Source organism: Micromonospora avicenniae (assembly GCF_900156065.1).
Taxonomy (GTDB): Bacteria; Actinomycetota; Actinomycetes; order Mycobacteriales; family Micromonosporaceae; genus Micromonospora; species Micromonospora avicenniae.
Genome location: NZ_FTNF01000015.1, coordinates 56,524 through 113,594, shown reverse-complemented (window position 1 = coordinate 113,594; position 57,071 = coordinate 56,524). Strand labels below are relative to the sequence as shown.

At 73.8% G+C, this 57,071-nt stretch carries 51 protein-coding genes and 1 riboswitch (1 of these 52 running past the window's edge); of the genes, 35 read left to right on the top strand and 16 right to left on the bottom strand.

Annotated features, from left to right (window positions below):
* The 10 genes from cobO to cobA all read left to right on the top strand — a co-directional run.
* Window positions 1-390: the 3' portion of a cob(I)yrinic acid a,c-diamide adenosyltransferase gene (cobO, locus tag BXA10_RS21990; protein WP_076472697.1), read on the top strand. 222 nt of this gene lie to the left of the window's left edge; 390 of the gene's 612 nt are visible here — the last part of the coding sequence; the start codon falls outside the window, past its left edge; it ends in the stop codon at window positions 388-390.
* Window positions 387-1,787, top strand: a complete 1,401-nt coding sequence (locus tag BXA10_RS21985; protein ID WP_076472728.1) for a cobyrinic acid a,c-diamide synthase CobB — start codon at window positions 387-389, stop codon at window positions 1,785-1,787. Before cobO ends, BXA10_RS21985 begins: the two co-directional genes overlap by 4 nt.
* 5 nt (window positions 1,788-1,792) lie before the next feature.
* The gene (gene cobI / locus BXA10_RS21980) at window positions 1,793-2,557 is read left to right on the top strand and encodes a precorrin-2 C(20)-methyltransferase (protein ID WP_245828357.1); all 765 of its coding nucleotides are present in this window, start codon (window positions 1,793-1,795) and stop codon (window positions 2,555-2,557) included.
* Window positions 2,554-3,375, top strand: coding sequence for a precorrin-4 C(11)-methyltransferase (cobM, locus tag BXA10_RS21975; RefSeq protein ID WP_076472696.1), 822 nt, complete (start codon window positions 2,554-2,556; stop codon window positions 3,373-3,375). The genes cobI and cobM overlap by 4 nt, the downstream gene beginning before the upstream one ends.
* Window positions 3,372-4,523 (top strand): cobalt-precorrin-5B (C(1))-methyltransferase, encoded by a 1,152-nt coding sequence (locus BXA10_RS21970; protein ID WP_076472695.1) that lies wholly within the window; start codon window positions 3,372-3,374, stop codon window positions 4,521-4,523. Before cobM ends, BXA10_RS21970 begins: the two co-directional genes overlap by 4 nt.
* 343 nt (window positions 4,524-4,866) lie before the next feature.
* Entirely contained in the window at window positions 4,867-6,243 is a 1,377-nt protein-coding gene (gene cbiE / locus BXA10_RS21965) for a precorrin-6y C5,15-methyltransferase (decarboxylating) subunit CbiE (protein ID WP_084753125.1), read from the top strand.
* A complete protein-coding gene (cobJ, locus tag BXA10_RS21960; RefSeq protein WP_076472694.1) occupies window positions 6,240-8,054 on the top strand; it encodes a precorrin-3B C(17)-methyltransferase in 1,815 nt (604 codons plus the stop codon). Before cbiE ends, cobJ begins: the two co-directional genes overlap by 4 nt.
* Entirely contained in the window at window positions 8,042-8,239 is a 198-nt protein-coding gene (locus BXA10_RS21955; protein WP_076472693.1) for a ferredoxin family protein, read from the top strand. The genes cobJ and BXA10_RS21955 overlap by 13 nt, the downstream gene beginning before the upstream one ends.
* Before the next feature lie 58 nt (window positions 8,240-8,297).
* The gene (locus tag BXA10_RS21950; protein WP_076472692.1) at window positions 8,298-8,888 is read left to right on the top strand and encodes a precorrin-8X methylmutase; all 591 of its coding nucleotides are present in this window, start codon (window positions 8,298-8,300) and stop codon (window positions 8,886-8,888) included.
* Window positions 8,885-10,543: a uroporphyrinogen-III C-methyltransferase gene (gene cobA, locus BXA10_RS21945; RefSeq protein WP_076472691.1), complete on the top strand. Its 1,659-nt coding sequence runs from the start codon at window positions 8,885-8,887 to the stop codon at window positions 10,541-10,543. Before BXA10_RS21950 ends, cobA begins: the two co-directional genes overlap by 4 nt.
* Before the next feature lie 71 nt (window positions 10,544-10,614).
* Here cobA and crcB read toward each other — a convergent pair whose 3' ends face one another.
* From crcB to BXA10_RS21930, 3 genes are all read right to left on the bottom strand, one after another.
* Window positions 10,615-10,977 carry a fluoride efflux transporter CrcB gene (gene crcB / locus BXA10_RS21940; RefSeq protein WP_076472690.1) on the bottom strand — a complete coding sequence of 121 codons (363 nt, stop codon included), beginning with the start codon at window positions 10,975-10,977 and terminating at the stop codon, window positions 10,615-10,617.
* Window positions 10,974-11,447 carry a fluoride efflux transporter FluC gene (locus BXA10_RS21935; protein WP_076472689.1) on the bottom strand — a complete coding sequence of 158 codons (474 nt, stop codon included), beginning with the start codon at window positions 11,445-11,447 and terminating at the stop codon, window positions 10,974-10,976. Before BXA10_RS21935 ends, crcB begins: the two co-directional genes overlap by 4 nt.
* Window positions 11,448-11,636: 189 nt before the next feature.
* Window positions 11,637-12,395, bottom strand: a complete 759-nt coding sequence (locus BXA10_RS21930; RefSeq protein WP_076472688.1) for a class I SAM-dependent methyltransferase — start codon at window positions 12,393-12,395, stop codon at window positions 11,637-11,639.
* A gap of 203 nt (window positions 12,396-12,598) precedes the next feature.
* Between BXA10_RS21930 and BXA10_RS21925 the strand changes: the two genes are divergently transcribed.
* The 4 genes from BXA10_RS21925 (at window position 12,599) to BXA10_RS21910 (ending at window position 16,224) form a co-directional block, all read left to right on the top strand.
* Window positions 12,599-13,564: a zinc-binding dehydrogenase gene (locus tag BXA10_RS21925; protein ID WP_076472687.1), complete on the top strand. Its 966-nt coding sequence runs from the start codon at window positions 12,599-12,601 to the stop codon at window positions 13,562-13,564.
* Window positions 13,565-13,765: 201 nt separating this feature from the next.
* On the top strand, window positions 13,766-15,073 hold the full coding sequence (gene paaK / locus BXA10_RS21920) for a phenylacetate--CoA ligase PaaK (RefSeq protein ID WP_076472725.1): 1,308 nt from the start codon (window positions 13,766-13,768) through the stop codon (window positions 15,071-15,073).
* Between the two features lie 31 nt (window positions 15,074-15,104).
* Complete coding sequence (gene paaI, locus BXA10_RS21915) at window positions 15,105-15,512, top strand: hydroxyphenylacetyl-CoA thioesterase PaaI (RefSeq protein ID WP_076472724.1); 408 nt, start codon at window positions 15,105-15,107, stop codon at window positions 15,510-15,512.
* Window positions 15,513-15,552: 40 nt separating this feature from the next.
* The gene (locus tag BXA10_RS21910; RefSeq protein ID WP_342742897.1) at window positions 15,553-16,224 is read left to right on the top strand and encodes a dienelactone hydrolase family protein; all 672 of its coding nucleotides are present in this window, start codon (window positions 15,553-15,555) and stop codon (window positions 16,222-16,224) included.
* Window positions 16,225-16,286: 62 nt separating this feature from the next.
* Here the strand turns inward: BXA10_RS21910 and BXA10_RS21905 are convergent, their stop codons facing one another.
* Window positions 16,287-18,437, bottom strand: coding sequence for an adenylate/guanylate cyclase domain-containing protein (locus tag BXA10_RS21905; protein ID WP_076472685.1), 2,151 nt, complete (start codon window positions 18,435-18,437; stop codon window positions 16,287-16,289).
* 191 nt (window positions 18,438-18,628) lie between these two features.
* On the opposite strand from BXA10_RS21905, the gene BXA10_RS21900 reads away from it, so the two are divergent.
* From BXA10_RS21900 to BXA10_RS21880, 5 genes are all read left to right on the top strand, one after another.
* Window positions 18,629-21,529 carry a helix-turn-helix transcriptional regulator gene (locus BXA10_RS21900; protein ID WP_076472684.1) on the top strand — a complete coding sequence of 967 codons (2,901 nt, stop codon included), beginning with the start codon at window positions 18,629-18,631 and terminating at the stop codon, window positions 21,527-21,529.
* A gap of 120 nt (window positions 21,530-21,649) precedes the next feature.
* Window positions 21,650-22,420 (top strand): DUF5995 family protein, encoded by a 771-nt coding sequence (locus BXA10_RS21895; protein ID WP_076472683.1) that lies wholly within the window; start codon window positions 21,650-21,652, stop codon window positions 22,418-22,420.
* Window positions 22,421-22,542: 122 nt separating this feature from the next.
* Window positions 22,543-23,259, top strand: coding sequence for a hypothetical protein (locus BXA10_RS32235; protein ID WP_245828344.1), 717 nt, complete (start codon window positions 22,543-22,545; stop codon window positions 23,257-23,259).
* Window positions 23,260-23,342: 83 nt separating this feature from the next.
* Window positions 23,343-25,433, top strand: coding sequence for an amino acid transporter (locus BXA10_RS21885; protein WP_084753119.1), 2,091 nt, complete (start codon window positions 23,343-23,345; stop codon window positions 25,431-25,433).
* 399 nt (window positions 25,434-25,832) lie between these two features.
* Window positions 25,833-27,308: a hypothetical protein gene (locus BXA10_RS21880; RefSeq protein ID WP_425436103.1), complete on the top strand. Its 1,476-nt coding sequence runs from the start codon at window positions 25,833-25,835 to the stop codon at window positions 27,306-27,308.
* A 194-nt stretch (window positions 27,309-27,502) separates the two neighbouring features.
* Here BXA10_RS21880 and BXA10_RS21875 read toward each other — a convergent pair whose 3' ends face one another.
* The gene (locus BXA10_RS21875; RefSeq protein ID WP_076472681.1) at window positions 27,503-27,709 is read right to left on the bottom strand and encodes a hypothetical protein; all 207 of its coding nucleotides are present in this window, start codon (window positions 27,707-27,709) and stop codon (window positions 27,503-27,505) included.
* A gap of 255 nt (window positions 27,710-27,964) precedes the next feature.
* Between BXA10_RS21875 and BXA10_RS21870 the strand changes: the two genes are divergently transcribed.
* A complete protein-coding gene (locus BXA10_RS21870) occupies window positions 27,965-28,792 on the top strand; it encodes an L-threonylcarbamoyladenylate synthase (protein ID WP_076472680.1) in 828 nt (275 codons plus the stop codon).
* A gap of 149 nt (window positions 28,793-28,941) precedes the next feature.
* On the opposite strand, the gene BXA10_RS32740 is transcribed toward BXA10_RS21870, so the two are convergent.
* The 4 genes from BXA10_RS32740 to BXA10_RS21850 form a co-directional block, all read right to left on the bottom strand.
* Complete coding sequence (locus BXA10_RS32740) at window positions 28,942-30,105, bottom strand: NADH-quinone oxidoreductase subunit E (protein ID WP_084753115.1); 1,164 nt, start codon at window positions 30,103-30,105, stop codon at window positions 28,942-28,944.
* Window positions 30,106-30,315: 210 nt separating this feature from the next.
* Complete coding sequence (locus tag BXA10_RS21860; RefSeq protein ID WP_076472679.1) at window positions 30,316-31,665, bottom strand: FAD-dependent oxidoreductase; 1,350 nt, start codon at window positions 31,663-31,665, stop codon at window positions 30,316-30,318.
* Between the two features lie 8 nt (window positions 31,666-31,673).
* Window positions 31,674-32,027 carry a TcmI family type II polyketide cyclase gene (locus BXA10_RS21855; RefSeq protein WP_076472678.1) on the bottom strand — a complete coding sequence of 118 codons (354 nt, stop codon included), beginning with the start codon at window positions 32,025-32,027 and terminating at the stop codon, window positions 31,674-31,676.
* Window positions 32,028-32,111: 84 nt separating this feature from the next.
* Entirely contained in the window at window positions 32,112-32,960 is an 849-nt protein-coding gene (locus BXA10_RS21850) for an AfsR/SARP family transcriptional regulator (protein WP_076472677.1), read from the bottom strand.
* Window positions 32,961-33,381: 421 nt separating this feature from the next.
* Between BXA10_RS21850 and BXA10_RS21845 the strand changes: the two genes are divergently transcribed.
* The 9 genes from BXA10_RS21845 to BXA10_RS21805 all read left to right on the top strand — a co-directional run bounded on the left by BXA10_RS21845 (window position 33,382) and on the right by BXA10_RS21805 (window position 41,421).
* Window positions 33,382-33,723 carry a TcmI family type II polyketide cyclase gene (locus tag BXA10_RS21845; protein WP_076472720.1) on the top strand — a complete coding sequence of 114 codons (342 nt, stop codon included), beginning with the start codon at window positions 33,382-33,384 and terminating at the stop codon, window positions 33,721-33,723.
* On the top strand, window positions 33,720-35,432 hold the full coding sequence (locus BXA10_RS21840) for an acetyl-CoA carboxylase carboxyltransferase subunit alpha (protein WP_076472676.1): 1,713 nt from the start codon (window positions 33,720-33,722) through the stop codon (window positions 35,430-35,432). Before BXA10_RS21845 ends, BXA10_RS21840 begins: the two co-directional genes overlap by 4 nt.
* Window positions 35,433-35,515: 83 nt before the next feature.
* Window positions 35,516-35,959, top strand: coding sequence for an acetyl-CoA carboxylase biotin carboxyl carrier protein (gene accB / locus BXA10_RS21835; protein WP_245828353.1), 444 nt, complete (start codon window positions 35,516-35,518; stop codon window positions 35,957-35,959).
* Window positions 35,960-35,970: 11 nt separating this feature from the next.
* Window positions 35,971-37,407: an acetyl-CoA carboxylase biotin carboxylase subunit gene (locus tag BXA10_RS21830; protein ID WP_084753111.1), complete on the top strand. Its 1,437-nt coding sequence runs from the start codon at window positions 35,971-35,973 to the stop codon at window positions 37,405-37,407.
* Window positions 37,408-37,416: 9 nt separating this feature from the next.
* Window positions 37,417-38,196 (top strand): SRPBCC family protein, encoded by a 780-nt coding sequence (locus tag BXA10_RS21825; RefSeq protein ID WP_076472674.1) that lies wholly within the window; start codon window positions 37,417-37,419, stop codon window positions 38,194-38,196.
* Window positions 38,189-38,593, top strand: a complete 405-nt coding sequence (locus tag BXA10_RS21820) for a cupin domain-containing protein (protein WP_076472673.1) — start codon at window positions 38,189-38,191, stop codon at window positions 38,591-38,593. The genes BXA10_RS21825 and BXA10_RS21820 overlap by 8 nt, the downstream gene beginning before the upstream one ends.
* Entirely contained in the window at window positions 38,590-39,864 is a 1,275-nt protein-coding gene (locus BXA10_RS21815) for a beta-ketoacyl-[acyl-carrier-protein] synthase family protein (RefSeq protein WP_076472672.1), read from the top strand. Before BXA10_RS21820 ends, BXA10_RS21815 begins: the two co-directional genes overlap by 4 nt.
* Entirely contained in the window at window positions 39,861-41,111 is a 1,251-nt protein-coding gene (locus BXA10_RS21810; RefSeq protein WP_076472671.1) for a beta-ketoacyl synthase N-terminal-like domain-containing protein, read from the top strand. Before BXA10_RS21815 ends, BXA10_RS21810 begins: the two co-directional genes overlap by 4 nt.
* Window positions 41,104-41,421 carry an antibiotic biosynthesis monooxygenase family protein gene (locus tag BXA10_RS21805; protein ID WP_076472670.1) on the top strand — a complete coding sequence of 106 codons (318 nt, stop codon included), beginning with the start codon at window positions 41,104-41,106 and terminating at the stop codon, window positions 41,419-41,421. Before BXA10_RS21810 ends, BXA10_RS21805 begins: the two co-directional genes overlap by 8 nt.
* A gap of 99 nt (window positions 41,422-41,520) precedes the next feature.
* Here the strand turns inward: BXA10_RS21805 and BXA10_RS21800 are convergent, their stop codons facing one another.
* On the bottom strand, window positions 41,521-42,462 hold the full coding sequence (locus BXA10_RS21800; RefSeq protein ID WP_084753110.1) for a hypothetical protein: 942 nt from the start codon (window positions 42,460-42,462) through the stop codon (window positions 41,521-41,523).
* Between the two features lie 236 nt (window positions 42,463-42,698).
* Here BXA10_RS21800 and BXA10_RS21795 point away from each other — a divergent pair, with 236 nt between their 5' ends.
* Window positions 42,699-42,959: a hypothetical protein gene (locus BXA10_RS21795; protein ID WP_076472669.1), complete on the top strand. Its 261-nt coding sequence runs from the start codon at window positions 42,699-42,701 to the stop codon at window positions 42,957-42,959.
* 160 nt (window positions 42,960-43,119) lie between these two features.
* Here the strand turns inward: BXA10_RS21795 and BXA10_RS21790 are convergent, their stop codons facing one another.
* The 3 genes from BXA10_RS21790 to BXA10_RS21780 all read right to left on the bottom strand — a co-directional run bounded on the left by BXA10_RS21790 (window position 43,120) and on the right by BXA10_RS21780 (window position 46,253).
* The gene (locus BXA10_RS21790; protein WP_076472668.1) at window positions 43,120-44,559 is read right to left on the bottom strand and encodes a glycine hydroxymethyltransferase; all 1,440 of its coding nucleotides are present in this window, start codon (window positions 44,557-44,559) and stop codon (window positions 43,120-43,122) included.
* 18 nt (window positions 44,560-44,577) lie between these two features.
* Window positions 44,578-44,667: riboswitch (ZMP/ZTP riboswitch) on the bottom strand.
* A gap of 293 nt (window positions 44,668-44,960) precedes the next feature.
* Window positions 44,961-45,461, bottom strand: a complete 501-nt coding sequence (locus BXA10_RS21785) for a hemerythrin domain-containing protein (RefSeq protein WP_076472667.1) — start codon at window positions 45,459-45,461, stop codon at window positions 44,961-44,963.
* Between the two features lie 63 nt (window positions 45,462-45,524).
* The gene (locus tag BXA10_RS21780) at window positions 45,525-46,253 is read right to left on the bottom strand and encodes a histidine phosphatase family protein (protein WP_076472666.1); all 729 of its coding nucleotides are present in this window, start codon (window positions 46,251-46,253) and stop codon (window positions 45,525-45,527) included.
* A gap of 277 nt (window positions 46,254-46,530) precedes the next feature.
* On the opposite strand from BXA10_RS21780, the gene BXA10_RS21775 reads away from it, so the two are divergent.
* Entirely contained in the window at window positions 46,531-47,502 is a 972-nt protein-coding gene (locus tag BXA10_RS21775) for a DNA polymerase domain-containing protein (RefSeq protein WP_076472665.1), read from the top strand.
* 65 nt (window positions 47,503-47,567) lie between these two features.
* On the opposite strand, the gene BXA10_RS21770 is transcribed toward BXA10_RS21775, so the two are convergent.
* Window positions 47,568-48,074 (bottom strand): Lrp/AsnC family transcriptional regulator, encoded by a 507-nt coding sequence (locus BXA10_RS21770; RefSeq protein WP_076472664.1) that lies wholly within the window; start codon window positions 48,072-48,074, stop codon window positions 47,568-47,570.
* A gap of 106 nt (window positions 48,075-48,180) precedes the next feature.
* On the opposite strand from BXA10_RS21770, the gene pdhA reads away from it, so the two are divergent.
* The 3 genes from pdhA to BXA10_RS21755 are packed head-to-tail and all read left to right on the top strand — an operon-like array spanning window position 48,181 to window position 51,756.
* Complete coding sequence (pdhA, locus tag BXA10_RS21765) at window positions 48,181-49,347, top strand: pyruvate dehydrogenase (acetyl-transferring) E1 component subunit alpha (protein ID WP_076472663.1); 1,167 nt, start codon at window positions 48,181-48,183, stop codon at window positions 49,345-49,347.
* Window positions 49,344-50,363 (top strand): alpha-ketoacid dehydrogenase subunit beta, encoded by a 1,020-nt coding sequence (locus tag BXA10_RS21760; RefSeq protein WP_175649272.1) that lies wholly within the window; start codon window positions 49,344-49,346, stop codon window positions 50,361-50,363. Before pdhA ends, BXA10_RS21760 begins: the two co-directional genes overlap by 4 nt.
* A gap of 46 nt (window positions 50,364-50,409) precedes the next feature.
* On the top strand, window positions 50,410-51,756 hold the full coding sequence (locus BXA10_RS21755) for a dihydrolipoamide acetyltransferase family protein (protein WP_076472661.1): 1,347 nt from the start codon (window positions 50,410-50,412) through the stop codon (window positions 51,754-51,756).
* A gap of 123 nt (window positions 51,757-51,879) precedes the next feature.
* On the opposite strand, the gene BXA10_RS21750 is transcribed toward BXA10_RS21755, so the two are convergent.
* On the bottom strand, window positions 51,880-53,988 hold the full coding sequence (locus BXA10_RS21750; RefSeq protein WP_076472660.1) for a PQQ-dependent sugar dehydrogenase: 2,109 nt from the start codon (window positions 53,986-53,988) through the stop codon (window positions 51,880-51,882).
* A gap of 23 nt (window positions 53,989-54,011) precedes the next feature.
* Entirely contained in the window at window positions 54,012-54,974 is a 963-nt protein-coding gene (locus tag BXA10_RS21745) for a sugar phosphate isomerase/epimerase family protein (RefSeq protein WP_076472718.1), read from the bottom strand.
* 595 nt (window positions 54,975-55,569) lie between these two features.
* On the opposite strand from BXA10_RS21745, the gene BXA10_RS21740 reads away from it, so the two are divergent.
* The gene (locus BXA10_RS21740; protein ID WP_076472659.1) at window positions 55,570-56,835 is read left to right on the top strand and encodes a L,D-transpeptidase; all 1,266 of its coding nucleotides are present in this window, start codon (window positions 55,570-55,572) and stop codon (window positions 56,833-56,835) included.
* Window positions 56,836-57,071: the final 236 nt, after the last annotated feature.

The window sequence follows — 57,071 nt, the reverse complement described above, 5'->3', positions numbered from 1 at the left end:
CTCGGCGAGGTGCACGAGCGTACCGGCCAGGGCGCCCCGGTCACCTGGCACAAGATGGGCGAGGGCTGGTCGTGGATCCAGCGCGGCGACCAGGCCGACCACGCCGCCGACGCGCTGGAGGGCTGGCGGCAGATCCAGCGTGACCTCGCCGCGCAGCGGTACGGGTTCTACGTGCTCGACGAGTTCACCTACCCGATGAAGTGGGGCTGGGTGGACGTCGACGAGGTGGTCGGCACGCTCGCCGACCGCCCCGGCTTCCAGCACGTGGTGATCACCGGGCGGGACGCGGACCCGCGGCTCGTCGAGGCGGCCGACCTGGTCGCCGAGCTGACCAAGGTCAAGCACCCGATGGACGCCGGCCAGAAGGGCCAGAAGGGCATCGAGTGGTGAGGCCGGGCCCCGACGAGGCGACGACCGGCGGCCCGCCACCCGAGCCGACCGCGCCCTGGGCGCTGCCCCGGGTGGTGGTCGCCGCGCCCGCCAGCGGGCACGGCAAGACCACGGTGGCCACCGGACTGCTCGCCGCGCTGCGCCGTCGCGGGCTGACAGTGAGCCCGCACAAGGTCGGCCCGGACTACATCGACCCCGGGTACCACGCGCTCGCGGCCGGCCGGCCCGGCCGCAACCTCGACCCCTGGCTGGTCGGCGAGGAGCGGATCGCGCCGCTGCTGCGGCACGGGGCGAGCACCCCGACGCCGGCGGACATCGCAGTGGTGGAGGGAGTGATGGGGCTGCACGACGGCGCGGTCGGCCGACGCGGCTACGCCTCCACCGCGCACGTTGCCCGGCTGGTCGACGCGCCGGTGCTGCTGGTGCTGGACACCACCGCCCAGGGGCGCTCGGCCGCCGCCCTGACGCTGGGCATGGCCGCCTTCGACCCGGCCGTGCGCATCGGCGGGGTGATCCTCAACCGGGTCGGCTCGCCCCGGCACGAGCGGCTGCTGCAGGACGCGCTCGCCGAGGTGGACGTGCCGGTGCTCGGCGCGGTCGCCCGAGCCGCCGAGGTCGCCGCCCCGTCACGGCATCTCGGGCTGGTGCCGGTCGCCGAGCGCGCGCCGGAGTCCGTGGCCGTCGTCGACGCGCTGGCCGAACTCGTCGAGTCCACCGTGGACCTCGATGCGGTGCTGGAGCTGGCGCGCACCGCGCCACCGCTTACCGCACCCGCCTGGGACCCGGCCGCGGCCGTCGGCGGCCCGACTGGCGTTCGGCCGGTCGTCGCGGTGGCCGGCGGGCCTGCCTTCACGTTCTCGTACGCCGAGACCGCCGAGCTGCTCGCCGCGGCCGGCGCGCACGTCACCGTCGTCGACCCGCTGCACGACCCGGCACTGCCCGCCGGCACCCGCGCGGTGGTGATCGGCGGCGGTTTCCCCGAGGCGTACGCGGAGCAACTCGCCATGAACACGTCGCTCCGCGCGGAGCTGGCCGATTTCGGCGGCCCGATGGTCGCCGAGTGCGCCGGCCTGCTCTACCTCGGTCGGACCCTGGACGGGGTGCCGATGTGCGGGCGGCTCGACCTCACCGCGCGGATGACCGGCCGGCTCACCCTCGGCTACCGCTCGGCGACCGCCGCCACCGACTCCCCGATCGCCCGCGCCGGCGCGCCGGTGAACGGCCACGAGTTCCACCGCACGGTCACCGACCCGGGGTGCGGCGAGCGGCCGGCGTGGCGATGGGACGGCGCCGCGCACGGTTTCGTCGACGGCCGGGTGCACGCGTCCTACCTGCACACCCACTGGGCGGGTCACCCCGATACCGCCCGGCGGCTGGTCGAGGCGGCGGCCCGGTGAGCGGCCTGGTGAGCGCCCCGGACGGGCCCACGCTGACCGGGGTCGGTGTGGGACCGGGCGACCCCGAGCTGCTGACCGTCAAGGCCGTACGGGTGCTGCGCGAAGCCGACGTGGTGTTCGTACCCGTGCTGGACCGGCTGGCCGCCGACAGCGACGCGCCGCCGGGCCGGGCCGAGACCACGGCCCGCGCGTACGCCGATCCGGCCCGCCTTCGCCGGCTGCCGTTCGCCCTCGACGACCGGGGCGGGGTGACCGCCCGCCGGGAACGCGCCTGGGACGAGGCCGCCGCCGCGGTGGTGGCCGCGATGGACGCCGGCGCCCGGACGGTCGCCTTCGCCACCATCGGCGACCCGAACGTCTACTCCACCTTCGGGTACCTCGCTCAAGGCGTGCGGGAGCGGCGGCCCACCGTCGAGGTGCGCACGGTGCCCGGCGTCACCGCGATGCAGGACCTCGCGGCACGCGCCGGCGTACCGCTGTGCGAGGGCCGCGAACCGCTCACGCTGCTGCCCGCCACCGCGGGAGCGGCGGTGTTCGAGGACGCCCTGGCCGGCCCGGGCACCGTGGTCGCCTACAAGGGCTGGCGCCGGCACGGAAAACTCGTCGCCGCGTTGCGCCGGCACGACCGCCTGGCCGACGCGGTGCTCGGCCAGGCCCTCGGCCTGCCCGGTGAACGGATCGGCCCGGTCACCGGGCCCCACGAGGAACTGCCCTACCTGTCGACGCTGCTGGTCCCGGCCCGCCGGGACCGCCGGGGAGGAAAACTGTGAAGACCGGCACCGTCTGGTTCGTCGGCGCCGGCCCCGGCGCCGCCGACCTGCTGACGCTGCGCGCCGCCCGCGCGATCGGCGCGGCCGACATCGTGATCTGGGCGGCCAGCCTGGTGCACGCCGACGTGCTCGAACACGCCCGGCCCGACGCGGAGATCGTGGACTCGTCGCAGCTGCCGATCGAGGGTGTGCTGCCGCTCTTCCGGCGGGCGGCCGGCGAACGGCTGACCGTGGCCCGGATCCACTCCGGCGACCCGGCGCTCTGGGGCGCCATGCAGGAGCAACTCGACCTGTGCCGGGCGCTCGGCCTGGCCGTGCAGGTGGTGCCCGGCGTGTCGTCGTTCACCGCGGTCGCGGCGATCGTCGGGCGGGAACTCACCATTCCCGAGGTCGCCCAGTCGGTCATCCTGACCCGGTTGGAGGGTGGCAAGACTCCGATGCCGCCGCGCGAGCGGGTACGCGACTTCGCCCGGCATGGCACCACCATGGCGCTGTTCCTGTCCGCCGCCCGATCCGGGCAGGTGCAGTCCGAGCTGCTCGCCGGCGGCTACCAGCCCGACACCCCGGCCGTGGTCGCGTACCAGGCGACCTGGCCGGACGAACTGGTGGTGCGCTGCACCGTCGGCACCCTCGCCGCCACGGTGAAGGAGCACCGACTGTGGAAGCACACTCTCTTCCTGGTAGGTCCCGCGTTGGGCGCCGCCGGCACCCGTTCGCACCTCTACCATCCGGGGCACTTCCACACGTTCCGTCGCGCCGAGCCGGCCGCCCGCGCCGAGCTGCGCCGGGCCCGCGGCGCGGCGGGGGAGCCGGCGTGACGTACGCCGAGCCGCCGCTGCGCGAGCCGGACCTGCCGCGTACCGCGAAGGTCCGGCCCACCGCGCTGCGCACCGGCTGGACGACCGGGGCGTGCGCCACCGCAGCGGCCAAGGCGGCGGTGGCCACGCTGGTCAGCGGGGTACCGCAGCGGGAGGTGGAGATCGGGTTGCCCGCCGGTCGCCGGGTCAGCTTCCCGGTCGCCCGCTGCGAACTCACCGCCGGTCCGCCCGCCCGCGTCGAGGCCGTGGTGGTGAAGGACGCCGGCGACGACCCGGACGTGACCCACGGCGCGGAGCTGACCGCGACGGTGGACTGGCAGAGCGAACCGGGACTGCGGTTGGCCGGTGGGGCCGGCGTCGGCACCGTCACCAAGCCCGGGCTGGGCCTGCCGGTCGGCGGGCCGGCGATCAACGACACCCCACGCCGCATGATCACCGCGGCTGTCGGCGAGGTGGTCGACCTGACCACGGTGGGCGTACGGGTGGTGATCAGCGTCCCGCGCGGCGAGATCATGGCTCGCAAGACCACCAACCGGCGACTCGGCATCCTCGGTGGCATCTCGATCCTCGGCACGACGGGAATCGTCCGGCCGTTCTCCACCGCCTCCTGGCGGGCCAGCGTGGTTCAGGCGGTGCACGTGATGGCCGCTCAGGGGGAGCGGACCGTGGTGCTCTGCACCGGCGGGCGCACCGAGCGGGCCGCCCGGGCCCTGCTGCCCGACCTGCCAGAGGTCTGCTTCGTCGAGGTGGGTGACTTCACCGGCGCTGCCGTGACGGCCGCAGTCGCCGACGGCCTGACCCGGGTGGTCTTCGTCGGCATGGCCGGCAAGCTGGCCAAGCTCGCCGCCGGGGTGCTGATGACCCACTACACCCGTTCGAAGGTGGACCTGTCGCTGCTCGGCGCGGTCACCGCGGAGGCCGGCGGTACGCCCGACCTGGTCGCGGCGGTGATCGAGGCGAACACCGGGCGGCACGCGTACGAGCTGTGGGAGGCCGCCGGGCTGCTGCGCCCGGCCGGGGACCTGCTCTGTCATCGGGTTCGTCAGGTGCTGCGCCGCTTCGCCGGGGACGCCGTCGACGTCGACGTGGCCATGGTGGACTTCGCGGGTTCGGCGCTGGTCGCGTCGTCCGGGCGGTGGGACACGTGAGACCCGGGTGTGTTCCGGACGTGGAGACAGTGACGCTGCGTGAGCCCGGACGCTGGCAGGTGGCTCACGAGCTTGATACCTCTCAGGCATATATATACCTGAGAGGTATCAGGCTCGTCGGCGTGGTCGCGGCGGCGGCACGCCACGCCGCCGTCCCGCCCGGCGCCGCCGTCCCGCCCGGCGCCGCCGTCCCGCCCGGCGCCGCCGTCCCGCCCGGCGCCGCCGTTCCGCCTGGTGCGGCCGTTTCGCCCGGTGACGCGGCCTCGCCCGCTGACGCGGCCTCGCCCGCTGACGCGGCCTCGCCAGGTGCTGCCGTCCTACCCGGTGCGGTAGCCGTCGCGCGTTGCCGTCCCGCCCGGTGCGGTCGCCGCCCGGCGGCGGGTCGCGCACGGCGGTGGGTCGCGTGAGGGACGCGTCCCTGCGCGCTGAGCCCGTGGCACCGGCGACGTTGACAGTCGTCGGCATCGACGCGGCCGACGGCCCATCGCGCCCTGGGCTGGCCGAGGCGCTGGACGGCGCGGGCCTGGTGGTCGGCGCGGCCCGGCACCTCGCCACCGTGCCGGTGCCGGCCGGCTGCGCCACCGTCACCCTGGGTCCGCTCGCGCCCGCGCTGGAGCGGATCGCCCGCGCCGTCACCGACGGCGTCCCGGCCGTCGTGCTCGCCAGCGGCGACCCCGGTCTGTTCGGCATCGTCCGCCGGCTGCGCGCCGCCGGCCTGACGCCACGGGTGCTGCCGGCGGTCTCCAGCGTCGCCGCCGCGTTCGCCCGTGCCGGCCGGTCGTGGGACGACGCCGCCGTGGTCAGCGCGCACGGCCGGGACCTGCGTCCGGCGCTGAACGCCTGCCGCGCACTGCCGGCGGTGGCGGTGCTCACCGCGCCCGGCGCCGGGGCGGCCGAGATCGGCGCCGGCCTGGTCGGGTGGTCCCGCCGGCTGGTCGTGGCGGAGAACCTCGGCACCGACGCGGAACGGGTGGTCGAGACCACGCCGGCCGACGCCGCCGCGCGGGTCTGGTCCGATCCGCACGTGCTGCTCTGCCTCGCCGAACCGGCCGACGACAGCCCTACCGGCGCGGACGCCACGTCGGACGCCACGTCGGACGCCACGTCGGGCGCCGGGGCAAGCGCCGGGGCGGGCATGCGGCGGGACAACCAACCGGCCGCCGCCCCAGCGGGCGGCTGGGCGCTGCCCGAGTCCGCGTACGCGCACCGCGCATCGATGATCACCAAGCCCGAGGTGCGCGCCCTGGCGGTCGCCCGCCTGCGTCCCCGGCTGGGCCGCCTCGTCTGGGACATCGGCGCCGGCAGCGGCTCGGTCGGCATCGAGTGCGGCCTGCTCGGCGCCGCGGTCGTCGCCGTGGACCGGGACCCCGACGCCGCCGCGTTGATCCGGAGCAACGCCCAGGCGCACCGGGTCGACGTGCGGGTGGTCACCGGGGCCGCCCCGGCGGCGCTGGCCGGCCTGCCGGAGCCGGACGCGGTCTTCGTCGGCGGCGGCGGGCCGGGCGTGCTCGCCGCCGTGGCGGAGCGTCGCCCCGGGCGCGTCGTGGTGACCCTCGCCGCCGTCGACCGGGTCGGTCCGGCCGTCACCCTGCTCCGCGCCGCCGGGTACGCCGTCGACGGCGTCCAACTCGCCGCCGCCCGCCTGGCCGACCTGCCCGGCGGCTCCATCCGCCTCGCGGCCACCAACCCGGTGGTCGTCCTCACCGGGGAGCGCCAGTGACCGACCCGAGCACCGACACGTCGACGCCCGAGCGCATCGGGTTGGTCGCCGCCACCGCGGCAGGCCGCCGGCACGCCGACGTCCTGGCCCGCGCGTGGCCGCAGGCCCGCGTCGTGCCCGGAGCGAGCGTCGCGGACGCGCTGCGTACCGCCTGGACGGAGTGCGACGCGGTGGTGGCGTTCCTGGCCACCGGGGCGGTGGTGCGGATCCTCGGCCCGCTGCTCCGCGACAAGCGCACCGACCCGGCGGTGGTGGTGGTCGACGAAGCGGCGCGGCACGCAGTCGCGCTGCTCGGTGGGCACGCCGGCGGCGGCAACGCGCTGGCCGCGCGGGTCGCCGCGCTGCTCGACGCCGAGCCGGTCGTCACCACCGCCACCGACGCGGTGGGCCTGCCGGGACTGGACACGCTCGGCTGGCCGGTCGAGGGGGCGGTCGCCGCGGTCGCCCGCGCCATCCTGGACGGTGAGCCGGTCCGGCTGATCGCCGACGCCGCCTGGCCGTTGCCCGCCCTGCCGGAGAACGTTCGCGCCGACCTCCCCGACCCCGCCGACGCCCCCGACGACCTCGCCGACCATGACGCCGACGACCCCGCCGCCGACGACGGCGCCGGTCGCGGCGGCGAGGGTGCCGCGTACCGGCTGCTGGTGACCGATCGGGTGGTGCCGCTCGACGGGTGCACCGCCGTGCTGCGGCCGCCGTCGCTGGTGGCCGGGGTCGGCGCCAGCCGGGGCGTAGCGGCCGCCGAGGTGGCCGACCTGCTGCACCGGGTGCTCGCCGACGCCGGGCTCAGCCCGGCCAGCCTGCGCTGCCTGGCCAGCGCCGATGTGAAGGCCGACGAGGCGGGCATCGTGGCGACCGCGGAGGCGCTGCGCGTACCCCTGGTGACCCGGCCGGCGGCGCAGCTCGCGGCGGTCGACGTGCCGCACCCGAGCGAGGTGGTCCGCGCGGCGGTCGGCACACCGAGCGTCGCCGAGGCGGCCGCGCTGCTCGGGACCACCGGCCGGCCCGCCGACGCGGAGCTGCTGGTGCCGAAGACCGCCTCCGCCATGGCCACCGTCGCCGTGGCCCGGCACGCGCCACGCGGCCGGCTCGCCCTCGTCGGGCTCGGCCCGGGCGCACCAGACCTGCGCACCCCGCGCGCCGTCGCCGAGCTGCGCCGGGCCGCCGTCGTGGTGGGCCTCGACCAGTACCTCGACCAGGTGCGCGACGTGCTGCGCCCCGGCACCCGCGTGCTGGCCAGCGGCCTCGGCGCGGAGCAGGCCCGCGCCCGGGCCGCGGTGTCCGAGGCCGCCGCCGGCCGGGCGGTCGCGCTGGTCGGCTCCGGCGACGCCGGGGTGTACGCGATGGCCAGCCCCGCGCTCGAGTACGCCGACGAGCGGATCGACGTGGTCGGCGTACCCGGGGTGACCGCCGCGCTCGCCGCCGGCGCGCTGCTCGGCGCCCCACTCGGTCACGATCACGCATACCTGAGCCTCTCCGACCTGCACACCCCGTGGGAGGTCATCCAGCGCCGGCTCACCGCGGCCGCCGAGGGCGACTTCGTGGTGCTGCTCTACAACCCGCGCAGCCGGGCCCGGGACTGGCAGCTCGGCGCGGCACTGAAGATTCTCGGCCGGCACCGTCCACCGTCGACCCCGGTCGGCGTCGTCCGCAACGCCAGCCGGCCCGACGAGTCGGTGCACCTGGCCACCCTCGCCGACCTCGACGTGACAGTGGTCGACATGTACGGCGTCGTGGTGGTCGGCAACAGCGACACCCGCGTCGTCGCGGGCCGGATGGTCACTCCCCGGGGGTACCGGTGGCGATCGTGACCATCGGCCCCTGCCAGGGCTGCGGCGCCTGCCTGCTCACCTGCCCGGTGCACGCGATCCGGCCGGTCGCCGGCGGTCTCGAGGTACGCCCCGACCGCTGCACCGGCTGCCTGGAATGCCTGGAGATCTGCCCGGTGGACGCGATCCGCGTCACCGGGCCCGAGCCCTTCGAAGGAGTCCGATGAGTTCCACCCCCTGCAGGCTTGCCACCCCGAGCGGCGGCCGGGACGCGGGGCAGGACCGGTGAGTCGCGTCGTGCACCCGATCGAGCAACTGTCGTACCAGATCCTGCGGGAGCGGGTGGACCTCAGCCAGCTGCCGCCGCTGACCCGCGCGGTGACCGAGCGGGTGGTGCACGCCAGCGCGGACCTCGACTACGTCACAGATCTGGTCTGCGACGAGGCGGCGCTGGCCGCCGGGCTGGAGGCCCTGCGCGGCGGCGCGCCGCTGGTGACCGACGTGGCGATGGTCGCCGCCGGCATCACCGGGCGGGCCGCGGTCTGCCCGGTCGCCGAGCCGGCGGTCGCCGAGCTGGCCCGCTCGGCCGGGATCACCCGGTCGGCGGCGGCGATCCGGATCGCGTACGACCGGGTCGGCCCGGGCGCCGTGTGGGCGGTCGGTTGTGCCCCCACCGCACTGACCGAGCTCATCGGCCTGGACGCCGAACCGGCACTGGTCGTCGGCCTTCCGGTCGGTTTCGTCGGCGCCGCCGAGGCCAAGGCGGCGCTGCGGGTCAGCGGCCTGCCGGCCGTGTCCAACCGCAGCGAGAAGGGCGGCTCGGCGGTCGCCGCCGCCGCCGTCAACGCCCTGCTCTACACCTCGGAGCAGCCATGACGGCGTTGGTGATCGTCGGGCACGGCACCCGCAGCACGGCCGGGGTCGACCAGTTCACCGCGCTCGTCGAGCGGGTCCGGCGGCGGGCCGCCGGCATCGAGGTCGAGGGTGGTTTCATCGAGCTGTCCCGTCCGCCACTCACCGACGCGGTCGGCACTCTGGTCGGGCGGGGACACCGGAAGCTGGTCGCGCTGCCCCTGGTGCTCACCGCGGCCGGGCACGGCAAGGGCGACATCCCCGCCGCGATGGCCCGCGAGCAGGATCGCCACCCCGGTCTGGCCTACTCGTACGGCCGCCCGCTCGGCCCGCACCCGGTGCTGAACGACGTGCTGGAACAGCGCGTCGACGCGGCCCTCGCCGGCGCCGACCGGGCCGGTACCTGGGTCGCGCTCATCGGCCGGGGCTCCACCGATCCGGACGCCAACGCCGAGGTGGCGAAGGTGGCCCGGCTGCTCTGGGAGGGGCGCGGCTACGCCGGGGTCGAGCCGGGCTTCATCTCCCTCGCCGAGCCGTCGGTGCCGGCGGTGCTGGACCGGCTGCGCCGGCTCGGCGCCCGGCGGATCGTGGTGGCGCCGTACTTCCTGTTCGCCGGCGTGCTGCCCGACCGGATCGTGGCCGAGTCGGCCGCGTACGCGGCCGCGCATCCGGACCTGGACGTGCGGGTGGCCGATCTGATCGGCGACTGCGACGCGCTCGCCGACCTGGTGCTCGAGCGGTACGCCGAGGCGCTGCGCGGTGACATCCGGATGAACTGCGACACCTGCGCGTACCGGGTGCTGATGCCCGGCTTCGCCGACAAGGTGGGCCGGCCGCAGACCCCGCACGACCATCCCGACGACCCGGTCGGCGGCCACCACCATCACCACGGCCCGCACGACCACGCGCACCACGACCACGCGCACCACGACCGCGATCACCACGACCACGGCGGGGTCGCCCTGGTCGGCGGTGGTCCGGGGCCGGACGACCTGATCACCGTACGGGGACGGGCGCTGCTGGACGCGGCGGACGTGGTGGTCGTCGACCGCCTCGCCCCGCGCGGGCTGCTCGCCGGGCTGCGCCCCGGCGTGCTGGTCGTCGACGCGGCCAAAGTGCCCCGCGGACCGGCGATGGAGCAGGACGACATCAACGCCACAGTGGTCGAGCACGCCCGCGCCGGACGCCGGGTGGTCCGGCTCAAGGGTGGCGACCCGTACGTCTTCGGTCGCGGCCACGAGGAGGTCCAGGCCTGTCTGGCGGCCGGTGTGCCGGTCACGGTGGTGCCGGGTGTGAGCAGCGCCCTCGCCGGCCCGGCGCTGGCCGGGGTGCCGGTGACGCACCGGGGGGTCGCGCACGAGTTCACCGTGGTCTCCGGGCACCTGCCGCCCGGGCACCCGCAGTCGCTTGTCGACTGGCCCGCGCTGGCCCGCGCCCGGGGCACCCTGGTGCTGCTCATGGCGGTGGAGACGATCGGCAAGATCACCGCCACCCTGATCGAGCACGGTCGGGCCCCGGACACGCCGGTGCTGGCGGTGCAGGACGCCGGTCACGCCGACCAGCGGACCGTGCCCGGGCGCCTCGACGAGATCGCCGCCGTCACCGCCCGGGCCGGCCTCCGCCCGCCGGCCCTCTTCGTCGTCGGCCCGGTGGCCGCCCTGCGTGCACCCGCGCCCTGACTCGACGATCATGAGGTTGACGGCGGGTTCGGAGATCGGAGACGCCGCCAACCTCGTGATCGACCAGGGGGTCAGCCGGTGAGGGCTCGGGCGAGTGCGTAGCCGATGGTGGCTGCGGCGAGGCTGGCGGCGACGCTGCCCAGCATGTTGGCCAGGGCCCGCAGCCGCCCGCCGGAGCGGGCCAACTGCAGAGTCTCGTAACTGAGCGTGGACCAGGTGGTGAGCGCACCGCAGAAGCCGGTCCCGACCAGCGCGCTGACCGCCGGCGCGACCGGCAACCCGACCAGGAAGCCGAGCGCCAGCGAGCCCACCACGTTGACCGTCAGGGTGCCCCACGGGAAGGCCGAGCCGAACCGGGCCTGCACGGCCCGGTCGGTGAGGTAACGCAGCGGGGCGCCGAGGGCCGCGCCGAGCGCGACGAGGAGCACGTTCACCTGTCGCTCCGCCGGAGCAGCCGGCCGGCGAGCGTGTCGCCGGCCCAGACGGCGAGCAGCGCGCCCACCACGGTGCTCACCAGGTACCCGAGGGCGACGCCCGGTGCTCCCGCGACCAGCGCCTGGTGCACGTCGACCACGTACGTGGAGAAGGTGGTGAAACCGCCGAGCACGCCGACGCCGAGGAACGGCCGGGCCAGCGCCGACCCGCCGCCGACCGCCCGTAGCACCGCCATCAGCGCGCCGATGAGCAGGCAGCCGGTGAGGTTGATGCCGAAGGTCGCCCAGGCGAAGGTGCCCGGCCCGTGTGGAAAGGCCGCCTGAAGTCCGGCGCGGGCCAACGAGCCGAGTACCCCGCCGACGGCGACCGCGCCGACCACCGCCGCCGGGTGCCGGGCCAGCTCCCGCCGGTCGCGGGGTACCCGCAGGTCGACGTCGGGGTCGACCCGCCGACCCGCCCGCTCCGTCACCCGCCACCCTCCCGTCGCCGCCCGTGCAGGTCCGCCTGGCCCGCCGGTGCGTCGGCGTGGGCCGGCGGTGATACAGCCGTGGGTGTGCAGAGAGCCCGCCGTGCGAAAGAGCGAGGCCCCTTCCTGCGACGCTGCCCTGCGTTCTGCAAGATCAAGGAGTTTCAGGATACGCCCGGCGGGTGCGCGGGGTCAGCGGAGGGCGACGACGGCCGCGTCCGCGCCACCGCGCCAGAGAGTGCCCACCTCCTGGTAGCCGGCGTCGGTCAGCGCGGTCAGGTGCCACGAGACGGGCGGCGTCCACTCGGGGCTGTGACCGGCGGGGTAGATGGCGTGCCGCCGTTCGACAAGCGGTGCGAGTACCGGGTCCTCGCCCGCCCGCTCCCACCACTGGGACCAGGAGAGGGTCGCACCGGCGGCGTACCGGGCGGCGCGGCGGGCGTGCGCCCGGGAGGCGAGCCGCTTGGTGAACTCCGGCAGCGCGTCGTCGGGCATGTGGTCGGCGTTGACGAGGATCCCGTCCGGCCGCAGCACCTCGCGGATCTCGGTGTAGAGGCGGGCGAGCCGGTCGGCCGGCAGCCAGTGCAGGGCGGTCGCGGTGAGCACGGCGTCGTAGGCCCGGTGGGGGAGGGCGGCCACCCAGTCGACGTGACCCAGATCAGCGGTGACCACGGTGGCCCGCCCGGCCAGCGAGGCCTCGGCGATGGCCAGCAGCGCCGGGTCGAGGTCGAGCACGGTGACTTCGGCGTCGGGGAAGCGGGCCAGCGTCCGCAGCGAGATGGTGCCGGTGCCGCCGGCGAGGTCGAGCACCCGCGGGGGCACGCCGTCGGTGACCGCGTCGACCGCGTCGAGCATCGTGGAGAACCGCTGCTCGCGGTCCGGCAGGTACGCCTCCTGCTGCCGGTCCCAGCTCTCCTGCCAGGCGGCGGTGTCACTTAGGTAAGGGCTCATGCCCCACGAGGCTAGTTACGTAGCGAGGTGGCTGTCCAGACTCTGTTGCCAATACCTTGCAACAAGGGGCCGGTGGTCACCACCCGCCCGGAGGAACGTGGCCCGCTGACCCGTCGGGCGAGATCCGGCGCCTGTGACCGCTTGACCTCAACCCCACTTCACCGTCCAGGCTGGTCGTACCGACGAGCGTGGAGGAGAGCCGCATGCGGGTGATCGAGGTGGCCGCGTTCGGCGGCCCGGAGGTGTTGACGTTGACCGAGGCGCCGGAGCCGGCGCCCCGGCCCGGCGAGGTGCTGGTCGAGGTGTCCGTCGCCGACGTGCTCTGGGTGGAGACGGCCATCCGCCGCGGTGCGGGCGGCGACCACTTCCCGGTCGTACCGCCGTACCGGCCGGGCGTGGGAGTTGCCGGGATCGTGGGCGCGGTGGGCGAGGGCGTCGACCCCGCCTGGGTCGGCCGGCGGATCGTCACCCGCACCGACGAACGCGGCGGCTACCTGGAACGGGCCGCGGTGCCCGTCGACGGTGTGCTGCCGGTTCCGGACGAGGTCACCCTGCCCGACGCCGCCGCGCTGCTGCACGACGGCGTGACCGCGATGGGGTTGCTCGACCTGGTGCCGCTACGCGCCGACGACCGGGTGCTGATCACGGCCGCCGCCGGTGGGCTCGGCGCCCTGCTGGTGCAACAGGCACGTGCGGCCGGCGCCTACGTCGTCGCGGCGGCGCGGGGCGCGGCCAAGCGTGCGGCCGCGTACCGACTCGGAGCGGACCTCGCGGTGGACTACGCCGATCCGGGCTGGACCGGCCTCGTCCGGGCGGCGACCGGCGGCCTGGACGTGGTCCTCGACGGTGCCGGCGGCGGGTACGGGCGGGCCGCGTTCGGCCTGCTGTGTGACGGCGGCTGGTTCTCCGCGCACGGCACCCCGGCGGGCGGTTTCGCGGTGCCCGACGTCGACACGGCCCGCGGCCGGGGCATCAACGTCCTGAGCATCGCGGACGTGCAGTTCGGCCCCGAGCGGCGACGCCGGTACCTGCGGGCCGCGCTGGAGGCCGCCGCGGCGGGCCGGCTCCGGCCACTGATCGGCCAGACGTTCCCGCTGCATCGGGCAGCGGAGGCGCACCGGGCGATCGAGGACCGGTCGGTTGTCGGCAAGACCCTGCTGACCGTCTGACGGGACCGGCGCCGGCGCACGACGAGGTTCCCGATGGCCGGGCACCCGACGGCGGTGGACGGCCGGAGTCGGCTACGGTTTCCGCCATCGGCGGACGCGAGATCCATCCGGGCACCGGCGCGAACCCTTCAGCGGGCCGGTGCCGGCGCGGACGGTGCCGCGCACGCCGGTCGCGCCACCGTCGTCGCGCAGGAGGAACCGATGCAGGACCGCACCCCTCGCCCCCAGGACCTGGAGCCGATCGAACGCGCCGGTGTGGACGAACTGCGGGCGTTGCAGCTCGAACGGCTGCGCTGGTCACTCCGGCACGCGTACGACAACGTGCCGCACTACCGGCGGGCCTTCGAGGCCGCCGATGTGCACCCCGACGACTGCCGTGACCTGGCCGACCTGGCCCGGTTCCCGTTCACCGGCAAGGCCGAGCTGCGGGAGAACTACCCGTTCGGGATGTTCGCCGTGCCCCGCGAGCGGATCGCCCGGCTGCACGCCTCGTCCGGCACGACCGGCCGGCCGACCGTGGTCGGCTACACCCGCGACGACCTGAAGACCTGGGCCCGGCTCATGGCGCGGTCGATCCGCGCCTCCGGCGGCCGTCCGGGCGACCGGGTGCACGTCGCCTACGGCTACGGCCTCTTCACCGGCGGCCTGGGCGCGCACTACGGGGCCGAGGAGCTGGGCTGCACCGTCATCCCGGTCTCCGGCGGGATGACCGAGCGCCAGGTGATGCTGATCCGCGACTTCCAGCCGGAGATCATCATGGTCACGCCCAGCTACATGCTGGCCATCCTCGACGAGATGCGCCGACAGGGGATCGACCCCCGCGCCACCTCGTTGCAGGTCGGCATCTTCGGTGCGGAGCCGTGGACCGAGGACATGCGCCGGGAGATGGAGCAGCTGCTCGACCTGCACGCCGTGGACATCTACGGACTCTCCGAGGTGATGGGCCCCGGCGTGGCCAACGAGTGCGTCGAGACCAAGGACGGCCTGCACCTGTGGGAGGACCACTTCTACCCGGAGATCATCGACCCGGTGACCGGCGAGGTGCTGCCCGACGGCGAGCGGGGCGAGCTGGTGCTCACCTCGTTGACCAAGGAGGCGATGCCGGTCGTGCGGTACCGCACCCGTGACCTGACCCGGCTGCTGCCGGGCACCGCCCGGCCGATGCGCCGGATCGAGAAGATCACCGGACGCACCGACGACATGATGATCGTGCGTGGGGTGAACATCTTCCCGACCCAGGTCGAGGAGCTGATCCTGCGTACGCCCGAGCTGTCCCCGCACTTCCAGTGCGTACTCGCCCGGCAGGGGCGGATGGACACGCTGACCGTGAAGGTGGAACGCCGGGCCGGGGTGGCCGGCGACGCCGCCGAGCGGGCCGGCGCCGCCCTGGCGGACCTGGTGAAGAACACCATCGGGGTGAGCGTGGCGGTCGAGGTGATCGCACCGGACGGGGTGGAGCGTTCCATGGGGAAGATGCGGCGCATCGTCGACCAGCGGCGGGCGAGCTGACGTGGGAAGCGAGCGCAACGCCGCGTACGACATGTTCGACGCCGATCCGGCCTCCCGCGGGCTCGGGATCGAGCTGGTCGAGGCGGCCGACGGCGCGGCGGTGGCCCGGATGCGGGTGACCGACGCGATGATCAACGGGCACGCCATCGCCCACGGCGGTTTCGTCTTCCTGCTGGCCGACACCGCCTTCGCGTTGGCCTGCAACAGCTGCGGCCCGGCCACCGTGGCGGCCGGTGGGGAGATCACCTTCGTCCGGCCGGCGCGCGTGGGCGACCTGCTGACCGCGTACGCCACCGAGCGCACCCGCTACGGGCGCAGCGGCATCTACGACGTCACCGTCACCCGGGACGACGGCGCGGTGATCGCCGAGTTCCGGGGGCGCAGCCGCACCCTCGTCGACCGGCCCGCGCCCGCCGACGGCGCGACACCCGGTCGCTGACCCCGCCGGTGCCGACGTAGGTCCTGCCCGGCACGGTGCCGTGCTCCGGCGCGGGCTGCCCGGGGTGGCCCTCGGGACACGGCAGGATGACCCGATGGGACATGTCGTGCTCTTCCACTCCGTCCACGGACTGCGCCCGGCGGTCCTGGCGGCGGCCGAACGCCTGCGCGCCGCCGGGCACCAGGTGGCCACGCCCGACCTCTACGGCGTACCGGCCTCCGACGACGTCGAGGAGGGCTTCGCCCTGCTGGCCGAGATCGGCCACGACGTGGTGCTCGGCCGAGCCGCCGAGGCCGTCGCGCACCTGCCGCCGGAGACGGTGCTGGCCGGCTTCTCGATGGGCGCCGGGGTGGCCGGGGCACTGCTCGCGGAGCGTCCGGCAACGGCCGGACTGCTGCTCCTGCACGGCACCGGCGGCTCGCCGGCGGCGGTCCGGCCAGGGCTGCCGGTGCAGCTGCACCTCGCCGACCCGGACCAGTACGAGCCGCCCGAGGAGGTCGACGAGTGGCGCCGGGCGATGGCCGCCGCCGGGGCGCGGCTCGAGGTGTTCCGCTACCCGGGCGTCGGACACCTCTTCACCGATCCGGACGTGCCCGACCACGACGCGGCCGCCGCCGGGGCCACCTGGGGCCGGGTCCTGGCCTTCCTCGCCGGCCACCGATCCTCGCAACCGGCACCCGATCCGGCCGACCTTCCGTCCGCGCCGGCCTGAGCCGCCCGCAGCGAGCGGTTCGTCGACCGGATACCGCCCCAGCGGCACCGGCTGCCGGCCGCTCAGGCGGCGGCGGTCCCGGCCGTGACGGGCGGGGAGCCGCCGGACGGGGCGGCCGCGTCGGAGTGGACGTGCGGCGCCGGGTCCGCCCGATCCGGCCAGCGGCCCGGCCGGAGCTCTCGCGACGTGGGCGTCGGCGGGCGCCAGGCGGGCAGGTCGGTGCTGCCCGGACGTCCGGCCGGGGACCGGCGATCGCCGGCGGGCCGCTCCGGATGATTCTCCGTGGCTGACCGGAGGTCCCGTCGTCGGGCCGTGCCGTCCGATCGCGGTGCCGACGCCGGGTTGACCGGGAAGGTCGCCGTCGACGGGTGGCCGTCCCGGCCGGGGCGTACAGACTGCGCCTCGGACCGGCCGGCGGCCCGACGCGGTGCCGACCCGGCGGGACTGGCGTCCCGGACGACATGAGCCGGCACCTCCGATCCCACCCGTTCGGCGGCGCGCGAGGCGAAGGCGGCCCGGAGCCGGCGAGGCAGCCGGCCGGCGGCCACCCGGCGCAGCGCCGGTGTGGCCAGCGCGTACCGGCCGCCAGTGAGGGCGATCAGGAGATCGGCGGCGCGCAGCGCGGCCAGCGCGGCCCGGGCCTGCCCCGGCGTCCAGCCGAGCAGCCGCTCCACGGCGTCGGCGGTGAACCCGTCGGGCAGGGTCGCCCCGGCCATCAGCGCCGCCCGCCGCGTTCCGTCCAGCCGGTCGACCTCGGCCCCCACCGCGCGAACCAGCGCCTCCGGCAACGGCGGTGCCGCCGGGTCCGCGCCGTCGGCGAGCGAGCGGACGTACGCGGCCGCGTGTCCGGGCGTGTCACCGACCAGCGGGAGCAGCCGGTCCACCCGGTTCACCGGCTGGCCGGAGCGGACCAGCAGCTGCCGGAGCAGCCGGCCGGTCTGCACCGGAGCGAGTGGGCGCAGCGGTACGCGGCAGCGCCGGCCCGCCGCCACGGGCAGCTCTTCGGCCCGATCAGTGCCGTGCAGCGTCACCACGGCCATAGGCAGCGCCCGGGCGGCGGCCGCGGTGAACAGGGCGTGCAGGAACCGGTCGACCGCCGGGGCGGCCCGGTCCAGGTCGTCGATCCCCACCACGAGCGGTCCCCGGGCGGCCAGGCGCAGCAGCACCTCGTGGAACCAGGCCGCGGCTGCGCCAGCGGTGGCATCCGGCGCGGCGAGCAGCCGTTCCAGCGCGGGCACCGCAGTCGCCAGCCGGTTGGGCGGGAGCAACCCGGTCAGGGCGCCGGTCAACCGCCCGCGGACCACCGACGGCGGGTCCGCCGTGCCCAGAGCGACCAGGTCGCGCAGCAGATTCGCCACCGGGGCCAGCGACTCGTGCGGATGCGGCGGGCAGGACGCCACGCACCAGCGCACCGGCGCCCCGTCGACCACGTCTACCGCCCGGGTCAGCTCGTGCAGCAGCCGGCTGCGGCCGCTGCCGGACGGGCCGGTCACCGACACCCACTGCGGGCTGCCCTCGCGTATCGCGCGGATGATGCGGTCCCGGGCGGTGCCCAGTTCCCGCCGCCGGCCCACGAGCGGTCCGTCGTGCCGCGCGGCGGGCTGCCCGATCGGCGCCAGCACCTGCCAGATACCCGAGGCGGGCGCCCGGCCGGGCACCGTGACCGGGGTGAGCTGCCGTTGCCGCACCAGTCCGGCGGTGGCCCGCTGGGTAACCGGGCAGCAGACGACCCCGCCCGGCGGCGCGTACTCCTGCAACCGCGCCGCGGTGGTGATGACCGCGCCGCTGGCCACGCCGTGCCCGCCGTCGCGGACGGCGGGAAGTTCCACCACGGCCTCGCCCGTGGCCACTCCGACCCGCACCCGCAGTACGACGTCGCCGGTCAGTGGCCGCCGGTCCAGCGCCCGCTGGATCTCCAGTCCCGCCCGGACGGCCCGGTACGCGTCGAACCCGTCCGACTCGCGGGCGCCGAACAACGCCATGACCGCGTCGCCGACGTACTTCTCCACCACCCCGTTCCAGCGGCGCAACACCCCCGACACGGTGTCGAAGTACGCCCGCTGCACCGCCCGTACGTCCTCCGGGTCCAGCCGGTCCACCAGCGCGGTCGAGCCGACGATGTCGACGAACAGCACGGTCAACGTCCGTCTCTCCTCCGGCACCGGCCAGCGCGGCGACGGGACCCGCGACGCGGCGGCGGCGATCATCGACATGGCCTTCCACCTGCCCTTCCCCGGTTGGCGGCGCGTGACCTCAGGAGACTCGCACCCCCCGGCCGGATGGGGATCGGTAGGACGACGTATGTCGACCGCCGCAACCTTCGGTCGCATTGTCGACGCGAGGAGTACCACATGGGGCAATCGGCCGTAGAACGGTGCGGGGGCCTGTGACTAGGCTGCGTGCCATGGCCAGCGATGTGGACACTGCACCGCTCATCGGCCGGGCCGACCTGCTGAAGTCGGTCCGGTCGGCCCTGCTCGACGACGTGGCTCAGGGGCACACCGCGGCCGTCTTCCTCACCGGCGAGAGTGGCGTCGGCAAGACGCGGCTGCTGCGCGAAGTCGGTGCGCAGCTGCGCGACGCCGGCGCCCTGGTGCTCACCGGTTCGTGCCTGGACATCGGCGACGCCTCACCGCTGCACCCGTTGCTGCAGGCGCTGCGCCGCTTCGACGCCGAACTGTCCACCTCGCACACCCGCACCTCCACGGCCGTCCGGGCACTGCTGCAGATGTTCGCCGAGGAGACCGCCGGACCCGACGGCGCGGGCGCGCTGTTGGAGCGGGTCTCCCGCGGCCTGCACCTGATCGCGGAGGGCCGGCCTCTGGTGCTGGTGCTGGACGACCTCCAGTGGGTCGACCGGAGCACCCGGCAGCTCCTGCTCTACCTGCTCGCCGGTCTCGGGGACCTCCAGCTGTCGGTGCTCGCGGCCATCCGTGCCGAGTCGTTGCAGGGCGCGCACCCGCTGCGCCGGGTCCTCACCGAGCTGCGCCGGCTGCGCTCGGTCCGGGTACTGGACCTCGCCCCGCTCGACCGGGGCGCCACCGAGCAGCTCGCCGCCGCGGTCGTCGGTCGCCCGCTCGGCGCCGAGTCGGCCGATCAGGTGTGGCAGCGCAGCGGTGGCAACCCGTTCGTCATCGAGGAGCTGGCCCGGGACCTGCGCGACGGCCGCGACGGTCTCTCCGACACCTTGCGGGAGATCTTCCTGGCCCGCGTCGACGCGCTGCCCCAGCACGCGCACGCCGTGGTGCACGCGGTCGCCGCCGGCGTGGAGCCGGTGCAGCACTGGCTGCTGGCACGGGTGGTACGGCTGCCCGAACAGGAACTGATCGAGGCCGTCCGGGCGACCGTCGCGCACCGGCTGCTCGTCAGCGCGGACGACGGCTACCGGCTGCGGCACCGGCTGGTGGCCGAGGTGCTGGAGGACGAGCTGCTGCCGGCGGAGCGTTCCGCGCTGCACCGCCGCTACGCCGAGGCGCTGACCTCGGCGGAGGCCGAGCTGCACCAGGCCCGGCTGGCGCACCACTGGCGGTTGGCCGGCGAGCCCGCCCGCGCGCTGCCGGCGGCGGTCGCCGCCGCCCGCGAGGCGGAACGCCTGCACGGCTACGCGGAGGCGCACCGGCACTGGTCGGCCGCACTGCAACTGGCCGACGCACCGGCCGTCGGCACGCGTACGGTGGACCGGGCCGACCTGCTGGGGCACGCCGCCGAGGCGGCCCACCACTGTGGCGAGCACGCCCGGGCGCTGGCCCTGCTGGAGGAGCTGGCCGGCGCGGGCGCCATGTCCAGCTGCGCGCTGCACATCCGCCGGGCCCGCTACCTCGCCGCGGCCGGGCGGTCCGCCCCGGCCGAGGCGGAGTACCGGCGGGCGTTGGAGGCCCACGACTGCACGCCCCGGGAACGGGCCACCGCCGCCGCCCACCTGGCCGAGCTGCTGCTGCACCTGGGCCGGTACGCCGACGCGGGCCGGCGGGCCCGGGAGGCGCTGGAGCTGACCGCGGCGGTGGACGGCGCCACGTCCGAGGTGGTGCTCGCGAGCGCCGCGTTGGGCTTCAGCGAGGCGTACCTGGAGGACCCGGACGCCGGCCTCGCGGTGGTGCGGCGGGCGTTGGAGATCGCCGAGCAGGCGGGCGGCCCGGACGACGTGGCCTGCGCGTACCTGCACCTGGCCGAGTTGCTCACCGGCCCGCTGAACATCCTCGAGGAGGGGGTGGTGGTGGCCCGCCGGGGTGCCGAAAGGGTGGCCGAGCTGGGCCTCGGTCGCACCTACGAGACCCGGCTGCTGGCCATCGCCACCAACGGGCTGTTCCGGGTGGGGCAGTGGGCGGAGGCGGAGAAGGTCGTCGCGGCGGCGCTACGGCACCGCCCGTCCGGCGCCGACGCCGTCGAGCTGCTGCTGGCCCGTTGCCGGCTCTCGGTCGGCTACGGCGACATCGAGGCGGCCGACCGGGACCTCGACGCCGTGGCCACGGTGCTCGCCGGCGGCGGCGCCCGGCACGTGATCCCGCTGCTGACCCTGCGGGCCGGGCTCGCCATGTGGCAGGGGCGGCACAATCTCGCCCGGCAGGCGGTGCAGCGCGGGTTGACCGAGAGCCGCTCCGACGACGTGGCGATCCTCGCCGCGCTGGTCTGGCACGGGCTGCGCGCCGAGGCCGAGGCGCACGCCAGCCGCACCGTCCCGGTCGACCGGACGGCGGTACGGCGGCTGCGCGACGTGGCCGACCGGGTCGCCCGTAAGAGTGAGAAGGCCGCCCGGCCGGTGCGTGACGTGGTCGACGGGTTCCTGGCGCTCTGCGACGCGGAGGTGAGCCGGCTCGACGGCAACGACCCGGAGCTGTGGGCCCGGTCGGTGGCCGAATGGGATCGGCGCAACCACCCCTACCCGGCGGCGTACTCGCGGCTGCGGCAGGCGGAGGCGCTGCTGGCCCGGCGCAGCCGGGTGGCGACCGCCGGCAAGCTGCTGCGCGAGGCGTACCGGACGGCCCAGGGCCTCGGCGCGGTGCCGATGACCTCGGAGATCAGGACGCTGGCGACCCGTGCCCGGGTGACGCTGGACGAGCGGGAGCCGGCCGCGGGGCGGGACGGGGCGACCGACGCGGCGGGCGGCGACGAGCTGGCGACGCTGACCGCCCGGGAGCGCGAGGTGCTCGCCTCGGTGGCCGAGGGACTGACGAACAAGGAGATCGGCCAGCGGCTGTTCATCAGCGAGCGGACCATCGGGGTGCACGTGTCGCACATCTTCGACAAGCTCCAGGTCCGCACCCGGGTCCAGGCCAGCGCGATCTACCTACGTAACGGGCGCGGCTGACCCGCCCGGCGCGGGCCGCGCCTTATACGTCGTTCTACTGATCCGGCGGACAGCGCCGGCTGGCAGGCTGTGCCCTGTCGCGATCGGCGCGCAGGTGTCGTGCACCACGGTGGAGGAGAGATGTCGGAACCGGTCTGGGGGCCCGTGCACCGGGACATCGTCGACCTGCTCGCCGACCACCCGGCCGACGTGCCGGCGGTGGTCGACCACCTCACGAAACTCCAGGATCTGCTGGTCCGGATGCCTCCGCTGCTGGACAGCTGCCCGCTGGCCGACTTCAACAAGCTCTACCTGACCATCACCACCACCGTGCTCGACGGGCTCTACGACGACCGGTTCGTGGACCCGGTCTTCCTGTCCCGGCTCGACGTGGAGTTCGCGGCCCGCTACTTCGACGCGATGCGGCTCTGGACCGACTCCAGCGCGGGCACGCCGAAGGCCTGGTCCTGCCTCTTCGAGCGCATGCACGGGCCGGACGCCCGTCCGCTGCCCTCGGCGGCCGCCGGGGTGAACGCCCACATCAACTTCGACCTGCCGTTCGCCCTGGTCACGACGTTCGACCACCTCGAGTCCGAGCCGATGGACGGCAGTGACCAGCACCGCGACTACCTCGAGATCAACAACATCTTCGCGGAGAAGATCCCCCAGCTGCGCCGGGGCTACCTGGAGCGGTGGCAGCTGCTCATCGACATGCTCAACGGCGACATCGACGACTGGTACCAGGGGGAGCTGGTCGATTACACCCGCGACGTCGCCTGGCGCAACGCGCAGAAGATCTGGCAGTGCCGGCACGACCCGGCCGCCCATGAGTGTGAGCGCAACCGGCTGGATTCGACGGCCGCGGCGCTCGGTCGGCTGCTGCTCTCACCCCTGGGGGCGTTCCTGCAGTAGCCGGGACGGGGGGTCCCCGCGTTCCGTCCGGGGGGCGGAACGCGGGGGCGTGTCATCGAAAGGCGCGGGGGGAAGCGCCGCCGGTTCGGGGGGACCGGCGGCGCCCTGCCACGGAGCAGAGCATGGCCGGCATGCGGGCCGACCGGCCCGCGGGCGAGTCGGCCCGCCGGCTGCGCACCCTGGCCGACGGGCACGGAGTGTCGGAGGCCGAGCGATCCGCCCTGGCGGCGATGCTGCCGCGGCGGACCGCGGCGATGGTCGAGTACGGGCACTGCTGGACTGAGCCTGCCCGCCCTCCCGCGTTCGGGGTGTCGGTCGCGCGGCACCGGGTACGCCCGCCTCATGAAACTGCCGATCCGGCGCCGGCCGACCGCCAGGCCCCGCCCCGCGCGCCCCGGGCCGCCGCGCCCAGGTGGCCCCACCCCGTGTCCCAACGGCGGTACGCGATGAGCCGACGCTTCCCGTTCCGTTTCGATCCGGCGTTCCGTCCGGTGCTGGCGCTGGTCGGCATCCGGCCCGGGACCGCCTGGGTGGAGGTGGACGACGACGGGCGGCTGCTCGTCCGCTTCGGGCCCTGGCGGTTGACCACGACCCGGGAGAACGTGACAGGGGTGGAGCGTGGCGGGCCGTACCGCTGGTGGCGGGTGATCGGCGCGCACCTGTCGCTGGCCGACGCGGGAGCCACCTTCGGCAGCAGCACCTCGGCGGGGCTCTGCGTCCGCTTCCGTACCCCCGTCCCGGCGCTGGCGCCCGGGCGGTGGCTGCGTCACCCGGCGGTGACGATCACGGTCGCGGACCCGGACGGCCTGGCCGGCCTGCTGGGCGGCGCGAGCCGCTGAGCCGCTTCCCCGGTTCCGCCGGGCATGGGCCGGCGTAGCCCCTACGGTCGGGTCAGGAGCCGGCGAGTTGCGGGACGGGGCACATGGCTGAGGAGCACGGGGGGAGACCGCGACGGGGGCACGGACGCCGGCAGCCGACCGGGCCCGGGCCGGAGCTGCGGGCCGCCCGCGATCCGAACCGCTCGGAGCCCAGTGGCCGCCGGGTGACCGTTCCGGAGCGGGTGCCCAGCCCGTCGCGCCAGGCACCGCCGCCCGGCCGCCTGCACCAGTGGCTGTTCCGGCACCGGGTGCAGCCGGTCGGTCCGGAGGCGGTGGAGGGGCAGTCCCGTACGCATCCCTGGTGGCAGGTGATGTGCCTGACCGGGGTGGACTACTTCTCCACGTTGTCCTACCTGCCGGCCATCGCGGCGGTCGCGGCGGGCGCGCTCTCGCCGCTCGCGACACTGCTGATCGTCGCGCTGACCCTGTTCGGGATGCTGCCGATGTACCGGCGGGTGGCCCGGGAGAGCCCGCACGGACAGGGCTCGGTGGCGATGCTCGAGCGGTTGCTGCCGTTCTGGCGTGGCAAGATCTTCGTCCTCGTCCTGCTCGGTTTCGTGGCGACCTCGTGGATCATCACGATCACGCTCTCCGCGGCCGACGCGACGGTGCACCTGCTGGAGAACCCGTACCTGCCGGACGTTTTCCACGGCACCGGGGTCGCCGTCACGGTCACCGTGGTGCTGCTGCTCGTCCTCGGCGGGGTGTTCCTGCTCGGGTTCCGCGAGGCGGTGGCGGTGGCCATCCCGCTGGTCGTCGTCTTCCTGGTGCTCAACGCGGTGATCGTGGCGGACTCGATGGCCCGGATCGTCGACGACCCGGGCGTCCTCGGGGACTGGGGCGACGCGCTGACCTCGGGCGTCGGCGGGCCGGGCGACATGGTGTTGACCACCGTGCTCGCCTTTCCCCTGCTGGTGCTGGGGCTGTCGGGCTTCGAGACCGGCGTGAGCATGATGCCGCTGGTGTCCGGCAGGGGGGCGGACCCCGAGGCCCGGCTGGCCGCCCGGATCCGCAACACGAGAAGACTGCTCACCGCCGCCGCGTCGATCATGTCGGTCTACCTGCTGCTGACCACCTTCGTCACCACGGTGCTCATCCCGCCGGAGGCGTTCCGGGCGGGCGGTCCGGCGAACGGCCGCGCCCTGGCCTTCCTCGCCCACGCCCACCTGGGCGAGGTCTTCGGCACGGTGTACGACATCAGCAGCGTGCTCATCCTCTGGTTCGCCGGCGCCTCGGCGATGGCCGGTTTGATCAACATCGTGCCGCGCTACCTGCCGTCGTACGGCATGGCGCCGGAGTGGGCGCGGGCGGTGCGCCCGGTCGTGGTGGTCTACACGCTGGTCAGCGTCGCGATCACGATCGCCTTCCGGGCCGAGGTCGACGCCCAGGCCGGCGCGTACGCCACCGGGATCCTGGCCATGATGGTCTCCGGCGCGACGGCGGTGACCATCGCCGTGCTCCGGCGGCGTCGGCGCGTCGCCGCCGCCGGCTTCACGGTGCTCACCCTGGTGCTGCTGTACGCCCTCGGCGACAACATCGTCGAGCATCCGGACGGGATCGCCATCTCCAGCCTGTTCATCCTCGCCATCATCGTGGTGTCACTGATCTCCCGGGTGACGCGGACGACCGAGCTGCGGGCGGAGCGCATCGAGTTCGACGACGCGGCCCGCAGGTTCATCGCCCAGTCGGTGGCGCACGACGGGCGGCTGCATCTGATCGCCAACAAGCGCAAGGCCGGTGCGCTGAAGGAATACACCCTGAAGGAGCGGGCCCAGCGGGCGATGAACCCGGTGCCCGGCGCGGCGGACGTGCTCTTCCTCGAGATCGACGTCATCGACCCCTCGGAGTTCAGCCACGTGCTGCGGGTGCACGGGGTGGAGGTCGGGGGGTTCCGGGTACTGCGGGCCAGCAGCCCGGCGGCTCCGAACGCGATCGCCGCGATCCTGCTGGCGCTGCGGGACGTGACCGGCGTCCGGCCGCACGCCCACTTCGAGTGGTCGGAGGGGAGCCCCATCGGGCACCTGTTGCGTTACCTGATCCTCGGACGCGGCGACACGCCACCGGTGGTCCGGGAGATCATTCGCCGCAGCGAGCCGGATCCCGCCCGGCGTCCCGGCATCCACGTCGGCGGCTGAGCGCCGACGTACGCCCGCCGTCCCGGCGCCGGGCCGTATGCCCCCTTCCCTGGTCGGGTGCGACCCAAAACGTGAATAGGAACGACTATTCACGTTCACGCCAACTGTCCGTATTGCGCACGTATCGTGGCTTTCGGTGGTTGACGGCACGTCGCTCACCCCGCGCCCGTTTCGGCGCGGCTAGGTCAGGCAGCCAGGAGGGCGGAAGAGATGTCGACGTACGGAGGGAGCCGGCGGGCGGTACCCAGCCGGCCCCGTTGGTTGATGACGGGAGGGCTGCTCGCGGGCAGCCTGGTCGTGGGCGCGGTGGGGGTCAGTGGCGTCGCGGCGGCGGCCGGTGACACAGACCGGCCCATCATCGACGCGGCGAGTGACCGCGTCGCTCGGCCGGACGGCCGGATCGCCGATGGCCCCGGGACGGGGCGTCATCCGGTCGTGCAGGTGCCCTGCGACGCGGAGAAGCTCGTGGCGGCGCTCGTGAAGGCCAACGCGGAGGGTGGCGGGTCGCTGCGGCTCGCGCCGAAGTGCAAGTACACGCTGACCCAGGCGTTCGCGCAGCCCGACGACTACGACGGCGGAATCCGAGACGCGCGGGAGGCGGCCGACGCGGCCGAGAACGCGGGCGGCGCGGCCGCGACCCCGGGTGCCGTGGCTGAGAGCCCGGCCGCTGTGGCGGAGAGTCCGGCCGTTGTGGCGGAGAGCCCGGGTCCTTTGGCTGCGAGCCCGGCCGCTGTGGCCGAGAGTCCGGCCGTTGTGGCGGAGAGCCCGGCTGCCGTGGCCGAGAGCCCGGGTGCTGCGGCTGAGACGCCGGGAGCTGTGGCCGAGACTCCCGGCGACGCGGAGGCGCCCCCGCGCAACCTGGCGGACGACAAGGCGGGCCTGCCGGTGATCTACCAGCCGATCATCATCGACGGGGCCGGAGCGATCATCGAGCGTGACAAGCAGGCCGAGGAGTTCCGCTTCTTCACGGTCCGTGACGGCGGCGAGCTGTTCCTGCGCGATGTCGAGCTGCGTAACGGGCGCTCCAAGCTCGAGGGCGGCGCCATCCACATCGTGCACGGTGCGACCGCCGTCGTCGAGCGCGTCACCTTCACCAGCAACACCTCGCTCTCCAAGGACGGCGGCGGCGGTGGCATCTTCAACGACGGCAACCTCGTGGCCTCCGACCTCCGGCTGGTCGGCAACAACGCGGCCGGCGCCGAGGGCAAGGGCGGGGGCCTGCTCAACGGTGGCGTGCTGACGCTGCGCGACTCGGAGTTCCGCCGCAACAGCGCCAACGCGTACGGCGGCGGCCTGGGCAACTACCGCGGCGCGGCGGACGTCGAGGGCACCACGTTCACTCAGAACAGCGCGGTGCAGGGTGGCGGCATCGCCAGCTTCTCGGCCCGTACCAAGGTCCTCGACACCGAGGTGCTCGGCAACACGGCCAAGATCGGCGGCGGCATCGCCAACTCCGACGCGGTGATCGTGCTGCGTGAGATGACGATCCGGGACAACATCTCCACCGTCAAGGGCGGCGGCATCTCGACGACCCAGGGCCTGCTTCCGCTGGACGACAGCGTGGTGGCCGGCAACACGAGCCACGGCCACGGTGGCGGCATCTTCGCCGAGAAGTCCAACCTGCTCGTGCGTGGCAGCGACGTCACCGACAACGAGGCGGCCGGTGTCACCTCGAAGGGCGGGGGAATCTACGGGACCGCCGGTCAGGTGTCCATCTACACCAGCACGGTCGTCGGCAACAACGCGACCGGGCAGCCGGGCGGTCTCTTCATCGAGCGGGCGCAGGTCCGCATCGACGACGAGAGCGTCATCACCGGCAATGAGCAGACGAACTGCGTGGGTAGCACCACGCCGGTGGCCAACTGCTTCCGCTGACGGCGATCGGCGTACGACAGGGCGCACCCGGACGCTCGCGACGGTCTCGATGACCGCCACGGGCGCACCGGGTGCGCCCGACCGCGCGTCAGGGGTGTCACCTGCGAGCCCGGCACCCCGACCGAACGGGACGCCGGCACGGCTCTGCTCCTCCGGTTGGCGCGGGCGCGTACCGGTACGGCAGGCGTCAGGTCCTACTTGGACGGCTCCGGCAGCTCGCAGTCGACCTTCGGGTTGGCGCCGATGTAGTTCAGCGGACCAGCCACGATCGTGACCAGGATGGTGCCCGCCTCCGCGCAGTTGGTGTCGTCGCCGCCGTAGTAGCCCCGCTGGCCGGCGGCGATCGCGCCGATGATCAGCCAGATCACGACCAGGACTCCGAGTATCGACGTGCCACGCATGGCGTGCCTCCTGAGGGGGTTGTGGTGTGTGTGAGGTGCAGCGGTTGTACCCAGCCGCGCAGATCCGCTAACGGCGCCGCCGATCGGCGGCACCTCCCGGGCCGTCCGGCTGGCCGTGGCGGGCCGGTGGTACGAGGTCGCATCGGCCGGCCGCACCGGTTCGGCCGTGGTCACTATCGGATCGAGGACCGACCTCCGCGCCACCCACCGCGACGCACGTAGAACTGGCCTCACGGCGCTCGCCGAGGAGGAGCCATGGACACCCGGACCCCGACCCGGTACATCGACCGCCCCGACGACGTGGCCTTCGCGGCCCGTGCACTCGCCGACGGCGCGGTCGTCGCGGTGGCCTTCGCGAACTTCTACGCGCTCGTCGCCCGGCCGGAGGCGGAGTGCGTACGCCGGCTCAACCGGGCCAAGGGACGGTCGGCGGATCAGGTCGGCAGCATCACGGTGGCCGCGTACCGGATACCGTCCATGTTCGACTGGTCCCGGATCTCACCCCGGTTGCCGGAGCGGCGGGTACGCGCGCTGATGGAGATCCTCTACGGCGCGGGCCCGTTCGGGTTCCGGGGCCCGGCCGCCGACCGGCTGCCGGACCACCTCACGCAGCATGACCGTGGAGTACGCACCACACAGGTGATCGCACCGGGGGTGCTCTGCCCGTCGAACGCCTTCATCGAGCGGGCGGCGTCCGAGGCAGGCGTGGACCACCTCGCGATCACCTCGGCGAACCGATCCCGCCACCTGACGGGCGTCGACGAGGAGCCCGCGCACTGGAAGGCCGATCGCCTCGCCGCCGACTTCGCCCACCTTCCCGACCTCGTCCTGCTCGCGCACCGTGACGAGGCGGCCGCCCGGGCCGTGTACGCCGTCTACCTGCCCACGTCGGTCACGCTGCTCTCGTTCCACCAGCCGGAGGGAGAGCGCGAGGAGCCCCCGGTGCTCATCGTGGACCGGCACGGTTCGCTGCACGTCGACGCGGTTCGCCGGGCGGCGGCGCCCCTCGGGCTCCAGGTGCGCCTCGCCGCCGACGTCGGGCAGCGGCTGCGCGTGCGGGCGTACGACGACGCGCTGGTGTGACGCGCCAAGGTGGGTGAGCCGGGCGGTTGGCTGGTGTCGGCCGTGGCGGTCACGGCCGTCGGCGTGGCGGCCGGCGGCACACCGTGCCGGGACTCCGGGCCCGTGCCGGCGCGACGATCCGCTCGGCGGCACGGGCCCGGAGGCCGGCGTCAGGCCTCGTTCGTGCCGGTGTGCGCGGGCAGTGCGGCCGCCGCCTCGTCCGGTGCGGAGGCGAGCACCCTCGCCTGCTGCGGCCAGGTGGCCAGGCCGGGCGCGGCCCGCAGACCGGCGCCCCGGATGAGGTCGCGCAGCGCGGTCTCGTCGAGGTCGGCCAGCTGCTGGTAGGTCCGGACACCGGCGGCCTGCAGCGCGGCGGCCATCTTCGGACCGATGCCCTGGATCCGGCGGAAGTCGTCCACCTCGACCGAGGTCGCGGCCACCGGGCGGACCGGCGGGGTGGCGACCGTGGACCGGCGGGTCGCCGCGGCCGGCGCCTCGGCACGCTCGTCGTCCTTGGCCTCTTCGGTGGCAGGCGTGGCCCCGGCGACCGCGGCGTCCGTCGTCGGCCCGTCCGCCGACGCGGCCTCGATCGGTGCGGCCGGCGGTCCGGCTGCGAGGTTCGGGGCGGCGGTCGCGGCGTCGGTGGCCTTCACGTCCGGCCCGGCCCCGGCCCGCGTGTCCACGGCCGGCTCGACGTCGGTGGAGGCCTCGGGACCCGGCTCGACGTGCGCCCGCGTGCCCTCCTCCGAGTCGGTGGCGGGCACGAGGGCACCGAACGGCTCGGCCGCGAGGGACGCGCTGAAGCCCGTGTCGGTGCGCGGCGTCCTGGCGGGGACCGGTTCGTCGGCGACGGCCGAACCCGTCGCCGGCTCGGAGTCCGGAGTGACCGCGGCCGGTTCGAGGGACTCGCCCGCTCCGGCGGCGTCGAGCCGTTCGGCCTCGGGCGCGGGACGCGGTGCGACGACGGGCGCCGGACCGTCGGTCAGCGCCATGTCAGCCGGGTCGACGTCGGAGGCCGGCGCGGCGTCGGTGGTCACCGCGAGCGCCGCGTCGTCCGGCGCCGTGGTGTCGTCCGGCCGCGCGAGCGGGTCGGTGACCGTCTCGTCGGCGACTTCGTTCGGCGCCGGGTCGATCGTCGCCACCGCCGGTCCGGGGTCGGTGACGGCGGCCGGCGCCGGGGCGGCGAGCACGGCCGCCGGGGCGACCGCCGCACCGTCCACGGTGGCCTGCTCGGACTTCTGTGCGTCGCGCCGGCCGCGCAGGATCCAGCCGCCTGCCACACCGATCAGCAGGGCCAGTATCACTGTCAGCGAGTGCCCGAAGGACCACGCCACGGCAGACCTCCCTCTCACCTCGTCGATAAGTAACGTGGGAAAACCCGCCGCAGCTTCGCATACGCGCGGCCGGGGCGCTCGGGAGGCTCGGGGTCGTACCGTAACGGCGCAGCCGTCCGGCACCAGGGGTGTGTGGGGTGTGACGTACGGTGCCGGTCCGGACGGCGACGACCCCGGCGCCGTGGCGCCGGGGTCGTTCAGGTGGTGGATTCAGTCCTCCTCACCACGGTAGGTGTAGAAGTCGTCTACGAAGTTGCGTCGTAGCCGGGGCACCCGGCTGGTGACGCCGAAGTAGCCCCGCGCGCCGAGCAGCGCGAGCCGGCCGACGACGGGCTTGTACATCCGGTCGTCCCCATTGGTGCCGCTGCGGTTGAGCGAGTCGGCGACCCGGGCGAACCCGTACGGGAGCATCTCCGTCTCGTAGTCCGCGACCGCCTGTAGCAGGGTCTTCTCGCCGGCCGCCGCGAGGCGCAGCTGCCGGCAGAGCAGGACGGCGTCGCGCAGCGCGGTGTTCGCGCCCACCCCGCGACCGGGGGTCATGGTGTGGATGGCGTCGCCGAGCAGCGTCACCGTGCTGCTCTTCCAGGGCGGCACCGGCTCGGAGGTGGTGACCCGGATCGGTAGCACGCTGGCCGGATCGCCGCGCATCAGCAGCTCACGCAGGTTCGGGTGCCAGTTCCCGGTGAGCTCGAGCGCGACCTGCACGAGTTCGTCGCCGCGACGCTGCATCACGTCGTGCGGGAACCGGCGGGCGGTGCTCCAGACGACGAGGTTGATGTTGTCGCGGGTCGGGTCGTGCGCCCTGCCGGACCACGGGGACAGCAGAGCCGCGTCGGCCTCGCTCACCCCGGGCTTCAGGCGGCCGTCGGCGTCCCACTTGAAATCCATCACGTGCAGCACACCCATCATCCCGCCGGTACCGAAGATCAGCGAGATGCCGCGTTGGAGCCGCTCCGGCAGGAGCGAGCGGGTGTGCTCGGTGAGCGGAATCCGGGTCGCGATGTTGATCGTTCCGGCGTCGCGGGTCACCGCGTGCGGCAGGTACTGCCGGCGGACCGCGGAGTGCGTGCCGTCCGCGGCGACGAGTAGGTCCCCGCTCGCGCTGCTTCCGTCGGCGAAGTGCGCGGTGACCGTACCGTCGTCCCGCTGCTCGTAGTGGGTGAAGGTCCTGTCGAAGTGGACGACGTCCTCCATTCCGGTGAGCAGGACCTGGCGCAGTGTCATCCGGGCCACCGACCGTTCGGTGTCGACCGGATGGGTGTCCGGGCGCAGTTCGAACGAGGCGGTCCGCCGCATCCGCTGGGTGATGACGTTGAACCAGCGCGGCGAGCGGGCGCAGGTGGCCAGGTAGACGTCGAACAGCTCCGGCGACAGGCACTCGCGCAGCGCCCGGCTGCCGGTCGGGCCGATGCCGACCCGGTAGCCGAGCAGCCCCTCACCCCGGGTGCGGTACCGCTCGTAGACAGCGACGCTGATCCCGGCGCGGCGCAGCCCGTGCGCCAGGCACAGGCCGCCGGTGCCCGCGCCGATGATGAGCACGTGCGGCGCTGAGGGGGACATGGCTGCCCTCAGCCGGCCGCACGCGGCGCGGGCGTGGGCGCGGTGGCGGCGTCCCACCGGTAGAAGCAGCCGGCGATCGCGTCCCGGGGGGAACGCCAGGTGGGTAGGTACGGGGAGGTGTGCGCCGAGAGCCGCTCGTTGACCTGCCGGTAGAGCGGATGGTTACGCGCCTCGCTCAACGCCTCCGGGGTGACGTCGGCGGTCTCCATCAGGTGCACGAAGACGTCGTGCAGGCAGTACAGCGACCGGTGCGTGACGCCGGTGAGGCCGGGTAGCTCGGTAGCGTCGGACTCGGTGAAGATCTGCGCCACGCGGCCCTCCGCACCGGGGGCTATCCTGCTCACGATCAGTAGACGGCTCATCGGACCCCTTCCGCAGGTGGCCCCCGTCGGAGGCCTCGGGACTGTCGTGCCGCCCACGGTGCCGCCCGGCCTGTCACCTGTCCGTCACGCGTTGCGCCGCGTCGGTGACGCCGGACGAGCCGGCCCGCCCGGCGCGCGGCCCGGGTGGCCGGGGGAGCGGCGTGGCGCGGCACCACCCTCGCGGGTAGCGCGGCGGATCGGCGCGAGTGTGTCGTCGAGCAGCGCGCACATCGCCGCCGAGGGCTCCAGCCGCAGCTCGCGCCGGAGCAGGTCCCGGTACACGTAGAAGGCGTGCACCGCCTCGAAGGCGTTGCCCTCGGCGAGGTGGATGCGCACCACGAGCCGGTGCGGTGTCTCGCGCAGCGGTTCGGCGGCCATCGCCTCCAACGCCGCGTCCAGGGCTTCGCCGTGCCGGCCCGCTGCCAGGTGCTGGCCGGCCACCTGCTCCAGCATGTGCAGGCGGAGCTGCCGGAGCCGCTCGCGCTCCAGCAGTACCCAGTCGTCGTACCAGCCGGGGAGCAGGTCGTGCCGGCCGGCCGCGAGCGCCCCGCTCGCGACGCGGGGATCGTCGCCGTCGCGTACCCGGCTGGCGGTGCCGACCAGTTCGTCGACGTCGAGCCGGACGGACGAGGCCAGCCGTACGGTGTCCGCGCTGACTGCGAGGGGACAGTACGGGTCCTGTCGCAGCCGCCACAGCGCGGTGCGCAGCGACGACAGCGCCCGTTCCTCGGCGGCGTCCGGCCAGAGCAGGCCGGCCAACTGGCAGCGGGTTGCGCCGGGGCGCAGCCCGATCAGTGCGATGACCCGTTGCAGACCGCGGGGCACCACCACCGGCGCGTCCCCGTGCAGCAGTCGGAAACCGCCGAGCAGGTGCAGCGAGACGCCGGCACCGGGACGAATCCCGGTCGACGGCACGGACGGATCAGCCTCCACGGCGGCACCCCCTGCGGAACGCTTGCTCCGGCTGTCTGCTGTCCCCCGGCGCGGCTGCCCGTGACACCGCTGTCTTCGCTCTGCCGAGGCGCGGCGTCGCGCCGGGTCGCCGGGCTGACCGTGACGAAGATTATCAATAGCCGTCACTCTGGGTCAACACGATGATGTCGGTGCAGATCGTTGCCTATCAACCGCGAGACCGGCTCTGAACTGCGGATATCTGCTGACGAGGAAGGTTCGGGAAGGGTGGCACATAGGTCCTGCACAGCTTGCGTCAACGCAGCGTCACCAGGCGGGGTTGCTGCGGAGCGTGCCGCGGTGACGCCCTCGTGACGAGTCCCGACGCATCGTGGCGGCAGTCGTCCGGCTCGACCGGCGCCGCCGTGCACGCCCGGCGGACGCCGTGATGGGAGGCCCGTCCATGGATCGATCGCTGATCGTCGCGAAGGTGGTCCCGACCGCGGAGGCGCAGGTCGCCCAGATATTCGCCGACTCAGACGCCACGGAGCTGCCGCACCTGGCCGGGGTACGGCACCGGTCGCTGTACCGGTTGCACGACCTGTACGTGCACCTGCTCGAGACCGAGCTGCCCGGCGACACCGCGGTGCAGGCCGCCCGGGGCCACCCGGAGTTCGACCGGGTCAGCGCCCGGCTACGGCCGTACATCACGCCGTACTCGCCGACCTGGCGTTCGCCCCGCGACGCGATGGCGCACTGCTTCTACCGCTTCGACGCGGCCGCACCGGTCGGGCGGCAGTCGTGACCGCCACCGTGCCGCGCGAGGAACAGCTCTGGTCGCGCTGCGCCGGCTGCGCCACCCTGCTCTACCGCAAGCGGCTGCGTCGCAACCTGGACGTCTGCCCGGAGTGCGGGGTGCACGCCCGGCTCGGCGCGCCGGACCGGCTGCGGCAGTTGGTGGACCCGAACTCGTTCCGGCCGCTGCCCGACAGCCCCGCCGACGTGGACCCGATCGACTTCGTCGACGTGGTGCCGTACGCGCATCGGCTCACCGCGGCCCGGGCCGGCACGGGGCTCACCGAGGCGGTGCTCTGCGGTACGGCCACCCTCGGTGGTCACCCGGCCGTACTCGCGGTGATGGACTTCCGTTTCCTCGGCGGCAGCCTCGGCTGCGCCGTCGGCGAGCTGATCACCCGAGCGGCCGAGTGCGCGCTCGACGAGCGGGTGCCACTGATCCTGGTGACCGCGTCCGGCGGGGCGCGGATGCAGGAGGGTGCCCTGTCGCTGATGCAGATGGCCACCGTCAGCCAGGCCATCGCCGCGCTCCGTGAGGCGGGCCTGCTCACGGTCAGCGTCCTCACCGATCCGACGTACGGCGGAGTGGCGGCCTCGTTCGCCACCAACACCGACGTCGTCATCGCCGAGAGCGGTGCGCGGATGGGCTTCGCCGGCCCCCGGGTGATCCGCCAGGTCACCGGCCGGGCGCTGCCCGACGGCTTCCAGACCGCCGACTTTCTGCTCCGGCACGGCCAGGTCGACATGGTGGTGCCCCGCCGGGCCCTGCGGGGGCGGCTGGTGGCACTGCTCGCCGCGGCCCGCGCCGGGCATCCGCGCCGGGCCGGTGCCCCGGCGCACCGCCCGCCCGTGCCCCGGCAGCAGCGGCCGTACGTCGCCGCCGACGCCGGCCCGGCCGAGGTGACCGATCCCTGGGTGACCGTACGCCTGGCCCGGCACGCGGGCCGGCCGACCACACTGGACTACCTGGAGTCCGCCTTCGACGGCTTCGTCGAGCTGCACGGCGACCGGCTCGGTGGCGACTGCCCGGCCGTGGTCGGCGGACTGGCCCGCCTCGACGGGCGACCGCTCATGGTGATCGGCCACCAGAAGGGACACAGCACCGCCGAGCTGGTCACCCGCAACTTCGGCATGGCCAGCCCGGCCGGTCACCGTAAGGCGCTGCGGTTGATGCGGCTGGCCGCACGGCTCGGCCTGCCCGTGGTCACCCTGGTGGACACCCCCGGCGCCGATCCGGGTATCGGCGCCGAGGAGCAGGGCCAGGCCGCGGCCATCGCGGAGAACATCCTCGCGCTCACCGTGCTCCCCACCCCGGTCGTCGCGGTGATCACCGGCGAGGGAGGCAGTGGCGGCGCGCTCGCCCTGGCGGTGGCCGATCGGGTGTTGATGCTCCAGCACGCGGTCTACTCGGTGATCAGTCCGGAGGGCTGCGCCGCGATCCTCTGGCCGGACCGCTCGGCCGCTCCGCAGGCCGCCCGCGCGCTACGACTGACCGCGCCGGACCTGCACCGGCTCGGCGTGGTGGACGAGATCGTGCCCGAGCCGGCCGCCGCCGCGCACGACGACCCGGAAGCCGCGGCCGAGGCGCTGCGCGAGGCGGTGCGGGCCAACCTGTTGCCGCTGCTCGACGTGCCGACCGCCACCCTCGTACGCAACCGTCGCCAGCGTTTCCGCCGCTTCGGCGCGGCGCGGGCCGGCAACCGGTCGGGTGTCCGGTGACCGCCGGAGCGACCCGGCCGGAGGCCGCGGCGAATCCCGAAACCGTCGTCGACGGCGCCGACCGGAGAGCCGGCACCGACGCCGTGCTGGCCGGGCTGCGCCGGCACGCCCGGCAACTGGTCGCCGAGCTGGCCGGGCCGGTACGGCGGGTGCGGCTGCGCAGCGGCGAGACAGTGCTGGAGGTGGAGTGGCACGGCGTCGGGGCGGCCGCCCCCGCCGAGGTCGTCGCGTCGCGGGAGCCGGCCCCGGTCGCACCGCCCGCGGCCGAGCCTGCCGAGCCGGCCGGCCGAACGGTGGTCCGTTCGCCGATCGTCGGCACCTTCTACCGGGCGCCGGAGCCAGGGGCGGCTCCGTTCGTGTCCGTCGGCGATCTGGTGCGGCCCGGCCAGGTCGTCGGGATCGTCGAGGCGATGAAGCTCATGAACGAGGTCACCGCGGACCGGGGTGGCCGGGTCACCGCCGTGCTGACCGACGACGGCCAACCGGTGGAGTACGACCAGCCGCTGGTCGCGCTGGAACCGGCCTGAGGTGGTGTGGGATGTTCGAGAAGGTGCTCATCGCCAACCGTGGTGAGATCGCCGTGCGGGTGCTACGCGCCTGCCGTGAGCTCGGGGTGCGTACGGCGGTGGTCTACTCCGCCGCGGACGCCGACTCCGCGGCCGTACGTCTGGCCGACGAGGCGGTCCGGATCGGGCCGGCGCCCAGCCGGCGCAGCTACCTGAACGCCGCCGCCATCGTCGAGGCGGCCCGGCAGGTGGGCGCCCAGGCGGTGCACCCCGGGTACGGGTTCCTCTCCGAGGACGCCGACTTCGCCGAGATCTGCGCGGAGAACGGCCTGACCTTCATCGGCCCCCGGCCGGAGGTGATGGCGGCGCTGGGTGACAAGTCGTCCGCCCGCGTCCTGATGAGCCGGGCCGGACTGCCGCTGCCGGCGGGCAGTGTCGAGCCGGTGCCCACCGTGGACGTCGCGGTCGAGGTGGCCGAGGGGATCGGCTACCCGGTGATCGTCAAGGCGGCGGCCGGGGGTGGGGGCCGGGGTATGACAGTCGTCTGGTCGCCGGCCGACCTGCCCCGGGCCTACGCGAAGACCCGCGCCACCGCGCAGAAGGTCTTCGGCGACGACCGGGTGTACGTCGAGCGGTACCTCACCGACGCCCGGCACGTCGAGGTGCAGGTGCTCTGCGACGCCCACGGCAACGGCGTGCACCTGGGCACCCGGGACTGCTCGGTGCAGCGGCGGCACCAGAAGCTCATCGAGGAGGCGCCCGCACCGGCGCTCTCGGTCGCCACCCTCGACACGATCGCGGAGACGGCGCTGCGTGGCGCGCTCGAGGCCGGCTTCACCGGCGCGGGCACCCTGGAGTTCCTGGTCGACGCCAAGGAACGGTTCCACTTCCTTGAGATCAACTGCCGGATCCAGGTGGAGCACCCGGTCACCGAGATGATCACCGGTGTCGACCTGGTGCACGAGCAGCTGCACATCGCCGCGGGAACGCCGCTGCGCCTGCGGCAGGAGGAGATCCGCCTGCACGGGGTGGCGGTCGAGTGCCGAGTCAACGCGGAGGACCCGGACCGCGACTTCGCCCCGACCCCCGGCCGGCTGGAGCGCTTCGTCCCGCCGGGCGGCCCGTTCACCCGCGTCGACACCCACGGGTACCCCGGCTACGTGATCGGCCCGCACTACGACTCACTGCTGGCCAAGGTGGCGGTCTGGGCGCCCGACCGGGAACTCGCCCTCAACCGGCTCGAACGTGCGCTCGACGAGTTCGACGTCGCCGGGACGGTCGTACGGAGCACCATCCCGTTCGCCCGGCGGGTGCTCGACGACGCGGAGTTCCGCAAGGGCCGCCACAACACCGGTCTGGTCGACCGGCTGCTCACCACCGACTCGCCGGCCACCACACCGCACCCGCCGGTCACCGCGGCGAGCGAGCCCCGCCCGTCGACCGCCACCGACAGCCCGACGTCCGACTGAGGAGAACTGATGACCGTCACCCAAGGCCACCCGCTCACCACCGCGATCACCGACATCCTGGTGGCACACTGCGGGCTGGATCCCGAGGCCGCCGCCCGTACGCCGGCCGCCTCCCTCGAGGAACTGGGACTGGACTCCCTCGCCCTGCTCGAACTCTCCGCGGTGGTCGCCGACCGGTACCGGGTGCAGATCCCCGAGCAGGCCGCGCAGCTCAGCATCCCGGCGGTGGCCGACCTCGTCGCCCGGAAGGCGGACAGCTCGGGCCCGCCGGAGCAGGCCGTGCCGGTTCAGCAGCGCGCACAGCGACCGGGGCACACCGAGAACAGCATCGTGATCGCGGCGCCGCTGCCGCTGGTCTGGGAGATCACCAACGACGTGGCGAACTGGACCGAGCTGTTCACCGAGTACGCCGTGGTGGAGATCCTGCACCGCGAGGGGAACACGGTGCGGTTCCGGCTCACCATGCACCCGGACGAGAACGGCGTGTCGTGGAGCTGGGTCAGCGAACGTACCGCCGACCTGGCGACACGGCAGGTGCACGCGCACCGGGTGGAGACCGGACCGTTCGAGTACATGCGGATCCACTGGCGCTACACCGAGGAGCCGGAGGGCACCCGGATGACCTGGGTGCAGGACTTCTCGATGAAGCCGACCGCGCCGGTGGACAACGCCGGGATGACCGACCGGATCAACACCAACAGCCTGGTGCAGCTGGCCGTCATCAAGGAACGGATCGAGCGCCGGGTGCAGACCGGGGAGTTCACGGCGACGGGAGACGGCGATGAGTGAGCGGACCGTGGGCCTGGTGGCGGCCCGGGACGTACCGGCCGACCGGCGGCGAGGCGGTGAGCTGCGGGTTCTGCTGGGCCCGCGCACCGTCGGCAGCACCTCCGGCTTCATGGGGGTGGCCCGGCTGGGTCCGGGTGAGCGCATCGCCGAGCACTACCACCCGTACAGCGAGGAGTTCCTCTACGTGGCCCGTGGTGCCATCACCGTGGACCTGGACGACCAGCCGGTGTCGCTGGCCGCCGGTGCGGCGCTCCACGTGCCGATCAACGTACGGCACCGGCTGCGCAACACCGGCGACGAGCCGGCCGAGGTGGTGTTCCACCTCGGGCCGCTGGCGCCCCGTCCGGAACTCGGCCACGTCGACACCGAGCTGGTCGAGCAGCGAGGCCCGTCGTGAGCGGGCGCCGCACGGTGGTGACCGGGATCGGCGTGGTCGCTCCGGGCGGCGTCACCCGGGACCGGTTCTGGAAGTCGATCACCGAGGGGCGGACGGCGACTCGGCGGATCACCTTCTTCGACCCGTCGCCGTTCCGGTCCCGGATCGCCGCCGAGTGCGACTTCGATCCGGTCGCCGCCGGGCTCACCGACGCCGAGCGCCGCCGGGCCGACCGGTACGTGCAGTTCGCGCTCGCCTGCGCCGACGAGGCGGTCGCCGACGCGGGCCTGGAGCTCACCGAGGCCGACCGGGACCGCACCGGGGTGGTGCTCGGCACGGCGGTCGGCGGCACCATGGCGCTGGAGCAGGAGTACGTGACGGTCTCCGACAGCGGCCGGCAGTGGCTCGTCGACGCCACCCTGGGCGGGCCGTACCTCTACCAGGCGCTGGTGCCCAGCAGCCTCGCCGCCGAGGTGGCGTGCCGGTACGGGCTGCACGGCCCGGCGCAGGTGGTCTCCACCGGCTGCACCTCCGGGATCGACGCCATCGGGTACGCCCATCAACTGATCGCCGACGGGGAGGCGGACCTGGTGCTCGCCGGCGCCGCCGACTCGCCGATCTCGCCGGTCACCGTCGCCTCGTTCGACGCGATCAAGGCGACCAGCCCGGACAACGACGATCCCGCGCACGCCTCCCGCCCGTTCGACGCCGACCGGCACGGTTTCGTGCTCGCCGAGGGCGCCGCGGTGCTGGTGCTGGAGGAGGCCGGGCACGCCCGGCGGCGCGGCGCGCACGTCTACTGCGAGGTCGCCGGGTACGCCAGCCACAGCAACGGCTACCACATGACCGGGCTGCGGCCCGACGGTGTGGAGATGGCGTTGTCCATCACGGCGGCGCTGAGGCAGGCCCGGCTCGCCCCGGAGCAGGTCTCCTACATCAGCGCGCACGGCTCCGGCACCCGGCAGAACGACAGGCACGAGACCGCGGCCTTCAAGCGGGCGCTCGGCGAGGCCGCATATCGGGTGCCGGTCAGTTCGATCAAATCGATGGTGGGGCACTCGCTGGGCGCGATCGGCTCGATCGAGATGGCGGCCTGCGCGTTGGCCATCGAGTTCGGGGTGGTGCCGCCGACGGCGAACTGGACCACCCGCGACCCGGAGTGCGACCTGGACTACGTACCGAACGAGGCCCGGGAACTGCCGGTCGACGTGGCGCTCTCCGTGGGCAGCGGGTTCGGCGGCTTCCAGTCCGCGATGATCTTCCGGCGGCTGTCGAAGGCGGGGGCCGCGTGACCGGGCGGGCGGTGGTCACCGGCATCGGCGTGGTCGCCCCGAGCGGCATCGGCGCGGCGGCGCACTGGCAGACGGTGCTGGGCGGCACCAGGCGGATCGGCCCGATCACTCTGTTCGACCCGGCCGGCTACCCGACCCGCCTCGCCGGTGAGGTGACCGGTTTCGAGGCGACCGGGTACGCGGACAGCCGCCAGCTCGTGCAGACCGACAGGTGGACGCATCTGGCGTTCGCCGCCACCCGGCTTGCGCTGGCCGACGCGGGGCTGCCGCAGAGCTCGCCCGACCCGTACGGCTACGCGGTCACCCTCGCCAGTTCCTCGGGCGGGAACCTGTTCGGTCAGCGGGAGCTGCAACGTCTCTGGGGCGGACCGTCGCGGACCGTCGGGGCGTACCAGTCGATCGCGTGGTTCTACGCGGCAAGCGTCGGCCAGCTCTCCATCCACCACCAGTTCAAGGGGCCGTGCGGGGTGCTGGTGAGCGAGGCGGCCGGTGGTCTCGACAGCCTGGCGCACGCGGTCCGCTCGATCCGCCGCGGCACCCCGGTGGTGATCGCCGGCGGCACCGAGTGCCCACTGAGCCCGTACGCGCTGGCCTGCCAGCTGGCGGGTGGGTTGCTCAGCGACGTCGCGGATCCGGAGCGGGCCTACCGGCCCTTCGACGCGGCGGCGAGCGGCTACCTCCCCGCCGAGGGCGGGGCGGTCTTCGTCGTGGAGGAACTGGGGCACGCGTTGTCCCGGGGCGCCCGGATCTACGGTGAGCTGACCGGTTGGGGCGCCACCCACGACGCGATCCACACCGGCCCCGACACGGCGGGGAACCCGGCCCAGTACGCCCGCGCGATGCGGCTCGCCCTCGACCGGGCCGGGATCGGCGCGGACGAGGTCGACGTGGTGCTGCCCGACGCGCTGGGTGTGCTCCGCTACGACCGCACGGAGGCGGCCGCGTTGCGGTCGGCCTTCGGCGACCGGCGGCCGCCGGTCAGCACCTCGAAGCCGCTGACCGGCCGGGCGCACCAGGGGAGCGCCGCGCTCGACGTCGCCACCGCGCTGCTCGCCTTCCGGCACGACACGCTGCCCGCCTCGGCCGGCCCCGACGAGGTGGCGGCCGGCTGCGAGCTCGACTTCCTGCGTGAACATCGGCGACCCCGCAGCCGGGTGGCGATGGTCTGCGCCCGGGGCTTCGACGGCTACAACAGCGCGCTGGTCCTTCGCGGGGCCGCGCCGGTGAGGGAGGACGAGGATGAGTGAACAGCGGGCAAGGGTGGTCTTCCTGGTCCGGGTGCCGGAAGACCGTACCGGGGCGTTCCTGGCCGCGTACGAGGCGATCCGTCACCAGGTGGCCGGCGGGGTGACCGGGCACCTGGTGGATCAGGTGTGCCGCTCGTCGGCCGACCCGGAGCAGTGGCTGATCACCAGCGAGTGGTCGAGCCTCGCCGACTTCGAGACCTGGGAGCGCAGCCCGGAGCACCGGGAGCTGGTCCGGCCGATGCGGGAGTGTTTCACCGACGCCCGCTCGCTACGCTTCCACGTCCACGCGCAGACGCCGGCGCCCGTCTGAGCGCCCGGTACCGGGTCCCCCGGGGCGGCCGACGCCCCGTCGGCGGCCCGTGGTGGCGGGGCCGGCGACCGGGCCACGACAGCGTGCCCGCGCGCCGGGTCACCGGCCGAGCGTCACGTCGGCCAGGTAGACGCAGGTACGGCCCTCGTGGGATGAGTAGTAGCTGACCCGCAGCAGCTCGTCGTGCCAGACCAGGCCGGGGTAACTGGTGTCGCCGCCGGACGGCAGCGTCACCAGCTCGGTCAGCTCGCCCCGCTCGGCGTCGACCGCGCAGATCGCGGTGCGGGCGCGGCCGTCGAGCAGGCGTACCCCGGCGATCAGCCGGCCGTCCGGCAACCGCAGCAGCGCCGGCCCACCCACCTGGACCCCCAGGTCGGTCCAGTGCCAGTCCCGGTACGGCGGGCGGGAACTGCCGAGCTGGGCGGTGGCCGTGTCGCGGTCCCGACGCAGCAGGCAGCGGGCGGTCCCGTCGGGCTCGAAGATCAGCCCGGACTCGTTGGGGTAACCGTCGGCGAAGAGCGTCCGCACCACCGGCTGCAGGTCGAGGCCGTCGTCGCTGCGGTAGAGGCGCGCGAAGCGCGGATCCCGCGTGGCGTAGCCGACGCCCCACATGACGTCGCCGTACCAGGCGCCTCGCCACAGCCACACGTCCCGCTCGCCCACCGGCGTCGGGTCACCCCACCGGTGGCCGTCGGGGGAGAGCCAGGTCAGGGTCTGGAAGGTCTTCGTGGCCCCGCCGGTCGCCGCGGCGGCGTACAGCTGGAGCCGGCCGTCGGGCCGGGCGACGAGGCGGGGGTCGCGCAGGTCGGCGCCGTCGCGGGTCAGGAGCGCCGCGGCGGCCCAGTGGCGGCCGTCGGGCGAGACGAGGACCCGGATCGTCCCGTCGCCGGAGACGTGCGAGCTGCCCTCCCGGAACACGCAGAACCACCGGTCCCGGTGCCGGGCCAGGTCGGTGAAGGCGTTGTGCGGCGCGGAGTCGCCGATCCGGCGTACCGCGGTGACCGTGGCTGCCATGGGCTGGCCGATCGATGGCGGGTTCATGCGCGGCGGCCTCCTGCCGGGGCGTCCGGTCCGGCCGACCACGTTAGAGCGCGAAACCGGCACCCGGACGGCCCGTCGGCGAACGGCCGGCGAACATCCGGGGGCGGCCGCGCTCGGGCGGTGCCGCGGTCGCTCCGGCGCCGGAATCCGCCTACGCCGACGGTGTCGACACACCGCGTTCACCGCATGGCAAAGCGCCGCCTCCGCCGTTCCGCCGTCCTGGATGGACGGTCATAATGGGGCGCATGGTTGCCTGGGAGTACGCTCTGCTGGTCCGCCGCTACCAGGGGCAGGGCCGCAATTTCCACGTGTCGTTCGTCTGGTACGGGCCGGACGGGTCCCGCAAGGACATCACCGCGTACGGCGACACGGCGATCGCGCACCTCAACCGGGTCGGCCGTGAGGGCTGGGAGCTGGTCTCCGCAGCCGAGGACGTCAACAACGTGCAGGGCAGCACCGAGGTGCACCGCTACCACCTCAAGCGCCCCCTGCGCTGACCCCCCCACCCCACCCCAACCCCCCCACCCCACCCCACCGGCTGGTCCGGTGATCAAGAGGTTCGCGTCAGGGAACGGCCGGAATCTGACGCGAACCTCTTGATCGACAGTCGAAGGAGGGGAGGGAAGGGGGAGGGAAGGGGAGGGGGGGTCGGTCGGGTCAGGTGAGGTCGACGGTGGGGTAGAGGGGGAATCCGGCCAGCAGGTCGCTGGCCTGCCGGCTGACCTTGTCGGCGACCGCCGGGTCGAGCACGTACTTCGCCTTCGACGGGGTGCCGTCCGGGTTCGAAGCGGTCTTCGTCTGGTTCAGCACGGTGTGGATCAGCTCCGCGATGACGTCCATCTCGGCGGTGCCGAGGCCGCGGGTGGTCAGCGCCGGGGTGCCGATGCGGATGCCCGAGGTGTACCAGGCGCCGTTCGGGTCCTGCGGGACCGAGTTGCGGTTCGTGACGATGCCGGCGTCCAGCAGTGCCTGCTCGGCCTGCCGGCCGGTCAGCCCGTACGACGTCACGTCGATGATCGCCAGGTGGTTGTCGGTGCCGCCGGTGACCAGGCTGGCGCCACGGCGCAGCAGCCCCTCGGCGAGCGCCTGGGCGTTGGCGACGATCCGGCCGGCGTAGTCGGCGAAGTCGGGGCGGCGGGCCTCGGCGAGCGCCACCGCCTTGGCCGCCATCACGTGCGGCAGCGGACCGCCGAGCACCATCGGGCAACCCCGGTCGACCTGCTCGGCCAGCTCCGGCTGGCAGAGCACCATGCCGCCACGGGGGCCGCGCAGCGACTTGTGCGTGGTGGTGGTGACGATGTGCGCGTGCGGCACCGGGTCGAAGTCGCCGGTGAAGACCTTGCCCGCGACCAGGCCGGCGAAGTGCGCCATGTCGACCATGAAGGTGGCCCCGACCGAGTCGGCGATCTCCCGCATGATCCGGAAGTTCACCCTCCGGGGGTATGCCGAGTAACCGGCGACCAGGATCAACGGCTTGAACTCACGGGCCGCCTCGGCGACCTTGTCGTAGTCGATGAGGCCGGTCTCCGGGTCGGTGCCGTAGCTGCGCTGGTCGAACATCTTGCCGGAGATGTTCGGACGGAACCCGTGGGTGAGGTGCCCGCCGGCGTCCAGCGACATGCCGAGCATCCGCTGGTTGCCCAGCTCCCGGCGCAGCGCGAACCAGTCCGCCTCGGTGAGGTCGTTCACCTGGCGGGCCTGCGCCTTCTTCAGCGCGGGCGCCTCGACCCGGTCGGCCAGCACCGCCCAGAAGGCGACCAGGTTCGCGTCGATGCCGGAGTGCGGCTGAACGTACGCGTGTGCCGCGCCGAACAGCTCCCGGGCGTGCTCGGCCGCGAGCGCCTCCACCGTGTCGACGTTCTGGCAGCCGGCGTAGAAGCGACGGCCGACCGTACCCTCGGCGTACTTGTCGCTGAACCAGTTCCCCATGGCCAGCAGCGTGGCGGGGGAGGCGTAGTTCTCGCTGGCGATCAACTTGAGCGACTCGCGCTGGTCGGCCAGCTCGGCGGCGATGGCCCCGGCCACCCGCGGCTCGACCGCGCGGATCACCTCGAGCGCGCTGCGGAAGGCGGTGGATTCTGCGTTGGGCGACGACATGCGACCTCCTACTGACGTGCGGAAGGCCCAGGCGCTCGGCATGCGTCCTCGTGACGGGGCCGCTCCCCGATGGTTCTCCATCCCCACGCGCCAGTAACGGCCCGGGCAGATCCTACCGAACCGACCGCCGCCGCCCCGGGCGACCTCGGCAGGGACCGGCCGCGACCGGCGGAGGAGTGACGGGCGGGTCGGGTACCGGGCGCGGCGGCCGCCACGAGCGCGGGGTCGGCCCGGCGCGGCCCGACTCCCGCCACCGCGATCCCGACCCACGGCCACGGTCCCGACCCACGGCCACGGTCCCGACCCACGGCCACGGTCCCACCCACGGCTCCGACCCACGGCCACGGTCTCACCCACGGTTACAGGCCCGGTCGCGCGCCGGGCCCGTCGTACCGCCGCGCTCAGGCCGTGGTCGCGTCCAGCGAACTCTTGACGGCCTTCGGGTCGGTCGGCTTGCGCGGCGCGGCCGCCCGCATCTCGACCATCCGTGCGCCGATCTCCTGAAGCTCCTTACGCCCCAGCGCGTCACGCACCTTGGGAAACCACTCCTGCTCCTCCTCTTCGACGTGGTGGAGCACGTTCTCGATCAGCACCGTGGTCTTGGCGTTGAAGTGCTCGTCCTCGGCGTCCATGGCGAACAGTTCGGCGCAGAGGACGTCCGCCACGTGGTGCTCCTCGTACGACTCGAGGATGTCGTCCTCCACGTCCGGCACGAGCCGGCGGATCTCCGGGTACATCACCTCGTTCTCCAGGTAGGTGTGCACGGTGAGCGCCTCGATGATCTGCCCGACGAGCTTCGATCGCTGGCTCGCCGGGCCCTCCTCGGCGTCCTGGAACGCCTTGAACAGACGGCGCATCTCCTTGTGGTCTTCCTTCAGCAGGACGATGGCATCGGTGGACACGGGCTGACCTCCTGAGCGTGTGGGGTGATCGTCCGGTACCCCGGTGGTGATCTGCGGAAACAGTCAAACGCCGTAGCGCGCCTGGTCGTCGCCGGTAGGCCGGATCTCCGTCGAGTGCAGGTGGCCGACCTCGTTGAAGGCGGTCTTCCGCAGGTGGCCCGAGTCGTCCGCGGACCAGGCGGTGATGGAGCAGTTCGCGATGACGTGCCGGCTGCCCAGCGCCATCACCTCCTCCTCGGTCAAGCCGTCGATTAGGTAGGAGAGCAGGAAGACCAGCACGTCGTGGCCGAAGAGCAACACCCGGCGACCGGCGTGGCCGTGACGCAGGTCGGCGAGGAAGCTCCGCATTCGCAACGCGACATCGGTCCACGCCTCACCACCGGGCGGCCGGAAGTAGAACTTGCCCTCCCGGTCGTGTCGCTCGTGCTCGTCGGGGTAGCGGGCGCGTATTCCCTGTCGGGTGAGCGCGTCGAGGATCCCGAGGTCCCGGTCGCGCAGCCGTTCGTCGCGGCTGAGCGGGATGCCGCTGCCCGCCAGGGTCAGCTCGGCGGTGCGCCGCGCGCGCAGGTACGGCGACGACACCGCCACGTCCGGGCGTCGGTGCGGCGGCAGCGCCATCAGCCAGCGTCCCGTGGCGCGGGCCTGCTCCTCACCGGCCGGCGAGAGTGGTACGTCCGCGTCCCGCTCGGTGCGGTCCACCACCTCGGCCCCGGCGGACTCCGCCCGGGCGGCGGCGACGTTCGCCGTGCTCTCCCCGTGCCGGACGATCCAGAGCGCCGCCAGATCCCTCATCGCACCAGCGGCTTCAGCCGAGCGCCGTGGTCGGTCGTGGCGCCACCGGCACGGCCCTGCCGCGTCGCTGAGGAGTTCGGCTCGAGGACCGCCAGACCGTCTGCGTCATTCATCCCACTCCATGGCTGTGTGCGTCCCTCGAACAACCGACCGAAAGTCCGCAGAGTTACGCGCAGCCACGAGCCGGACCGCTCCGGTGACGAATCGCCGCGGCGCCGCGCCGTGCGCCGGCTGCGGTGCGGCGCCACGCGGACCATCGACCGCTACTGTGTGAGGCGTGGCGACGACGGCCGAGGAGATCCAGGTCGGTGAGCGGGTGGTGCGTGTCTCGAGCCCGGACAAGCCGTACTTCCCCGAGCTCGGCCTGACCAAGCTGGACGTCGTCCGCTACTTCCTGGCCGTCGGCGACGGTGTCCTGCGCGCGCTGCGGGACCGCCCGACCATGCTGGAGCGCTGGCCGCGCGGCGTCTTCGAGGGCGCGAAGATCGGCACCCGGCAGGACAACCGCGGCGACGCGTTCTACCAGAAGCGACTGCCGGCCGGTGCGCCCGAGTGGGTGCGCACCGCGCACATCACCTTCCCCAGCGGGCGGACCGCCGACGAGGTCGCGCCCAGTGAGCTGGCCGTCGTGATCTGGGCGGCGAACCTCGGCACCCTGCGTTTCCATCCCTGGCCGGTCTCCGCGGCGGACGTGGAGCGTCCCGACCAGCTCCGCATCGATCTGGATCCGATGCCCGGCGTCGATTTCGCGCAGGTGGTGCCGGTGGCCCACGAGGTGCGGGCGTTCCTCGCCGAGCTGGGCCTCACCGGCCATCCCAAGACCACCGGCGGGCGGGGGCTGCACATCTACCTGTCGATCGAGCCGCGGTGGAGCTTCGGCGACTGCCGGCGGGCGGTGCTCGCCCTCGGGCGGGAGATGCAGCGCCGCCTGCCCGACCTGGTCACCACCACCTGGTGGCGGGAGCAGCGTGACCGCCCGGTCTTTGTCGACTACAACCAGATGTCCCGTGACCACACGATGGCCTCGGCGTACTCCATCCGGCCGACACCCCGGGCGTTGGTCTCCGCGCCGCTGGACTGGGCGGAGCTGGACGACGCCCGGCCGGAGGACTTCGACGTGCTCACCATGCCGGCCCGATTCGCCGAGCGCGGCGATCCGCACGCCGGCCTGGACGATCAGCGCTTCTCCCTGGAGCCGCTGCTGGAGCTGGCCGACCGCGAGGGGCTGGAGGCCCCGCCGGAGCGCTGAGCGATGTCGGCCTGACCGCACCCCGGGGTCCGGTCGCCCCGCCGGCGCGTCGGCGTCGGTCCTCGCTAGACCCAGGGGCTGGTCGCCCCGTCGAACTCCTCGAAGACCAGCCAGGTGCGGGTGGAGAGCACTCCGGGGATGCTCTGGATCCGGCCCAGCACCACGTCCCGCAACGCCGCGTTGTCCGGTGCCCGCACCAGCGCCAGCACGTCGTGGTCACCGCCGAGCAGCGCCGCGTGCTCGATGTAGCGCACCTGAGCCAGCTCCGCGGAGACCTCGCGCCAGGTGTTCTGCTCGATGGTGAGCGCCACGTACGCCGAGGTGCCCAGGCCCGCGGCCTCGGGCGCCACCTGGGCCCGGAACCCGGTGATCACGCCGTCGCGCAGCAGGCGCTCGACCCGGGCGTATGCGTTGGTGCGGGAGATGTGGATCCGTTCGGCAAGCGTACGCACCGAGGTGCGCCCGTCCCGGCCCAGTTCGTCCAGGATCCGCCGGTCCACCTCGTCGAGCGGGCGGGACGAACGTCCCGCCGCAGCGGTCGGGGCCGCTTCCGGTCCGGTCTCCTGGCTCACCGAGACTCCTCTCGCGTGCCGTTTGTCTCACGTTCATGGTGGATCTTGAGCAAAACATCCGCAAGGCAGGAGCATAGGGCCACCACACGTCCCAGGAGGTCCCGCCGTGACGACCACACCCCGGGCGGTCCGCAGGGCATCCCCGCGCGCCCGTCGCCGGCCGGCCAACCCGGCCGACCCGGCGCGTCCGCTGCTGCCGGACGCCGAGCCGGTGAGCCTGCTCGACCCGACCGGCACGCCGTTGCCCGCCCGCACCGACTACCCAGAGCCCGCCGTCGACCTTCTCCGGGAGCTTTACCGCCGGATGGTCGTCGGTCGCCGCTTCGACACCCAGGCCACCGCCCTGACCAAGCAGGGCCGGCTGGCGGTCTATCCGTCCTCCCGAGGCCAGGAGGCCTGCCAGGTGGGGGCGATGCTCGCCGTACGCGACACCGACTGGGTCTTCCCGACGTACCGGGAGTCCATGGCGCTCGTCTCGCGCGGGCTCGACCCGATCGAGGTGTTGACGCTGCTGCGCGGCGACTGGCACTGCGGGTACGACCCCGCCGCCCGCCGTACCGCGCCGCAGTGCACCCCCCTCGCCACCCAGTGCGTGCACGCCGCCGGTCTCGCCTACGGCGAGGCGCACCAGGGGCGCGACACCGTGGCTCTGGCCTTCATCGGCGACGGCGCGACCAGCGAGGGCGACTTCCACGAGGGGATCAACTTCGCCGCCGTCTTCAAGGCGCCGGTGGTCTACTTCGTACAGAACAACCGGTACGCGATCAGCGTTCCGCTCTCCCGGCAGACCGCCGCGCCGAGCCTCGCGTACAAGGGCGTCGGCTACGGGGTGCCCAGCGAGCAGGTCGACGGCAACGACCCGGTCGCCGTGCTGGCCGTGCTCACCCGCGCGGTGGAGCACGCCCGCGCCGGCAACGGCCCGTTCCTGGTCGAGGCGCACACCTACCGGATGGAGCCGCACACCAACGCCGACGACGCCACCCGCTACCGCGACGGCGCGGAGGTCGACGCGTGGCGGGACCGGGACCCGATCGTGCGGCTGGAGAAGTACCTGCGCGACCGGGGCGAGCTGGACGACGAGGCGGTCGCCGCCGTGGCCGCCGAGGCCGAGGCGTACGCGGCCGACGTGCGCGAGCGGATGAACGCGCAGCCCACCGTCGACCCGCTGAGCCTCTTCGACCACGTGTACGCGCAGCCCACGCCGCAGCTGATCGAGCAGCGTGAGCAGATCTGCGCCGAGTTGGCCGCGGCGGAGCAGGAGGGGGACGCCTGATGGCCACCACCATGGCGAAGGCGCTCAACGCCGCGCTCGCCGACGCGATGGCCGCCGACGAGCGGGTGCTCGTCTTCGGTGAGGACGTGGGGCAGCTCGGCGGCGTATTCCGGATCACCGACGGCCTCCAGGCCCGGTTCGGTGACAAGCGCTGCTTCGACACCCCGCTCGCGGAGGCCGGCATCGTCGGGTTCGCGGTCGGTCTGGCCATGTCCGGCCTGCGGCCGGTGGTCGAGATGCAGTTCGATGCGTTCGCGTACCCGGCGTTCGAGCAGATCGCCTCGCACGTGGCGAAGCTGCGAAACCGCACCCGGGGCGCGCTCAGCGTGCCCATCGTGATCCGGGTGCCGTACGCGGGCGGCATCGGTGGCGTCGAGCACCACTGCGACTCCAGCGAGGCGTACTACGCGCACACCCCGGGCCTCAAGGTGGTCACCCCGGCAACCGTCGACGACGCCTACTCGCTGCTGCGCGAGGCGATCGACGATCCGGACCCGGTCGTCTTCATGGAGCCGAAGAAGCTCTACTTCGCGAGCGCCGAGGCGGACCTGTCGACGCGTACCGAGCCGTTCGGCCGCGCCGTCGTGCGCCGTCCCGGCCGGGACGCCACGCTCATCGCATACGGGCCGTCGGTGCCGGTCGCGCTGGAGGCCGCCGAGGCCGCCCGCGAGGAGGGCTGGGACCTCGAGGTCGTCGACGTACGCACCATCGTCCCGTTCGACGACGAGACGGTGACCGCCTCGGTGCGTCGTACCGGCCGGTGCGTGGTGATCCAGGAGGCGCAGGGCTTCGCGGGGGTCGGCGCCGAGATCGCCGCCCGGGTGCAGGAGCGCTGCTTCCACGCCCTGCACGCCCCCGTGCTGCGGGTCTCCGGGCTGGACATCCCGTACCCGGCGCCCATGCTGGAGCACACCCACCTGCCCGGCGTGGACCGGGTGCTGGACGCGGTCGCCCGCCTGCAGTGGGACGACCAGCCGGATGCACGCTGGCTCCCCGCGACCGAGGCGGCGGCATGAGCGCGCGGAGCACGCTTCGCTCCGCGCCCGGGCGGGGGGTGCCGGCATGAGCGAACGGGTCTTCCTCCTGCCCGACCTCGGCGAGGGGCTGAGCGAGGCGGAGATCGTCGAGTGGCGGGTCGCGGTCGGCGACACGGTGACGGTGGACCAGACCGTCGTCGAGGTGGAGACCGCCAAGGCGGTCGTCGACGTGCCCTGCCCGTACGCCGGGCGGGTGGTCGCACTGCACGGGGCCGCGGGTGAGGTCCGGCCGGTCGGCCAGCCGCTGATCACGATCGCGGCGCTGGACGGCGACGCGGCGTCGGGACCCGGGGGCGCCCCCGAGCCCGCCGGGCACGCCACCTACCGCGAGGAGGAGCGGGCCGGGTCGGGCAATGTCCTGATCGGGTACGGCACCGGGCACGGCCCGGGACGTCGTCGTCGCCGTCCGCGGCTCGCCGCCGCCGAACCGGCCGCCGTCCCGGCCCCGCGTGCGTCGTCCGAGCCGGTGGCCGTGGTCGTCCCGACGCGGCACGGCGCGCCGGCCGCACCGCTGGTCATCTCGCCGATCGTCCGGCGGCTGGCCCGGGAACACGGGCTGGACCTGACCACTTTGACCGGCACCGGCGCAGGTGGGGTCGTCCGCCGCGCCGATGTGGAGGCCGCCCTCGCGGTGTCCGCGCCGAGCGCGGCGCCCCAGCAGCCGGCGACGTCCGACAGCGGGGATCTGGTCATTCCGTTGACCGGCATCCGAAAGGCGATCGCCGACAAGCTCTCCCGCAGCCGGCGGGAGATCCCCGAGGTGACGATCTGGGTCGACGCGGACGCCACCGCCCTGCTGGAGACCCGGGCGGCGATCAACGCCGCCCGCCCGGAGCAGCCGGTCAGCATCCTCGCCCTGCTGGCCCGCATCTGCCTGTCCGGGCTGCGTCGTTACCCGCAGCTGAACGCTCGGGTGGACACCGAGGGGCAGCGGATCGTCCAGTCGGCCGGCGTGCACCTGGGCATCGCAGCGCAGACCGACCGGGGCCTCGTCGTCCCGGTGGTACGCGACGCCCAGCGGCTGACCACCGCGGAGCTGGCCGTCGAACTCGCCGAGACCACGGCCGCCGCGCGGGCCGGTACCCTCGCGCCGGCGCGGCTCACCGGCGGCACCTTTACCCTGAACAACTACGGGGTGTTCGGTGTGGACGGCTCGACCCCGATCATCAACCACCCGGAGGCGGCGCTGCTCGGGGTCGGGCGGATCGTGGACAAGCCGTGGGTGGTCGACGGGCAGCTCGCGGTTCGTAAGGTCGTGCAGATCAGCCTCACCTTCGATCACCGGGTCTGCGACGGCGGGGTGGCCGGCGGCTTCCTGCGGCACGTCGCCGACTGCGTGGAACAGCCCGCGCTCCTCATCGCGGCCGTCTGACCTGACGAACGGAAGGGCCGGCACCGTGCGGTGCCGGCCCTTCCCTGCGTGGTGGCCGCGGCGGCTGCCGTGCCGCCGGCGGGTGCGGTGGTGGCCCGACGCGCCGGGCCACCACCGGTAGGTTCAGCCGGCGCTGCTGCCCGTCGGGTTCAGCACCACCTCGGCGCTGCCCGTCTGCGGCGGAACGTCCGGGTCGGTCGGCGCGTCGGTGTACTCCGCCACGAAGACCGCGCGCAGGTTGTCGGCCCCACCGTGACCGGGGTCGAGGAAGGTGGTGATGGTGCCGGTGCAACCGGTCGCCGTCGAGAGCGGGTGCCCGTGCTCGTCGTGGCCGAGGATGTACGTCACCTGCACCCGCGAACAGTCGACCGGCAGGTCGTCGGTCACCCGTACCTCGAACGCGACGGTCTGCCCGAACTGGAAGGGCTGCCCGGCGGTCGGGGTGACGAACTCGACGATCGGTGCCCGCGGCCCGACCAGTAGCGGCAGGGTGGCGGCGGCCGAGCGTCCGGTGCTGTCGGTGACCTTCACCGTCGGGTTGTACTGGCCGTTCGTCTGGTAGGTCCAGCTCGGGTTCGGGTCGGTGGAGTCGACCGAACCGTCGGCGTCGAAGTCCCAGGCGTAGCGCAGCCGGTCACCGTCCGGGTCGACGGTCCCGGCGCTGGAGAAGTGCACCGTCAGCGGCGCCTGCCCGACCGTCGGGTCGGCGCTGATCTGGGGGATCGGCGTGCGGTTGCCGCGGACGAAGTCGATCCGGGACAGCTGCGCGTCCGGGTTCTCGGCGAAGTAGCCGTCGCCGTACTCCAGCACGTAGAGCGCGCCGTCCGGGCCGAACTCCATGTCCATCGGGTTGTCGACCACCAGCGACGGCACCACCGGACGGATGTCGCTCACGTTGCCCTGGTTGTCGAGGCGGAACTCCTTGATGTAGTCGCGGGTCCACTCGTAGAACAGCGGCACGCCGTCGTAGTAGGCGGGCCAGCGGGTCCGCGACGTGCTCCGCCCGTCGTAGTCGTACGCCGGGCCGCCCATCGGACCGATGCCGCCGGTGCCGAGCTGCGGGAACTCGCCGGAAGCGGCGGACGGGTACCACACCTGGGGCGCCTCGACCGGCGGCAGCCGGCGCTGCCCGGTGTTGTGCGGTGAGTCGTTGACCGGCCGCTCGCAGTTGAAGTACTTGCCGGGGGTGTTGGTCGCGAAGTCGTAGTCGCGGTACGGCAGGTCCGGGGTGGCGCAGTACGGCCAGCCGTAGTTGGCCGGCTTGTCGACCACCATCCAGCGGCCGTGCCCCGCCGGTCCGCGGTCCGGGTTCGACGCCCCGGCGTCGGGCGAGTAGTCGGCCAGGTAGACATCGTCGGTGCGGCGGTCGACGGCGAACCGGAACGGGTTGCGCAGCCCCATCGCGTAGATCTCCGGACGGGTCTTCGGGGTGCCCGGCTTGAACAGGTTGCCCTTCGGCACCGTGTAGCCGCCGCCCGGCTTCACCTTGATCCGCAGCAGCTTGCCCCGCAGGTCGTTCGTGTTCGCTGCGGTGCGCTGCGCGTCGAACGCGGGGTTCCGGTCGGCCCGCTCGTCGATCGGGGTGTAACCGTCGGAGAAGAACGGGTTGGTGTCGTCACCGGTGGAGAGGTACAGGTTGCCCTTGCTGTCGAACTCGATCTGGCCGCCGACGTGGCAGCAGATGCCCCGGTCGACGGGCACGTCGATGATCTTCTGCTCGGTGGCGAGGTTGAGCTTCATCCCCTCGAGCTTGAACCGGGACAGCCGCAGCGCGCCGCGGAACCGCTGCCAGTCCTGCTCGGTGCCGACGAACGGCGCGTCGCCCTCGTTGACGTCCGGCGTGCTCGGGTCGTCGGCCGGTGTGTCGCCGGGCGGGGAGTAGTAGAGATAGACCCACTTGTTGTGGGCGAAGTCCGGGTCGATGGCGATGCCCTGCAGGCCCTCCTCGTCGTGCTCGTAGACGGGTACGTCGGCGGCGAGGGTGTTCAGGCCGGTACGCGGGTCGTGGATGCGGACCTCGCCGGTGCGCGCGGTGTGCAGCACCCGCAGGTCGGGCAGAACGGCAAGACTCACCGGCTCGCCCGGGAAGTCGTTGAGCGTCACCTTCTGGAAGCTGGAGTCCGGCGGTGCGGCGGGCGCGGGCGCGGGCGCGGCGGCCGACGGCGCGGCCGGCGCGGCGAGGCCGGCGGTGACCAGCGCCAGGGCGGACAGGACGGCGGTTCTCTTCTTCACAGTGGTTCCCCCGGGTGTCGTGGTCAGTAACGAAGCGACGCGAGGTAGTCGAAGCCGACGCGGGCGGTCTCCAGCGCGTCGGCGGGCGTGCGCGGCGGCGTACCGGCGTCGTCGCGCTCCACGATGTACTCCTCGATGCCGGCCTCCCGTTCGTGCGCGAAGATCCGGCCGAAATCGATGAGGCCGTCGCCGAGGTCGGCGAAGCTGGCTTCGGTGTTCATGTCCTTGACGTGGACCTGGCGGATCCGGCCCCGGTTGGCGCGAATCAGGTCGATCGGATCCTGCGCGCCGCGCCACGCCCAGAAGAGGTCCAGTTCGAAGTGGACCAACCGCGGGTCGGTCTCGCCGGTGAGGATGCCGAACCCGGTCCCGCCGCCGGTCAGCGGGACGAACTCGAGTTGGTGGTTGTGGTAGCCGAACTCCAGGCCGGCGCGCTCGGCCATCCGGCCGGCCCGATTGAGGTCACGCGCGAGCGCCCGGTAGACCTGCGGGTCGCGGATCGGCTGCCCCGCCGCGTCCAGCCCGAACCACGGGTGCACGAGCTTCCGGCAGCCCACCGTGTTCGCGTCGTCGAGGGCGCGTGCCCAGGTGTCGGCGTCGAAGGGTTGCGGAATGGCCGTGTGACCCGAGGTCGCACGCAGCCCGGCCTCGTCGAGGGCGGCGCGGAACTCGGCCGCTGTCCGGCCGACGAAACCGGCGTGTTCGACCCGTCGGTAGCCGAAGCGGCGCAGTGCGGCGAGCGTGCCGGGTAGGTCGGCGGCCAACTGGTCGCGCAGGGTGTAGAGCTGGATACTGATCCGGTCGATCGGCACTCGCCGCCGGCCACCGCCGTGTCCCGAGCCGCCGGAGGCCGACGCTGCCGAGGCGCCGAACAGGCCGGCGGTGCCGACCGCGGCGGCGGAGACGGTCGCCGCGCGGAGCAGCCCGCGCCGGCTGACCGTATCGGACGCCTCCGGCGGCTCCGACGGCTGTTTGCTCTGCTGCATGGTGGTGTTCCCTCCCTGCCGGACGCTGCTCATCCGGCGGTCACGGGTCGACCAGCCGCCTCGTCCCGGGCGCGCCGGACCGGCCGGAGCGGCTCCGGCGGACGATGCGGTCGGGGTACGGGTGCGGGACGAGCCCACGCGGGGCGCGCCACTGTCGGCGGGGCGGGCAGCGGATCGACCTATGGGCAACTATCTATCTGGCACGTCACCGTACCCTTGCCGCCGGTCGAAGGCAAAGGTTCTGCCGGGAGCGCCGAACTTTCGCTGCGGCCGACAAAAGTCGCCTGAGGCTCACGTCCGGTGCGGGCGCGCCAGTGGGTGACGCCGGCCGGGGACCTCGGTCGGGTGGGGCGGTCGAATCGGGTCGGCACGGCGCGCGACGGTGCGGACGGGACGGTGTCGTCGCGTCGGGCGTCGGTCGCCCGTACCCGCCCGTCGCGCCCGATCATGGCCCCGGCCGACGATCAGTTACTTTCGGCGCAGCGCCGGAAAATGCGGCCGATAATTGTCACCCCCATATTTTGTGAATTGCGGGGGAAGTCGTACCGACGTAGAGAGAATGGGCGTACGGAAGCGGAAAACGGGGGGACGCATCATGAGGTTGAGGCGGCGTTTGACGCTGTTGGGGGTGGTCGTCGCGGCCACTCCACTGGTCCTGGTCGGGTGCACCGCGGATTCAAAGGACGGCGGAGGGCATGGGAAGAAGCATGCGGCGCCGCCGGAACTCACCGTGACGCCCGGAGAAGGCGCGAAGGGCGTGCCGATCAGCGCCGAGGTCGGTACCCGGGTCGCGGGCGGTCGCGTGTCCGCTGTCCGGATCACCGACGACAAGGGCAAGGAGATCAAGGCGGAACCCCGCGAGGACGGGTCCGCGTGGGTGCCGAGCACGCCGTTGCAGCCGAAGCGGACGTACACGGCCGAGGTGACCGCGACCGGCGACTCCGGTAGGACGACGACACGCAAGACGACCTTCACCACCATGCCGAAATCGACCAAACCGGCGGTGACCAGCACCCTCTATTTCGGCGACAAACGGACGTACGGCACCGCGATGCCGGTGACGGTCGCGTTCGACCCGCCCATTCCGAAAGAGGCCAGGGCGGATGTCCAGCGCCGGTTGTTCGTAAAGACGAATCCGTCGCAGCCGGGTGTCTGGTCGTGGGTGGAGGACGGTAGCCAAATCTATTACCGGGCACCCGATTTCTGGCGGCCGGGCACGACGATCAGCGTCCGGTCCGCGCTGGAGGGGCTGCCGATCGGCAAGGACCTGGTCGGCGACGATGACCGCAGGTCGACGTCGAAGATCGGTCAGCAGGTCTCACTGGAGATCGACAACGCCACGAAGCAGATGTCGGTCCTGCGTGACGGCAAGGTGATCCGCAAGATCCCGGTCAGCCTCGGCAAGCCGAGCACGCCGACGTCCAGCGGCAAGATGGTGATCATGGAGCAGCACCAGTTCACCACGTTCGACACGACGGGTTCGGCCGACCCGTACGTGGTGGACGTGGAGGATGCGCAGCGGCTCACCTGGGGTGGGGAGTTCATCCACGGCGCCCCGTGGTCAGAGGGGGAGCAGGGCAGCACCAACACCTCGCACGGCTGCACCAACGTCTCGGCGGCGGCCGCGGACTGGCTGATGAACGTCACCAAGGTCGGTGACCTGGTGACGGTCAAGGGCACCGAGGTGGAGTTGCAGTACGGCAACGGCTGGACCGCATGGAACGTCAGTTGGGACGAGTTCGTCAAGGGCAGCGCGCTGCCGGTGCCGAGCGGGCTGAAGCCCGCGCCGAGCCAGCCGGCACACCCGGGCGCGGTCGCCGGCGGTTCGCCGGCCCCGCACCCCTCGGTGACCGGCGGCTGACCGCAGTATCGTCCCGGGGCCGGGCCGCGCACCGTGCGGGCCGGCCCCGCCTGCGGGTCCGGCCGGTCCCGCCCGGCCCGGCTCGGGCTCGATGGTTCCCGAGATCCTTGTAGTCGGGGTGTCCTTCCGCGCGGATACCCCGACTTCATGTAAGGCGAGTTGATCTCGGCGGGGGTCGGGGTCCGTCGCGGGACGACGGGCGTTCCGCCCCGGTGGTGCCGCGCGTGCCGTGTCCG

Coding starts and splice junctions, on each gene's coding strand:
- cobA (WP_076472691.1), top strand. CDS start 8,885: ATGACGGCGTTGGTGATCGTCGGGCACGGCACCCGCAGCACGGCCGGG.
- BXA10_RS21930 (WP_076472688.1), bottom strand. CDS start 12,395: ATGAGCCCTTACCTAAGTGACACCGCCGCCTGGCAGGAGAGCTGGGAC.
- BXA10_RS21925 (WP_076472687.1), top strand. CDS start 12,599: ATGCGGGTGATCGAGGTGGCCGCGTTCGGCGGCCCGGAGGTGTTGACG.
- paaK (WP_076472725.1), top strand. CDS start 13,766: ATGCAGGACCGCACCCCTCGCCCCCAGGACCTGGAGCCGATCGAACGC.
- paaI (WP_076472724.1), top strand. CDS start 15,105: ATGTTCGACGCCGATCCGGCCTCCCGCGGGCTCGGGATCGAGCTGGTC.
- BXA10_RS21905 (WP_076472685.1), bottom strand. CDS start 18,437: ATGTCGATGATCGCCGCCGCCGCGTCGCGGGTCCCGTCGCCGCGCTGG.
- BXA10_RS21900 (WP_076472684.1), top strand. CDS start 18,629: ATGGCCAGCGATGTGGACACTGCACCGCTCATCGGCCGGGCCGACCTG.
- BXA10_RS21895 (WP_076472683.1), top strand. CDS start 21,650: ATGTCGGAACCGGTCTGGGGGCCCGTGCACCGGGACATCGTCGACCTG.
- BXA10_RS32235 (WP_245828344.1), top strand. CDS start 22,543: ATGGCCGGCATGCGGGCCGACCGGCCCGCGGGCGAGTCGGCCCGCCGG.
- BXA10_RS21885 (WP_084753119.1), top strand. CDS start 23,343: ATGGCTGAGGAGCACGGGGGGAGACCGCGACGGGGGCACGGACGCCGG.
- BXA10_RS21875 (WP_076472681.1), bottom strand. CDS start 27,709: ATGCGTGGCACGTCGATACTCGGAGTCCTGGTCGTGATCTGGCTGATC.
- BXA10_RS21870 (WP_076472680.1), top strand. CDS start 27,965: ATGGACACCCGGACCCCGACCCGGTACATCGACCGCCCCGACGACGTG.
- BXA10_RS21860 (WP_076472679.1), bottom strand. CDS start 31,665: ATGTCCCCCTCAGCGCCGCACGTGCTCATCATCGGCGCGGGCACCGGC.
- BXA10_RS21855 (WP_076472678.1), bottom strand. CDS start 32,027: ATGAGCCGTCTACTGATCGTGAGCAGGATAGCCCCCGGTGCGGAGGGC.
- BXA10_RS21845 (WP_076472720.1), top strand. CDS start 33,382: ATGGATCGATCGCTGATCGTCGCGAAGGTGGTCCCGACCGCGGAGGCG.
- BXA10_RS21830 (WP_084753111.1), top strand. CDS start 35,971: ATGTTCGAGAAGGTGCTCATCGCCAACCGTGGTGAGATCGCCGTGCGG.
- BXA10_RS21825 (WP_076472674.1), top strand. CDS start 37,417: ATGACCGTCACCCAAGGCCACCCGCTCACCACCGCGATCACCGACATC.
- BXA10_RS21820 (WP_076472673.1), top strand. CDS start 38,189: ATGAGTGAGCGGACCGTGGGCCTGGTGGCGGCCCGGGACGTACCGGCC.
- BXA10_RS21805 (WP_076472670.1), top strand. CDS start 41,104: ATGAGTGAACAGCGGGCAAGGGTGGTCTTCCTGGTCCGGGTGCCGGAA.
- BXA10_RS21800 (WP_084753110.1), bottom strand. CDS start 42,462: ATGAACCCGCCATCGATCGGCCAGCCCATGGCAGCCACGGTCACCGCG.
- BXA10_RS21795 (WP_076472669.1), top strand. CDS start 42,699: ATGGGGCGCATGGTTGCCTGGGAGTACGCTCTGCTGGTCCGCCGCTAC.
- BXA10_RS21790 (WP_076472668.1), bottom strand. CDS start 44,559: ATGTCGTCGCCCAACGCAGAATCCACCGCCTTCCGCAGCGCGCTCGAG.
- BXA10_RS21780 (WP_076472666.1), bottom strand. CDS start 46,253: ATGAGGGATCTGGCGGCGCTCTGGATCGTCCGGCACGGGGAGAGCACG.
- BXA10_RS21755 (WP_076472661.1), top strand. CDS start 50,410: ATGAGCGAACGGGTCTTCCTCCTGCCCGACCTCGGCGAGGGGCTGAGC.
- BXA10_RS21745 (WP_076472718.1), bottom strand. CDS start 54,974: ATGCAGCAGAGCAAACAGCCGTCGGAGCCGCCGGAGGCGTCCGATACG.
- BXA10_RS21740 (WP_076472659.1), top strand. CDS start 55,570: ATGAGGTTGAGGCGGCGTTTGACGCTGTTGGGGGTGGTCGTCGCGGCC.